The sequence below is a fragment of the Calidithermus roseus genome (genome assembly GCF_003574095.1).
Lineage (GTDB): Bacteria > Deinococcota > Deinococci > Deinococcales > Thermaceae > Calidithermus > Calidithermus roseus.
This window is the reverse complement of sequence record NZ_QWLA01000019.1, coordinates 1-48,538: the sequence shown is the minus strand read 5'-3', so window position 1 is coordinate 48,538 and position 48,538 is coordinate 1. Positions and strand designations below refer to the sequence as shown.

At 64.9% G+C, this 48,538-nt stretch carries 42 protein-coding genes and 3 pseudogenes; 33 read left to right on the top strand and 12 right to left on the bottom strand.

The window, feature by feature from the left end; genetic code table 11:
• The first annotated feature begins 180 nt into the window (after positions 1 to 180).
• From Mrose_RS06665 to Mrose_RS06640, 6 genes are all read left to right on the top strand, one after another.
• Entirely contained in the window at positions 181 to 1,584 is a 1,404-nt protein-coding gene (locus Mrose_RS06665; RefSeq protein WP_119276706.1) for a replication initiator protein A, read from the top strand.
• 264 nt (positions 1,585 to 1,848) lie between these two features.
• Positions 1,849 to 3,030, top strand: coding sequence for an ROK family transcriptional regulator (locus tag Mrose_RS06660; protein WP_182482707.1), 1,182 nt, complete (start codon positions 1,849 to 1,851; stop codon positions 3,028 to 3,030).
• Between the two features lie 18 nt (positions 3,031 to 3,048).
• The gene (locus tag Mrose_RS06655; RefSeq protein WP_119276702.1) at positions 3,049 to 4,266 is read left to right on the top strand and encodes an ABC transporter substrate-binding protein; all 1,218 of its coding nucleotides are present in this window, start codon (positions 3,049 to 3,051) and stop codon (positions 4,264 to 4,266) included.
• A gap of 54 nt (positions 4,267 to 4,320) precedes the next feature.
• Entirely contained in the window at positions 4,321 to 6,660 is a 2,340-nt protein-coding gene (locus tag Mrose_RS06650; RefSeq protein WP_119276700.1) for a glycoside hydrolase family 31 protein, read from the top strand.
• Between the two features lies 1 nt (position 6,661).
• Positions 6,662 to 7,531 (top strand): carbohydrate ABC transporter permease, encoded by an 870-nt coding sequence (locus tag Mrose_RS06645; RefSeq protein ID WP_220452296.1) that lies wholly within the window; start codon positions 6,662 to 6,664, stop codon positions 7,529 to 7,531.
• The gene (locus Mrose_RS06640) at positions 7,528 to 8,370 is read left to right on the top strand and encodes a carbohydrate ABC transporter permease (protein ID WP_245969633.1); all 843 of its coding nucleotides are present in this window, start codon (positions 7,528 to 7,530) and stop codon (positions 8,368 to 8,370) included. Before Mrose_RS06645 ends, Mrose_RS06640 begins: the two co-directional genes overlap by 4 nt.
• Positions 8,371 to 8,477: 107 nt before the next feature.
• Here the strand turns inward: Mrose_RS06640 and Mrose_RS06635 are convergent, their stop codons facing one another.
• Entirely contained in the window at positions 8,478 to 9,440 is a 963-nt protein-coding gene (locus Mrose_RS06635) for an ArsR/SmtB family transcription factor (protein WP_119276698.1), read from the bottom strand.
• A 202-nt stretch (positions 9,441 to 9,642) separates the two neighbouring features.
• Here Mrose_RS06635 and Mrose_RS06630 point away from each other — a divergent pair, with 202 nt between their 5' ends.
• The 19 genes and pseudogenes from Mrose_RS06630 to Mrose_RS06535 form a co-directional block, all read left to right on the top strand.
• Entirely contained in the window at positions 9,643 to 11,466 is a 1,824-nt protein-coding gene (locus Mrose_RS06630; protein ID WP_182482706.1) for a glycoside hydrolase family 2 protein, read from the top strand.
• Positions 11,467 to 11,475: 9 nt separating this feature from the next.
• Complete coding sequence (locus Mrose_RS06625) at positions 11,476 to 12,801, top strand: ABC transporter substrate-binding protein (protein ID WP_119276694.1); 1,326 nt, start codon at positions 11,476 to 11,478, stop codon at positions 12,799 to 12,801.
• A gap of 117 nt (positions 12,802 to 12,918) precedes the next feature.
• Positions 12,919 to 13,869, top strand: coding sequence for a carbohydrate ABC transporter permease (locus Mrose_RS06620; protein ID WP_119276692.1), 951 nt, complete (start codon positions 12,919 to 12,921; stop codon positions 13,867 to 13,869).
• On the top strand, positions 13,869 to 14,738 hold the full coding sequence (locus Mrose_RS06615) for a carbohydrate ABC transporter permease (protein ID WP_119276690.1): 870 nt from the start codon (positions 13,869 to 13,871) through the stop codon (positions 14,736 to 14,738). Before Mrose_RS06620 ends, Mrose_RS06615 begins: the two co-directional genes overlap by 1 nt.
• 9 nt (positions 14,739 to 14,747) lie before the next feature.
• Positions 14,748 to 15,341 (top strand): annotated as a pseudogene (locus Mrose_RS19780) (family 1 glycosylhydrolase); the annotation flags it as partial.
• A gap of 584 nt (positions 15,342 to 15,925) precedes the next feature.
• On the top strand, positions 15,926 to 16,972 hold the full coding sequence (locus Mrose_RS06605) for a glycoside hydrolase family 43 protein (protein ID WP_119276686.1): 1,047 nt from the start codon (positions 15,926 to 15,928) through the stop codon (positions 16,970 to 16,972).
• A 444-nt stretch (positions 16,973 to 17,416) separates the two neighbouring features.
• The gene (locus Mrose_RS06595) at positions 17,417 to 18,172 is read left to right on the top strand and encodes an IclR family transcriptional regulator (protein ID WP_220452295.1); all 756 of its coding nucleotides are present in this window, start codon (positions 17,417 to 17,419) and stop codon (positions 18,170 to 18,172) included.
• 18 nt (positions 18,173 to 18,190) lie between these two features.
• Positions 18,191 to 19,786: an ABC transporter substrate-binding protein gene (locus Mrose_RS06590; RefSeq protein ID WP_119276682.1), complete on the top strand. Its 1,596-nt coding sequence runs from the start codon at positions 18,191 to 18,193 to the stop codon at positions 19,784 to 19,786.
• A 23-nt stretch (positions 19,787 to 19,809) separates the two neighbouring features.
• On the top strand, positions 19,810 to 20,757 hold the full coding sequence (locus Mrose_RS06585) for an ABC transporter permease (protein ID WP_119276680.1): 948 nt from the start codon (positions 19,810 to 19,812) through the stop codon (positions 20,755 to 20,757).
• Positions 20,758 to 20,763: 6 nt separating this feature from the next.
• The gene (locus tag Mrose_RS06580) at positions 20,764 to 21,630 is read left to right on the top strand and encodes an ABC transporter permease (RefSeq protein ID WP_119276678.1); all 867 of its coding nucleotides are present in this window, start codon (positions 20,764 to 20,766) and stop codon (positions 21,628 to 21,630) included.
• 46 nt (positions 21,631 to 21,676) lie between these two features.
• On the top strand, positions 21,677 to 22,879 hold the full coding sequence (locus Mrose_RS06575) for a dipeptidase (protein WP_119276676.1): 1,203 nt from the start codon (positions 21,677 to 21,679) through the stop codon (positions 22,877 to 22,879).
• 24 nt (positions 22,880 to 22,903) lie between these two features.
• Positions 22,904 to 23,740, top strand: coding sequence for an alpha/beta fold hydrolase (locus tag Mrose_RS06570; RefSeq protein WP_119276674.1), 837 nt, complete (start codon positions 22,904 to 22,906; stop codon positions 23,738 to 23,740).
• Positions 23,741 to 23,742: 2 nt separating this feature from the next.
• The gene (locus tag Mrose_RS06565) at positions 23,743 to 24,924 is read left to right on the top strand and encodes a M24 family metallopeptidase (RefSeq protein ID WP_119276672.1); all 1,182 of its coding nucleotides are present in this window, start codon (positions 23,743 to 23,745) and stop codon (positions 24,922 to 24,924) included.
• 395 nt (positions 24,925 to 25,319) lie between these two features.
• Positions 25,320 to 25,784, top strand: coding sequence for a VOC family protein (locus Mrose_RS06560; RefSeq protein ID WP_119276671.1), 465 nt, complete (start codon positions 25,320 to 25,322; stop codon positions 25,782 to 25,784).
• Between the two features lie 131 nt (positions 25,785 to 25,915).
• The gene (locus tag Mrose_RS06555) at positions 25,916 to 26,227 is read left to right on the top strand and encodes a putative quinol monooxygenase (protein ID WP_119276669.1); all 312 of its coding nucleotides are present in this window, start codon (positions 25,916 to 25,918) and stop codon (positions 26,225 to 26,227) included.
• Between the two features lie 544 nt (positions 26,228 to 26,771).
• Positions 26,772 to 27,389: a 3-keto-5-aminohexanoate cleavage protein gene (locus Mrose_RS06550; protein ID WP_220452294.1), complete on the top strand. Its 618-nt coding sequence runs from the start codon at positions 26,772 to 26,774 to the stop codon at positions 27,387 to 27,389.
• Between the two features lie 129 nt (positions 27,390 to 27,518).
• A complete protein-coding gene (locus Mrose_RS06545; protein WP_119276665.1) occupies positions 27,519 to 28,139 on the top strand; it encodes an MBL fold metallo-hydrolase in 621 nt (206 codons plus the stop codon).
• A 62-nt stretch (positions 28,140 to 28,201) separates the two neighbouring features.
• The gene (locus Mrose_RS06540) at positions 28,202 to 29,356 is read left to right on the top strand and encodes a Fic family protein (RefSeq protein WP_119276664.1); all 1,155 of its coding nucleotides are present in this window, start codon (positions 28,202 to 28,204) and stop codon (positions 29,354 to 29,356) included.
• A gap of 24 nt (positions 29,357 to 29,380) precedes the next feature.
• A pseudogene (locus Mrose_RS06535) lies at positions 29,381 to 29,911 on the top strand (ParB/RepB/Spo0J family partition protein); the annotation flags it as partial.
• A gap of 73 nt (positions 29,912 to 29,984) precedes the next feature.
• On the opposite strand, the gene Mrose_RS06530 reads toward Mrose_RS06535, so the two are convergent.
• The 6 genes from Mrose_RS06530 to Mrose_RS06505 form a co-directional block, all read right to left on the bottom strand.
• Positions 29,985 to 31,406 carry a glycoside hydrolase family 13 protein gene (locus Mrose_RS06530; protein WP_119276660.1) on the bottom strand — a complete coding sequence of 474 codons (1,422 nt, stop codon included), beginning with the start codon at positions 31,404 to 31,406 and terminating at the stop codon, positions 29,985 to 29,987.
• Between the two features lie 4 nt (positions 31,407 to 31,410).
• The gene (locus tag Mrose_RS06525; RefSeq protein WP_119276659.1) at positions 31,411 to 32,229 is read right to left on the bottom strand and encodes a carbohydrate ABC transporter permease; all 819 of its coding nucleotides are present in this window, start codon (positions 32,227 to 32,229) and stop codon (positions 31,411 to 31,413) included.
• A complete protein-coding gene (locus Mrose_RS06520; RefSeq protein ID WP_182482705.1) occupies positions 32,222 to 33,145 on the bottom strand; it encodes a carbohydrate ABC transporter permease in 924 nt (307 codons plus the stop codon). The genes Mrose_RS06525 and Mrose_RS06520 overlap by 8 nt, the downstream gene beginning before the upstream one ends.
• 16 nt (positions 33,146 to 33,161) lie before the next feature.
• Positions 33,162 to 34,394: an ABC transporter substrate-binding protein gene (locus Mrose_RS06515; protein WP_119276657.1), complete on the bottom strand. Its 1,233-nt coding sequence runs from the start codon at positions 34,392 to 34,394 to the stop codon at positions 33,162 to 33,164.
• A gap of 19 nt (positions 34,395 to 34,413) precedes the next feature.
• Complete coding sequence (locus tag Mrose_RS06510) at positions 34,414 to 36,153, bottom strand: alpha-amylase family glycosyl hydrolase (RefSeq protein ID WP_119276655.1); 1,740 nt, start codon at positions 36,151 to 36,153, stop codon at positions 34,414 to 34,416.
• 211 nt (positions 36,154 to 36,364) lie between these two features.
• A complete protein-coding gene (locus tag Mrose_RS06505; RefSeq protein WP_119276653.1) occupies positions 36,365 to 37,372 on the bottom strand; it encodes a LacI family DNA-binding transcriptional regulator in 1,008 nt (335 codons plus the stop codon).
• A 114-nt stretch (positions 37,373 to 37,486) separates the two neighbouring features.
• On the opposite strand from Mrose_RS06505, the pseudogene Mrose_RS06500 reads away from it, so the two are divergent.
• Positions 37,487 to 37,939: pseudogene (locus tag Mrose_RS06500) on the top strand (ATP-binding protein); the annotation flags it as partial.
• A 14-nt stretch (positions 37,940 to 37,953) separates the two neighbouring features.
• On the opposite strand, the gene Mrose_RS06495 reads toward Mrose_RS06500, so the two are convergent.
• Together Mrose_RS06495 and Mrose_RS06490 are read right to left on the bottom strand one after the other, a co-directional pair.
• On the bottom strand, positions 37,954 to 38,901 hold the full coding sequence (locus tag Mrose_RS06495; protein ID WP_119276649.1) for a copper amine oxidase N-terminal domain-containing protein: 948 nt from the start codon (positions 38,899 to 38,901) through the stop codon (positions 37,954 to 37,956).
• Between the two features lie 6 nt (positions 38,902 to 38,907).
• A complete protein-coding gene (locus Mrose_RS06490) occupies positions 38,908 to 39,216 on the bottom strand; it encodes a hypothetical protein (protein ID WP_147371581.1) in 309 nt (102 codons plus the stop codon).
• Positions 39,217 to 39,337: 121 nt separating this feature from the next.
• Here Mrose_RS06490 and Mrose_RS18820 point away from each other — a divergent pair, with 121 nt between their 5' ends.
• The 5 genes from Mrose_RS18820 to Mrose_RS06470 are packed head-to-tail and all read left to right on the top strand — an operon-like array spanning position 39,338 to position 45,737.
• Positions 39,338 to 39,496 carry a hypothetical protein gene (locus tag Mrose_RS18820; RefSeq protein WP_182482704.1) on the top strand — a complete coding sequence of 53 codons (159 nt, stop codon included), beginning with the start codon at positions 39,338 to 39,340 and terminating at the stop codon, positions 39,494 to 39,496.
• An 11-nt stretch (positions 39,497 to 39,507) separates the two neighbouring features.
• A complete protein-coding gene (locus Mrose_RS06485; protein ID WP_119276645.1) occupies positions 39,508 to 41,940 on the top strand; it encodes a DEAD/DEAH box helicase family protein in 2,433 nt (810 codons plus the stop codon).
• Positions 41,937 to 42,971: a PDDEXK nuclease domain-containing protein gene (locus Mrose_RS06480; RefSeq protein ID WP_119276643.1), complete on the top strand. Its 1,035-nt coding sequence runs from the start codon at positions 41,937 to 41,939 to the stop codon at positions 42,969 to 42,971. The genes Mrose_RS06485 and Mrose_RS06480 overlap by 4 nt, the downstream gene beginning before the upstream one ends.
• Complete coding sequence (locus Mrose_RS06475; RefSeq protein WP_119276642.1) at positions 42,952 to 44,208, top strand: restriction endonuclease subunit S; 1,257 nt, start codon at positions 42,952 to 42,954, stop codon at positions 44,206 to 44,208. Before Mrose_RS06480 ends, Mrose_RS06475 begins: the two co-directional genes overlap by 20 nt.
• Entirely contained in the window at positions 44,208 to 45,737 is a 1,530-nt protein-coding gene (locus Mrose_RS06470; RefSeq protein ID WP_119276640.1) for a class I SAM-dependent DNA methyltransferase, read from the top strand. Before Mrose_RS06475 ends, Mrose_RS06470 begins: the two co-directional genes overlap by 1 nt.
• Positions 45,738 to 45,789: 52 nt before the next feature.
• Here the strand turns inward: Mrose_RS06470 and Mrose_RS06465 are convergent, their stop codons facing one another.
• Positions 45,790 to 46,710, bottom strand: coding sequence for a tyrosine-type recombinase/integrase (locus Mrose_RS06465; RefSeq protein ID WP_119276638.1), 921 nt, complete (start codon positions 46,708 to 46,710; stop codon positions 45,790 to 45,792).
• Between the two features lie 316 nt (positions 46,711 to 47,026).
• Between Mrose_RS06465 and Mrose_RS06460 the strand changes: the two genes are divergently transcribed.
• Positions 47,027 to 47,296 (top strand): helix-turn-helix domain-containing protein, encoded by a 270-nt coding sequence (locus tag Mrose_RS06460; RefSeq protein WP_119276636.1) that lies wholly within the window; start codon positions 47,027 to 47,029, stop codon positions 47,294 to 47,296.
• 54 nt (positions 47,297 to 47,350) lie between these two features.
• Here Mrose_RS06460 and Mrose_RS06455 read toward each other — a convergent pair whose 3' ends face one another.
• Positions 47,351 to 47,563, bottom strand: coding sequence for a hypothetical protein (locus Mrose_RS06455; RefSeq protein WP_119276635.1), 213 nt, complete (start codon positions 47,561 to 47,563; stop codon positions 47,351 to 47,353).
• Between the two features lie 301 nt (positions 47,564 to 47,864).
• Between Mrose_RS06455 and Mrose_RS18815 the strand changes: the two genes are divergently transcribed.
• The gene (locus Mrose_RS18815) at positions 47,865 to 48,020 is read left to right on the top strand and encodes a hypothetical protein (protein WP_182482703.1); all 156 of its coding nucleotides are present in this window, start codon (positions 47,865 to 47,867) and stop codon (positions 48,018 to 48,020) included.
• Here the strand turns inward: Mrose_RS18815 and Mrose_RS18810 are convergent.
• Positions 48,017 to 48,166, bottom strand: a complete 150-nt coding sequence (locus Mrose_RS18810) for a hypothetical protein (protein ID WP_182482702.1) — start codon at positions 48,164 to 48,166, stop codon at positions 48,017 to 48,019. The two genes, Mrose_RS18815 and Mrose_RS18810, sit on opposite strands and share 4 nt — an antisense overlap.
• Positions 48,167 to 48,538: the final 372 nt, after the last annotated feature.

Below are 48,538 nucleotides of genomic sequence, written 5' to 3'. Positions count from 1 at the left end.
CTGCTCCAGCTGGGCCAGTTTCATCCCCTTACCCTTCGCTTCCGCTTCCCCAATCAGCGCCATCAACCGCTCTTGTAGTGGGCTCATGCCTCAGTCTAGGCTATTGGGTTGTTTTTGGGACACACCCGCCGGCGCGTGCATGCAGCGTGGATTCAGGGTGAGCCAGTATAATCAAGGGCAATGGCGCGAAAGAACCCGAACGGGAGCAACGACATCAGGCGCTTCGACGAGGCCAACGTGGCTCGGCTCGGGTTGATCAGCATCCAAGAGCGTATTCCCCCCGACTTCACCAGCTGGAGCATAGACTTCAACATCGATGGCCGCCAGGCCCGGCTTTCCTGCGTGGCGGTGGCCGAGCACGGTGGGGTGCCCCATGGTCTTGACAACGACGTAAGCCTGGCGCTGATCAGCTTATACCAGGAGGCCGGCAATCCCGAGGATGGCACCATCGTCACCACCGCTTACCGCATCCTCTCGATGATCGGCTGGGACACCAGCGGGCACTATTACCAAGCACTCAAGGAGAGCCTCGAGCGCCTGACCACCGCGACCTTCACCGCCAGTGAGGCCTGGCGCAGCGGCAAGAAGTGGACCACGGTTAAATTCCGCTACATCGACCGCCTGGAGTACACCAGCGAGGACGACAGGCTTGGCCTCTCGGGCCACAGCGTGCTCAAGATACGGCTGGCACGGGAGATCGTCGAGTCGATCCGGGCCAGATACCTCAAGCCGCTCGACCTCGAGTTCCTCACCAGCCTGGACCGCCCCCTGACCCGTGCCCTCTACCGGCTCTTGGACGCCCAGCGCGTGTCGCCGGATGGGGGAGAGGTGACGCAATTTCGCACCAACATCGTCGAGTGGGCCAAGGCCTGCAAGATCGTCGACCAGACCCCCACCCGCGTGCGGCGCACCCTCGAGGGGGCTCACAGGGAACTCGTGGAGCGTGGCTACCTCTCCGGCGTCGAGTATGAGGGGCGCGGCCCCAAGCAGGAAGTCATCTACACCTTTGCCAAACAGACGGCTATCCCAGAGGAGGCTAAGGCCATCGTGGCGCGGCTGGGCCGCTACGGCGTGGCCCGCCCGGTTGCCCAAGGCCTCATCGGTACGTATGGGCTCGAGCGGATCGAGGAGCGCATCGCCCGCTTTGAGGCCATCCTGCTCGCCGGCTACACCCCGCGCAACCGGGCCGGGTTCCTGGTGGATGTAATCCGTGACGACGAGGGCAAGTACAGCGACCCCGAGGGGTTCATCTCACGCAGCCGCCGGATGGAAGCCGCCTCGGCCAGGGCCAAGCGGGCCGAGGCGGCTCGTCGCGCGGAGGAACGCAAGCAGCAACAGGCGGACGCGGAGTGGGAGAGCCTCGACGCCAAGGGTCGGGCTACCAAGGCTATCCGCATGCTCAGCCTGATCCTGGGCAAGCACATGCCCACTCGCTACTACAGTGGCCTCGCGGAGGCCTTCGAGAGCGGGAAGATGGACCCCCGCGAGGTTACCGAGGCGGCGGTCAAGGCCCAGGTCGAGCTGCAGCTTGGGCCGTTCACCCAGGAGTTGATGCGCATGTTGGACGGTCTGGGAGCGGGCTAGGGCCGGCGCGGGGGCCGTCCAGATCCTCGAAGGATGACGGGCCGCAAGTCTACAGCCACCCCAGGCCGTACGGCTGCACCTGGGCTGAGGGGCGATGGTCTTCTCGGCCAAGACGGCACCTTCCGGCCGGGGCAACCAGCGCCGCCTCGAGTACCGCCCAGAACGCCATTCCGGCGCAGCCCTTGACAGGCGCAAGCCATTGCCCTAGGATCGGGGCACAGTAACTTCACTCACTGAGTTAAGTAAGTGCCGGGAGGCCTCCACTTGATCCTCAAGGGCGACCAGTCCACCGTACGCTCCATCAACCGCGCTCTGGTGCTCAACCTGCTGCGCCAGCACGGGGCTTTGGGGCGCAACGAGCTGGCTGAACTCACCCGCTTGAGTTCGGCGGCTGTCACCGGGGTGGTGGCCGAGCTCATCGAGCAGGGCTTGGTGCTCGAGGCCCGCAGCGGCCCCCCGCGCGGTGGACGCCCGCCGGTGCTGCTCGAGCTCGCCTACGACGCTTGGCACGCGGTGGGAGTCAAGGTGATGGAGGAGGCGCTGGAGATCGTTCTCACCAACCTGCGTACCGACGTCCTGGCCCGCCGCCATGTCGCGCTCGGTTCCACCGAGCCCGAGGCGCTCCTCGAGCAGGTCATCGCGCAGGTGCAGACCCTGCTGGAAGCCTCGGGGTGTTCGAGCGAGCGCTTGGTGGGGCTGGGGGTGGGGATGGCCGGGGTCATCGATCCGGCGGAGGGGACCTGCGTGTACTCGCCCTTCCTGCACTGGCAGCAGGTGCCGGTGCGGCGGCTGCTCGAGGAGCGGCTGGAGAAGCCGGTTCACGTGGACAACGACGTTAACGCCTTGGCCGCAGCGGAGATGCTCTTTGGCCAGGGGAAGGGTGCGCGCAACTTCGCGGTGGCCACCGTGGGCCGGGGTATTGGCGCGGGGCTGGTGATAGGCGGGGAGATCTACCGCGGCGCCGACGGTGGGGCCGGGGAGCTGGGCCACACGGTCAGCGAGGCCGGGGGGCGGCCCTGCGAATGCGGCAAGCGGGGCTGCCTCGAGGCCTACGCCGCTGAGCCCGCCCTGCTCGAGCAGGCTAAAGAGCGCTTCCCCGAGTTTCGCCGCCGGCGCCGCTTCCAGATCGCCGAGCTGCTCGAGGCTGCCGAGGGGGGCCACGAGGGCATCCGGGCTCTGCTGGCCGAGGCCGGGGAGCGGCTGGGGGTGGCGCTGGCCAACCTGGTCAACCTGTTCAACCCGGAGATGATCGTCATCGCTGGAGAGGGGGTGAGGCTTGGGGGGAGTTTCTTGGAGCCCATGGAGGAGGCCTTGCGGCGCAACGCCTTCAACGGATTGGCCCAGCGCCTGCAGGTGCACATCCGCCCCTGGGGCGACGACATCTGGGCGCGAGGGGCGGCGGGTTTGACGATACAGCGGGAAGTGTTTGCCAGGCCCCGGGTGTAGGGGCGAGGAGGTTGGGACATGCGAAAGCTTTGGGTCGTGCTCGTGTTCGTGCTGCTGGCCAACGGACTGGCCAGAACCACTATCAACTACTTTTCCTTTACCACCGACCAGAACCACGTCAAGGACCTCGAGGCCTTGATCGCCGCCTTCGAGAAGGAGAACCCTGACCTCGAGATCCGGTACACCACCGCCCCCTTTGACTCCTACTTCACCAAGCTCCAAACCAACCTCGCCGCAGGCTCGGCCCCCGACGTGTTCGAACTCAACTACGAGAACTTCGTGACCTTCGCCTCGAGGGGCACCCTGTTGTCGCTCGACCCCTTCCTGCGCCAGGATACCAGTCTCAACAATGCTTTCTACCCCGCCGCGCTGAGCGCTTTCCGGCAGAACAACATCCAGTATGGTCTGCCGATCACCTTTTCTACGGTGGTGCTCTTCTACAACAAGGATCTCTTCGACAAGGCCGGGGTCGCCTATCCCAATGCCAACTGGACCTGGAAGGACGTGTTGAGCGCGGCCCAGAAGATCAGTAACCCGGCTCAGCGGGTATGGGGGGTGTACCAGCCCGTGCAGTTCTGGGAGTTCTATAAAGTCGCCCGTCAGGCTGGCGGTGGCTTGCAGGTAGGTCCCAGGGTGCAGATCGACACCCCGGCCAACCGCGAGGCCCTGCGCTACCTGGTGGACAAGGTGCGGCTCAAGGTTATGCCCTCCGACGCCGAGATGAGCGGGGTTTCCAACGAGGACATGTTCCTGGGCGGGCAGCTGGGGATGCTCTACAGCGGCATCTGGATGTTCGATAAGTTCAGCCAGGCCAAGTTCAAATGGGACATCGCAGTCGAGCCCGGCGGGATCCGCAAGGCCACTCATTTCTTCTCCAACGCCGCCGTGATTTCGCGCACCACCAAGCACGCCGAGGCCGCCTTCAAATGGGTCAAGTTCCTGGCCGCCAGCCCTGCTACGGTCAAGACCCGCATCGACCGGGCCTGGGAACTGCCCGCCCTCTCGCTCGCCCAGCGTGCGCTCTTCGACGCCTACCTCAAGAGGCCACTACCGGCCAACCGTGAGGCGGTGTTCGACTCCTTGCGGTACGCCATCACCCCGCCGGTGGTGGAGAACCAGTCGCAGCTGCAAGACATCATCAACCAGGAACTCGAGGCCGCCCGCCTGGGCACCAAGACCCCCGAGCAGGCCCTCGCCGATGCCCAGCGCCGCGTTGAGGCCCTGCTTCGCCGCTAGCCGCCACCCTGCCACTGTCCTGGGGCCGGGAGATCCGGCCCCCCAAGGAGGAGCATGATCCTGCACCAACCCTACGGCCACGACGACCCCTATCGCCCGCTGCCCGTCGAGCGCACGCCCCGCGACCCTGAGCCTGGCGAACGGGTGCAGGTGGGCTTTCAGACTGAGTCCGGAGTGAGGGAAGCCTGGGTGAACTTCGCCGGAAAGCGTCTAGAGGCCCAGCCGCTGGGCGAGGGCTACTGGGTGGCCGACCTCGGTATCGCTACCGTGGGAAGGCACGCCTACACCCTGGCCACCGAGGCCGAGCAGAGTGGTCCCTACTGCTTCGAAGTCGGGCGTTGGCTCGAGGCTGACCGCTGCTTGGGTGTGCGCGGGGAGCCCTATGGAGTCTACTTGGATCTCGTGGGAGAGGCGGGGGTGCGGGCCACCCTCGCCCTGAGCTTTCCCCTCGAAGGGGTGTGCAGGGCCGAGTTCCGCGTCGGCCTCCTCGAGCCCGCGGTGCTGGAGGGGCTGCCCTGCAGGGTTGAAGAGGGGAGCGGCGCCTTGCGGGTGGTGGCGGAGGGGGTGGAGGTGCAGGTAGACCTCACCACGCTGGCCCTGGCGGTGCAGGGGCCCAGGGGTGGCTACCGGGGCTCGGCGCGGCTGCGCTGGCTGGCGCTGGGGGACGGCCGGGTGACCCGGCTGCGTTGCGCCCTCACGCCCGGGGCAGGAGAGACCCTCTACGGCCTGGGGGAGCGCTTCATCCCTCTCGAGGCCGCTGGCCGTTACGACGTGCGGGTCTACGAGGAGTACAAAGAGCAGGGCCCCCGCACCTATCTCCCGGTGCCCTTCCTGCTCTCCTCGGCGGGTTACGGGCTGTGGTTGGCCGCTGAGGAACCCAGCCACTTCGACCTCGGCGCCCGCACCCTGACCCTGGAGAAACTCCCGACCCCCACGGCGAGCCTGCCGCTGCACTTCATCGTCGCGGCGGAGCCCTACGGCGTGACTGCGGCTTTCGTGCGGCTCACCGGGCCCATCGTGGTGCCACCGAAGTGGGCCTTCGGCCCGTGGATCTCGGCCAACACCTGGAACTCGCAGGCCAAGGCGGAGGCGGTGCTGCGGCGCACGCTCGAGGAGGGGGTCCCCGCGACGGTGCTGGTGCTGGAGGCCTGGAGCGACGAGACCACCTTCTACGTCTTCAACGACGCCGAATACGCCCCTACCGACGGGGCGGGGGCGCTGCACGCGCAGGACTTCCGCTTCGGCGGGCGCTGGCCCGACCCCAAGGGCCTCATCGAGGAGTGCCACCGCCACGGCGTGCGGGTGCTGCTGTGGCAGATCCCGGTGCTCAAGCACGCCGGCCATCCCCACCCCCAGCACGACGCCGACGTGGCCTACGCCCTCGAGCGGGGCTTCGTGATCCAGAACGCCGACGGCACCCCCTACCGCAACAAGGGCTGGTGGTTCACGGGCAGCCACGTGCTCGACTTCAGCAACCCCGAGGCCTGCGCGTGGTGGTTCAGCAAGCGCAAGTACCTGTTGGACCTGGGTGTCGACGGTTTCAAGACCGACGGCGGCGAGCACCTGTGGGGCCACGACCTGCGGGCACATGACGGGCGGCGGGGACTGGAGCTCTACAACGCCTACCCCAACCTCTACGTGGGAGCCTACCACCGCTTCCTCGAGGCCTACCGACCCGGCGAGGGCCTGACCTTCTCCCGCGCAGGGTACACTGGCGCCCAGCGCTACCCCGCCCACTGGGCGGGTGACGAGAACAGCACCTGGAGCGCCTTCAAGGCCTCGATCCTGGCCGGGCTGTCGGCGGGGGTGTGCGGGGTGTCCATCTGGGGCTGGGACATTGGCGGCTTCAGCGGTGAGATCCCCACCGTCGAGCTCTACCTGCGCTCGGCGGCGATGGCGGCCTTCTGCCCCGTGATGCAGTACCACTCCGAGCTGCACGCCTCCGCCGACGACCGCGACCGCAGCCCCTGGAACGTCGCCGCCCGCCACGGCGACCCGCGGGCGCTGGAGGTCTTCCGCCGCTACGCCCGGCTGAGGATGCGCCTGCTCGACTACCTCCACGCCGAGGCCGAGGCCGCCGCTGAGCTGGGGTTGCCCCTGATGCGCTATCCTGCCCTGGCCTACCCCCAGGCCCATGACTTTCTGGCGGGCGACCCCTACGCCTACCTCTTCGGCCGCGACCTGCTGGTGGCACCGGTGGTGGAGAAGGGGGCCTCGAGCCGGGCGGTGCGGCTGCCGCCGGGGGAGTGGATCTATCTGTGGTCCGGCGCGCGCTTCGCGGGTGGCCGAGCCCTGAGCGTGCCAGCGCCGCTGGAGCGCATCCCGGTCTTCGTCCGGGCCGACAGCCCTCGGCTGGGGCAACTGCTCGAGGCGGTCCTGGGCTGGGAGGGCTAGGGTGTACGAGCGCGGCTGGCGGCGCACCCTCACCCTGGCCCTCTTCCTGGGGCCGAGCCTGCTGGGGATGGTGCTGTTCGTGATGGGGCCCATCCTGGCCTCGCTGGGCCTGGCCTTTGCTCGCTGGGATCTGCTCACTCCGCCCGAGTTCGTGGGGCTGGCCAACTTCCGTGCCCTGTGGGCCGACCCCGAGTTCTGGCGGGCCCTGCGGCACACCTTCGGCTTCCTGCTGGGCTATATCCCGCTGGTGATGCTGTGCGGCCTGGGGGCGGCCCTGGTGCTCAACGCCCGCATCCCGGGGCGGGACTTCTTCCGCGCGGTCTACTTCCTGCCGGTGGTGACGGCCTGGGTGGCGGTGGCGCTGGTGTGGAAGTGGCTGCTCAACCCGGGCTACGGCCTGGTCAACCACCTGCTGGGCCTGGTGGGCCTGCAGGGTCCGGGCTGGTTGTTCGATCCGAACTGGGCCATGCCTGCGGTGATCCTCACCAGCGTGTGGAAGGACACCGGCTTCGTGATGGCGATCCTGCTGGCGGGGCTGCAGAACATCCCGCGCGAGTACTACGAGGCCGCCGCCATCGACGGGGCGGGCGGGGCGGCGCGGCTGCGCTACGTGACGCTGCCCCTGCTGGCCCCTGCGCTCTACTTCGCCCTCACCCTCAGCCTCATCAACTCCTTCCAGGTCTTCGACCAGGTCTACGTCATGACCGGCGGCGGCCCGGCCGGGGCAACCACGGTGCTGGTGGAGCGCATCGTCAAGAACGCCTTCTCCTACAGCCAGATGGGCTACGCGGCGGCGATGTCGTGGTTCCTCTTCGCGCTGATCTTCCTCAGCTCCTGGGCGCTCACCCGCCTGCAGCGGAGGGCGCTGTGACGCTGCGACGCGCCCGGCTGGACTGGGCCCACTGGGGGCTGACGCTGCTGGCGGGGCTGGGGGCGGTGGTCATGCTGCTGCCCTTCTTGTGGATGCTCTCGACCTCGCTCAAGCCCGCCAGCGCGGTGCTGAGCCTGCCGCCCGAGCTCCTGCCCCGCGAGCCGACCCTCGAGGCCTACCGGGAGGTGGCCCGGAGCTTCCCCATCGTCCGGGTCTTCCTCAACACCCTGCTGGTGGCGGCAGCCACCACGCTGGGCCAGCTCGTGGTGAGCTCGATGTCGGGCTACGCCTTCGCCCGCTTCCGCTTCGCCGGGCGCGACCTGCTCTTCGCGGCCTACCTCGCCACGCTGATGGTGCCCTTCGCGGTGACGGTGACGCCGCTGTTCATCGTGGTCAAGGCCCTGGGCTGGACCAACACCTACTGGGGGCTGGTGGTCCCCGCCCTCTTCGGCGCCTTCGGCACCTTCTTGATGCGCCAGTTCTTCCTGGCGCTGCCGGGGGAGCTCGAGGAGGCCGCCGTGCTCGACGGGGCCAGCACCTTCACCACCTTCGCCCGGGTGATGCTTCCGCTGTCGGGCCCGGCCCTGGCCACCCTGGGCGTGTTCAGCTTCATGGCCTCCTGGAACAGCTTCCTGTGGCCCTTGCTCATCGTCAACGACCCCCGGCTCATGACCCTGCCGCTGGCCCTGGCCACGCTGCAGGGGCTCTACCCCGGCCAGACCCAGTGGAACCTGGTGATGGCGGGGACGGTGATCGCGGTAATCCCGATGGTGGTGGTCTTCCTCCTCGCCCAGCGCTGGGTGGTGGAGGGCGTGACCGCCTCGGGGCTGAAAGGGTAGCGGCGTAACCATACACGGCGACCTGGGCGCCCAGCACCCTTCAGGTCCCTTCTCGGCGAGCCCCAATTTCTCGCAGTCCCCCCACTGCTGGTTGCGCGACGGGGCCTTCACTTGACCCTGAGGGCTTTGTGCCCCTCGGGGAAGGTGTAGCGCAGCCGCATCAGCAGGTCTTGCGGGTAGTTGCCGAAGCGCCGTCCGAAGAGGTTCATACCCCCCACGTTGCGGGCGTCGGGTTTGACCCCCAGGCGCACTTCGATGTGGTTGGCACTCTCCAGTCTCAGGTCGGCCAGCTTGACCGGCGACAGGACCTCGCCGTCGATGAAGGAGCCTTCGCCATTGATCTTCCAGCGCTTGAGCATGCCGTACTGGGTCTGATCCTCGGGCCACCAGGCTGGGTTGAGGTTGCCGCGCCTGCCACCGAAATCGCCGGGACTGGTCCAGGTGCCTACCTCCACCCCGTTGATCCATAACGTGATGTCGGAAGGCCAGTTGTTGTCGTACTGCGGGGCTTCGGAGCAGATCTCGGCGGAGAGCTCGAGCTCGGTGGTGACGGCGCCGTGCGGCACGTTGTTGGGGAAGGCGTACTCGACGTAGCCCTGGCCGAACCACAGGAGCTGGGCGAAGACGTGATCGGGTTCGTAGAAGCTGCGCACGTCGTCGAGCATCCCGATGAACTTGCTGTCGCTGGCCAGCCCGCAGGTGGGCTTGACGTCGATGCGGTGGTAGTTACCGATGGGCATGGAGATTTCGACCACGTCCTGGTCGGCCTCCACCGCCACGCCGGGCAGCTTGATGAGGATCTCGTCGTAGCGCTTGGCCACGAGCTTCTGCGAGCCTCGTGTACCCGGCACGTACTGCACCACCAGCAGCCCGGCTTCCTCGAGCATCTTGAGGTTGGTGCTCACCGTGGAGTGGGCCATGCCCATGGCCTCGGCCAGCTCCGAGACGTTCATGCCCTCGTGCGAGAGCAGGCTGAAGATGAGCATGCGGGTCTCGGAGTCCAGAGCCCGCAGAACGGGCACGGCGGCTTCGCCCTCGACGGTCAGGCGGCGATTTCCGGATGTCGGCATGCTGACCCCTCCCTCATTTGTTTCGATGTTACACGAAAATCCGAAACATTGGCAAACCCCAACAGCCGTGGAGAAGTCCGCATGGGCTCGCCCCGAACGATTCTCGCATTTATTTCGTCAAATCTTGACACATTTCGCACTTGGCTGTAATATTTCGGTACATATAAAGCACCTCCGACCAGGGTTTCCTGTGGAGTTCCCCATGCCCGATTCCCAGCACCCCACCCCCCAGCTCGAGCGCCCCCACTGGCGCGACCTCGGCGGGCTCTGGCGCTTCGCCTTCGACGACGAGGCCCGCTTCACCCACCCCGAAGAGGTCGAGTTCGACCGCGAAATCCTGGTGCCCTATGCCCCCGAGAGCCCGCGCAGCGGGCTCGGCGATCAGGGCTACCACCGTGCCGTGTGGTACCGCACCGCCGTGCGGCTCACCCCGCAGGAGCTCGAGGCCGGGCGCCTGCTGCTGCACTTCGGCGCGGTGGACTACCGCGCCACGGTGTGGGCCAACGGCGAGCGCGTTGCCGAGCACGCCGGCGGCCACACCCCCTTCTACGCCGACGTGACCGACGCGCTGAAGGGCGACGTGCTCGAGGTCGTCGTGCGCGCCGAGGACGATCCCCACGACCTGGCCAAGCCACGCGGCAAGCAGGACTGGCAGCCCGCGCCCCACTCCATCTGGTACCCCCGCACCACCGGTATCTGGCAGCCGGTGTGGCTCGAGGCTGTTCCCCGCACCCGTATCGCGAAGCTGCGCTGGACTCCCAGCGTGCCCGAGTGGAGCCTGCGACTCGAGACCGAGTTCGCCGGGCCCCTTCTGCCGGATCTGAGCCTGCGGGTGCGGCTGCGCGTGGGTGAGGAGGTGCTGGCTGAGGACCGCTATGCCGTGGGTGGTCCCCACCTCGTACGCATCCTCGCCCTTCCCGATCCCGGCATCGATGACCTGCGCGACGAGTTGTTGTGGAGCCCCGAGCACCCCCAGCTCATCGACGCCGAGCTCGAGCTCTTGCAAGGCGAAGCCGTGCTCGACCGGGTGTGCAGTTACACCGCGCTGCGCTCGGTACGGCTGGAGGGCCGGCGCTTTTTGCTCAACGAGCGCCCCTATTACCTGCGCATGGTGCTCGACCAGGGCTACTGGCCCGAGGGGCTCATGACCGCCAGCGACGAGGAACTGCGCCGCGACGTCGAGCTCGCCCGCCGGCTGGGCTTCAACGGCGCGCGCAAGCACCAGAAGCTCGAAAACCCCCGCTGGCTGTACTGGTGCGACCGCATCGGGTTGCTGGTGTGGGACGAGATGCCCAGCGCCTATACCTTCTCTCCGGTGACCATCGATCGCCTCACTCGAGAGTGGCTCGAGGCCATGGAGCGCGACTACTCTCACCCCTGCGTGGTGGGCTGGGTGCCCTTCAACGAGTCGTGGGGCGTGCCCGACCTGCCCACCCAGGCCGCCCAGCGCGACTTCGTGAAGGGCCTCTACCACCTCACCCGCGCCAAGGACCCCACCCGGCCGGTAAGCGCCAACGACGGGTGGGAGCAGCCGGTGAGCGACGTCTTGGCCATCCACGACTACACCCCCGACCCCGAGGTGATCCTGCGGCGCTACGCCGACCTCGAGGCCCTGGAGAAGGCCGTCGAGGCCTTCCGTCCCGGCGGGCGCCGTCTGGTGCTGGAGGACTTCGGCTGGCGGGAGAAGCCCGCCCTGCTCAGCGAGTTCGGCGGCATTGCCTTCTCGCAGGGCGACGGCTGGGGCTACAGCCGCGCCCAGAGCGCGGAGGGCTTCTTGGAGCACTACACGGCCCTGCTGGAGGCCGTGCACCGCAGCGAGGGTCTGGCCGGCTTCTGTTATACCCAGCTCGCCGACACCTTCCAGGAGAAGAACGGTCTGCTCTACGCCGACCGCACCCCCAAAGCCGACCTTGATCGGCTGTGCCGCGCTACCCGTGGGCCCGCGCAGCCCTACGACGAAGCCAACCCGCTGGGCTACTCCCGGCGCTGGCTGGACAAACAACGCAAGGCCGCCGTTTCGGTGTAAGGAGGCAAGATGAACAGGAAAGGCAAGATCGGTTTGGCGCTCCTGCTGGGCGCCCTGGGCACGGGCGGGTTCATCCTCGCGCAGACGCAATCGAGCTACACCGGACCCAAGGTGGAGATCACCTACCTCCACGGCTTCACCGGACCCGACCGCCCGGTGATGGAGGAGCTGGTGCGGCGCTTCAACGAGACCCACCCCAACATCGTCGTCAAGGCCACCGCCCAGCCCTGGGGCACCATCTGGCAGCAACTCGCCGCGCTGGTGGCTTCGGGACGCTCTCCCGACGTGGTGGTCATCAACGAGGATCAGATCACCGGCTTCATCGCTCGAGGAGCCCTCAGCGAGCTGGCCCCCGCCGAGCTGCGGGCCGCTAACATCGACAAGAACCGCTTCTACAAAGCGCTGTGGGAAACCGCTGACTACCAGGGCAAGTCCTACGGCGTGCCCATCCACTCGGTGGCGCTGGCGATGTACTACAACAAGGATCTGCTGGCCAAGGCCGGGGTCGCCAAGCCACCCAAAACCCGCGACGAGTTCCTCAAGGCGGCTCAGGCCTGCACCACCGACAGGGCAGGCCGCAAGCCGGGGCAGAGCGGCTTTGACCCCAAGAACCTCGAGACCTGGGGCGTAGGCATCCCCACCCCCTGGATGGGCGGCACCATCGCTTATTCGGTGGCTCGCCAGAACGGGACCAACCTCGTCGACGAAAAGCTCAACGCCACATTCAACGCTCCGGAGGCCGTGGAGGCCGTGCAGTTCCTGGTCGATCTGGTGGGCAAGTACCACGTCTCACCGGCCAACGCTACCGAGCAGAGCGAAATCACCGCCTTCCGCCAGGGCAAAGCCTGCTTTAACTTCAACGGCGTGTGGATGCTCAGCCAGTATCAGGGCCAGCAGGGCCTGAAGTTCGGCATCGCCCCCTTCCCCCGCCTGGGCACCAAGATGGACGCGGCCTGGGGCGGCTCGAGCCACCTCACCCTGCCCCGCCAGCGTGCAGGCTACGATCCCAACAAGCGCAAGGCTGCGCTGGAGTTCATCTCCTGGATGACCCAACCCGCCCAGAACCTCAAGTGGACCTCGGCCGGCGGCCTGCCCACCCAGCCGGTCGTGGCCCAGGACAAAAGCTACGACAACAACCCCATGCAGGAGCTGTTCGAGGCCCTGCCCAACGTCTACCCGACCTCGGGCTACCCCTGGGTGGCCCAGGTGCGCGGGGCCTGGGACGCCGCCTTCGAAGCGGCGCTGCTGGGCAAGAAGGACGTCAAGAAAGCCCTCGACGACGGGGTAAACGAGGCCAACAAGCAGATCGAGCAGGCCCGCCAGAGCATCCGCTGAAGGGCAGAGGGGCCGGGACATTTCCCGACCCCCCCCTTTCCGATCGACGAGCTTCCGCGAGACCTATAGACCAGAGCATAAAGCATGAAGCGCCAACCCTGGATCAGGAGGTAAGAGGTGAGCGCAAGGACGGCACAGGAAAGACCCCAGCGGAAGGGGAGCATCTTCGCGCTCAACGAATCCAACCCGCTCGTCCCTTATCTTTTCCTGCTGCCTCACGCCATCTTTTTCTTCATTTTCACCGTCTACCCGGTGGGATACGGGATCTGGATCAGCACCCACCGCTGGGATCCGCTGGCTCCCACACAGCCTTACGTGGGGCTCGAGTTCTACCGCAACCTCTTCGACCCCAGCACCCCCCAGTCGCAATTCTTCTGGCGCACCTTGCTCAACACCCTCTTCTTCACCGCGGTGAGCGTGCCGCTGTTGATCGCGGTGGCCCTGGGGCTGGCCCTGCTCTTGCATCGTCCCATCGTCGGCCGGGCTTTCTTCCGGGCGGTGTTCTTCATGCCGGGCATCCTGTCGGTGGCGGTGATGGGCATCCTCTGGAAGTGGATGTTCGAGAACCAGAGCGGGCTGGTGAACATCATCGCCAGCGAGTACCTGGGGCTGCCCCGCCTGCCCTACCTCACTACCGAGTGGCTGGCCTGGGTCCCCATCGTCGTGGGGACGGTGTGGTGGACGGTGGGCTTCAACATGACCCTCTACCTGGCGGCCCTGGGCAACATTCCCCAGGCCCTCTTCGAGGCAGCCGAACTCGATGGGGCGGGGAGCTGGGCCAGGTTCCGCCACATCACCCTGCCCCTGCTGGCACCCACCACCCTTTTCGTGGCGGTGACCACGGTGCTGGCCAGCCTGCAACTTTTTGGGCAGTCGCTCATCATCACCGGCGGCGGTCCCACCCGTACCACCCAGAGCGTGATCATGTACATCACTGAGGAAGCTTTCAGCAACAACCAATTCTCCAGCGCCACCGCCATGTCCTTCGTCTTCGGCCTGGTCATGCTGGTGTTTACCGTCCTTCAGTTCCGCATCATGGCGCGGGACATGCAAGGAGGCATGCGCTGATGGCCCGGACGGTTGAGAAGCTTCCTGCCCTCGCCCGCGAGCCCAGGCGCAGGCTCCCCAGGGACATCCCGCGCTTTTTGCTCCTGTGCGTGCTGGCGATGATCTTCCTGACCCCCATCTACTGGATGATCTCCACCTCGCTCAAACCGGAGTCCGACACCATCGCCCAGCCGGTGCAGTGGATCCCGGCCCGCCCCACCCTCGAGAACTACCGGGAAATCCTGGCCTCACCCGATGGCAACATCCTGCGCTGGACCTGGAACTCGGTGGTGATGGCCTTCGGCTACACCTTCGTCAGCGTCACGCTGTGCGTGCTAGCGGCCTACCCGCTGGCCCGCATGCGCTTTTGGGGGCGCGAGGCGTGGTTTTGGTTCGTCCTCTCCAGCATGATGGTGCCGGGGATCGTGACCTTGATCCCGCTTTACATCATGATGATCCAGCTGAACTGGATCGACACCTACCACGCCCTGATCTGGCCGGGAGTGGCCCAGGCTTTCGGCGTGTTCATGCTGCGGCAGTTCTTCCTGGGCATCCCCAGGGAACTCGAGGAGGCCGCCCGCATGGACGGGGCCAACAGCCTCCAGGTCCTGCGCCACGTGATCCTACCGCTGTCGGTGCCGGCTCTGGTCACGCTGGGGGTGTTCAGCTTCATGGCCAGCTGGAACAACTACGTCTGGCCCCTGTTCGTCGTCCACGGTGACATGCAGACCCTACCGGTAGGCATCACCCTCTTCTCCAGCCGCTACGTCACCGACTACGGCAAACTGATGGCCGGCACGGCCATCGCGGCTTTGCCGGTGCTGGTGGCCTACCTCTTCGCCCAGCGCTATCTGGTGCAGGGCATCGCCCTCACCGGCATGAAGGACTGAGCTTGCGGCATGAGCTTCTTCTGGGCCATAGGCATAGAGAACGCGCACATCCTGGAGATGGGAGTGGACGAGCTGGCCTGGACCGGCCACCGCGCTCGCTGGCGTGAAGATCTGGCGCTGGCCAGGGGCCTGGGTGTGAGCCACATTCGCTACGGGCTGCCCTGGGCTGAGCTCAACCCTGCGCCCGGCGTCTACGAGTGGGGCTGGGCCGACGAGGTGATCGCCGAGCTCGAGCGGCTGGGCCTGGAAGCGATCTGGGACCTGGTGCACTTCGGCACCCCGGCCTGGCTCGAGCAAGGTTTTCTCGACCGCGACTTCGTGGGGGCGCTCGAGGCCTACGCCTCCGCTTTCGCCCGGCGCTACGCGGGCCGGGTGAACAGGCTCACCCCGCTCAACGAGCCCTACATCAGCACCTACTTCCGTGCGGGCTGGGGTATCTGGCCGCCCTACCTCAAGGGGCGCGCAGGCTTCGTGCGCATGCTCTTCCCCATCGTGGAGGGAGTGCGCGCGGCCATTCGGGCCATCCGCACCGCCAACCCCGAGGCCGAGATCTGGCTCAACGACGCCGCCGACTTCTTCCACCCCGCCACCCCCGACCTCGCCGGCGAGGCCGCCCGGCGCACCCTCGAGCGCTACGCCGCCTTCGACCTGCTGTTGGGGCTGACCCGGCCCGGACAGGAAAGCTACGAGTGGCTCAAGGCAGCAGGTTACCCCGAGGCGGGCCTGCGCGCCGAGCCGGTGGAGATCGAAGTGATCGGCCTGGACTATTATCCCGAGACCGAGCACGAACTCTACCGCGCTGAGGACGGCACTCTGGCCATCCGGGTGGCCTCAGAGCCGCTGGGGCTGGCCCGCGCCCTGGCCGATTACCATGCCCGCTACGGCAGGCCGCTGTTCGTCGCCGAGACCAGCGCCACCCACGACCCGGTGGGCTGGCTCGAGTACACCTTGGACCAGGTCCGCCAGGCCCGCGCCGGCGGGGTCTGGGTGCGGGGCTACACCTGGTGGCCGCTGTTCGACTTCTACGACTGGGACTCGCTGCTGACCCGCCTCGAGGGCAGGCTGTGCCCGGTGGGGCTCTACCGGCTATCTCCCACCCGCTCCGACCGCCAGCCCACCCCGGCCGCCGAGCGCTTCCGCCGGGCCGTGGCGGAGGGGATTTGAATCCCATCGAACAAGAGGACGAGATGTCAGCCAGACCTTTCCCCCTGCTCGCTTTGCTGTTCCTGATGCTTATGCTTATGAGCGCCTCGAGCCAACCCGCAAAAACCTTTGCCAACCCCATCCTCCCCAGCGGTCCCGACCCCTTCGTCACCTTTTTCAACGGGCACTACTACCTCACCTACACCACCGGCACCGACATCCGCATCCGCCAGGCCCGCAGCCTGGCCACGCTGGGCCAGGCCCCCGAGCAGGTCGTGTGGGCCGACTTCGAGTCCGATCGCTGCTGCCACGTGTGGGCCCCGGAGTTCCACCGGCTCAAGGATCCGGCCGGGCAGTACCGCTGGTACCTCTACTACACTGCCGGGCCTTCGGAGTGCTGTGCCGCCCAGCGCATGCACGTGCTCGAGTCGGCTGCCGACGATCCCCTGGGGCCTTACGGGTACAAGGCCCGCCTCTTCGACCCCCAGAACGACTTCTGGGCCATCGACCCCACGGTGCTCGAGAACGGCGGCAGGCTCTACGTCGTCTACAGCGGCACCCCCTTCGACCTGATGCCGAACGAGAAGCCGCAGAACCTCTACATCGCCCCCCTGTCCAACCCCTGGACCATCTCCGGGCCACGGGTCGAGATCTCCGTCCCCGACCAACCCTGGGAGATCCACGGCGCCGCGGTCAACGAAGGCCCGGCCGTGGCCAGGCGTAACGGCAAGATCTACCTGGCTTATTCGGGATCGGGCTGCTGGAGTGACGACTACGCCGTGGGGGTGCTGGTGGCCTTGCAGGGCGCCGACCTGCTCCAGCCGAAGTCCTGGCAGAAGATGCCCCGGCCCTTCCTCACCCGCAACGACGCTGGCCAGGTCTTCGGGCCCGGCCACAACAGCTTCTTCAAGTCCCCCGATGGCAAGGAGGACTGGATCATGTACCACGCCAACCCCGGCCCCGGCCTAGGCTGCAAGGAGCAGCGCAGCCCCCGCGCGCAGAAGATCACCTGGGGCCCCGACGGCCTGCCCCGGGTGGCCCCTCCCAGCGTCGGCCCCAGCCCCCTGCCCTCGGGCGACCCTGGCTGGTGAATATCCGAAAGGGGGTTTACGAACTACCCCCGACCATACCGCGATCGCGGTATGGTCGGGGTTTCGCGATTCGACGGGGCCAGACCTCAGACCCTCCCCGCCCCCGTCGAGTATCGCCCGGTTGAGACCGGCCTTTCTGCTTCCGCCCTTTGCCGTCAACAGCCTCAAGACCGTCACCAGCCGTGCTATCCGCAAGAATCACGCCGAACACCTCGGCAAGTTCTACCGGAAGCTTGTGCGGTTGCCGTGTGGCCTACCGAAAGCCGCTCGAGCAGGTCGTCCGGCGCACCGGGCACGGCTACTTGAAGAGGCTCGAGGCCGTGCATACCGGCTGCGCTGGTTCGCCTTGACACGCAGGCTGCGGCGTATTATATTTTGAACCTATATCACTATATGAAACAGCTAGACGATCCTAAGCCAGCCCAGCGGCAGAACCAATACATCATGAATTCCTCGTACCGCACGCTGCAGGTTCTCCTGGCGTTCAGCGCTCCGCCGCACCGCTTCTCCCTCTCGGAGGTCACTGCACGGATGGGCCTGGAGAAGAACCAGATCTATCGCTCGCTCAAGACCCTCGAGGAGGCCGGTTTCCTGCGCATGGAAGCTGACGGGCGCTTCGCCCTGACCCCACTGATCGGCGTGCTGAACGCGGCTTCCGCCAGCAGCCAGCAGGCTTCGTTAGTCGAGGTGGCTGCCCCCTTCATGGACCGGCTCGCCACCGAGACCGACGAGTCGGTGAACCTCTTCGTGCTGGCAGGTGACTCGGCGGTGTGCGTTGATCGGCGTGACAGCAACCAGCGGGTGAGGGTGGCTTCGGTGCTAGGCCAGTCGGTGCCACTGCACGCCGGGGCGGTCCCCAAGGCTATTCTGGCCAACCTCCCCGAGGCCGAGCAGGAGCGCATCCTGGGCCGACTGCCCAGCTACCCGCGCTATACCGAACGCACGGTGGTGGAGCCCGGCAAGTTACGGCAGGAACTGCTCCACATCCGGGAGCGGGGTTACTCGGTGAGCGATGGCGATTATGACCTGGCCGCGCGGGGCGTGGGTGCCCCCATCTTTGACCACAGTGGGCAGGTAATCGGCGGAATCAGCGTCGGAGGACCTGCCTTCCGAGTGGACGACGCGACCCTCAGCCGCTTCAGTGAGCTCATTGTCCAGGTGGCCAGGGCCATCTCGAGGCAACTCGGCTACACCGGATAGGGAAGGAGGCTTTAAGCGATGAAAGGCATACGGTGGAAGTTTAGGGGCATAAGTGCGGCGCTGCTGGCGGGGGCGCTCAGCCTGGGTGGGGTGCTGGCCCAGGACTTCGATCCCAACGCGACGTTGAACCTGGCGACCAACGCCGACCCTACCCTTAACCCCTGGACCCCGGGGGCGGTGGTGGAGTCCAACCTCATCAACACCATCCTCTTTGACCAATTGGTGCGCTACAACAAGAAGGACCTGAGCCCAGCTCCCGGCCTGGCTACGAGCTGGAAGGTGGCCCCGGACGGCCTTTCCTGGACTTTCAACCTGCGCAAGGGCGTGACCTGGCACGACGGCAAGCCCTTCACCGCCGAGGACGTGGCCTTCACCTTCAACGACGTGGTGCTCAACAAGAAACTGGGCGCGCAGAACGCAGGGAACTTCAGCAAGGTCAAGAGCGTGGAGGTGGTCAACCCTTCTACGGTGCGCTTCGTGCTCAATGCACCCTTCTCCTCCTTGCCCTACTACCTGGCCTACTTCGCCGGCATCCTGCCCAAGCACGTCCTGGCTGAGGCTGAGAACCCGCTCCAGGTGGCCAGCTTCAACAAAAAGAACCCCATCGGCACCGGAGCCTTCCGCGTAGCCGAGTTCGTGCCAGGCTCGTATGTGCGCCTGGTTAGATACGACAAGTACTGGGGCGGCAGTCCCAAGATCGGCTCCATCGTCTTCAGGATCGTTCCTGATCCCAACACCCAGATGGCCCAGGTGATCTCCGGGGAGCTTGACTTCGTGAGCGTTTCGAACCCTGCCTTGCTGGCTGGCGTGGAGCGCAACCCCAAGCTGCAGGTGCTGCGGCAGAGCCAGAACCTCTACTACTTCGTGGCGCTCAACCAGAACGACCCCCGCTTCCGCGACGTGCGTGTGCGCCAGGCCCTGCTCCACGCCCTCGACCGCAAGGCCATGATCGACTCGGTAGTGCGCGGCTACGGGACCATCGCCACCGGTCCCATCGCCCCGCTGCAGAAGTCCTTCTACGCCAAGGACGTGCCGCAATATGAATACAACCCCAAGAAGGCGCAGGAGTTGCTGCGCGCGGCGGGCTGGACCCCCGGCCCAGATGGGGTGTTGCTCAAGGACGGTAAGCCCTTCGAGATCGACATGCCCACCGGACAGTTCGGTTACCTGGTGCCGGCCACTCTTCTGGTGCAGCAGTACTGGAAGGCCATCGGGGTCAAGGCCAATGTCAACGTGATGGAGTGGAACGCCTACATCCAGAAAATGTTCGTCAACCGCCAGTACGAGGCCACCCTAGCCTGGTGGAGCACCCCTCCAACCCCCGATGTCACCCCCTACTACGCCTCCGCCGCCGCCGACAAGGGCAACAACATCCCCAACTACAAGAATCCCGCGCTCGACAAGCTGCTCGAGGAGGGCCTGAAGGCCACCAGGGTGCAGGATCAGGTGCTCATCTACCGGCGCATCCAGCGCCTGCTGGCCGAGCAACTCCCCTACCTCTACTTGTGGTACCCCGACATTATCTCGGTGCGTAACGAAAGGGTGGGGGGGATGGCGGAAATCAACACCGCCACGGCCTTCCAGCACTCTTCGGAGTGGTTCGTCAAGCGATGAACGAAGCCAGGAGGTGAGGACAGGTGGCCGCTTACGTCGTCCGCCGACTCCTCCAGGGAGTGGTCGTGCTGTTTCTGATTTCGGTGATCACCTTCCTGCTCATCAATCTGGCCCCCGGCGGCCCCACCTCAGCAGTGAGCCTGGGCCGCACCGCCGAGGAGCGCGAAGCCGTCCTTCGGCAGTACGGCCTGGATCGCCCGGTGCTAATCCGCTACTTCGACTGGCTGGGTGGGGTGTTGCGAGGAGACCTGGGCGAGTCCTACAACCAGGGGCTCCCAGTCTCTTCGCTGCTGGCGCAGCGGATGGGCAACACCCTGCAATTAGCCCTCACCGCCCTCACACTCACCGCCCTGTTGGGGGTGGTGTTGGGGGTGCTGTCGGCGCTGCACAAAAACCGCTGGCCCGACCACCTCATCAGCAGCCTGGCTACGGTGGGGATGTCGGTCCCGGCCTTCTGGTTGGGCATCGTGGCCATCATCGTCTTCGCAGTGCAGCTCAAATGGCTGCCCTCCTCAGGCATCTTCACGGTGGGCCAGGAGTTCTCCCTCGCCGATCGGCTGCGCCACCTGGCCATGCCCGCGGGGGTGCTGGCCTTTACCCTGATGCCCAACGTCATTCGCATCACCCGCTCAGCACTGCTGGAGGTCCTCACCTCCGACTACGTTCGCACCGCCCGGGCCAAGGGCCTCCCGGAGCGAGTGGTGCTGCTCAAGCATACCTTTAAGAACGCCATGGTCCCGGTGATCGCCATCCTGGGGCTCATCACCACCGTGCTCTTCTCAGGCTCGGTGGTAGTAGAGAGCGTCTTCGGATGGGCCGGGCTGGGCCGCCTGGCCATCGAGGCTGCCAACGGGCGCGACTATCCGGTGATTCTGGGCGTCACCCTGCTGGTGGGCGCCATTGTGGTGGTGGTCAACTTGCTGGTGGACCTCCTCTATGCCGCCGTGGACCCCCGGATCAGCCACGAATAATCAGCCATGAACAGTATTACGCCGAGCGCTGCCGCCCCCTCCCGCTCCCAAAGCCGCTTTTGGCTGCGGGTTCGCCGCAACCCGGTGGGTTTAGGGGCCTTCCTGACGATCTGCCTGCTGACGCTGCTGGTGGTCTTCGGTCCGCTCCTCTACCGCGTTGCCCCCGACGCCACCGACCCGCTCAACATCCTGGCCGCCTCGAGCCCAACCCATCCCCTCGGCACCGACGAACTCGGGCGAGACATGCTCAGCCGCCTGCTCTATGGTGGGCGGATCTCGCTTTCTGTGGGCTTGCTGTCGATGTTGGTGGGGCTGACCATCGGGACTGTGGTTGGGGGAATCGCGGGCTACTTCAAAGGCTGGGCCGAGACCGTGGTGATGCGGCTGGTGGACGTGTTCATGTCCATCCCCAGCTTCTTTTTGGTGCTGGTGATCGTGACCGCCTTCGGCAACCATCCTCTCACCGTGGTGCTCACGGTAGGGATCGGCTTCTGGGCCCAGATGGCGCGGGTGGTCTACGCCGAGTTTTCCAAGTACCGGGGGCGGGAGTTCGTGGAGGCCATGCACGCCCTGGGGGCCTCGCACGCGCGCATTATGTTCGGCCACATCTTTCCCCAGGTGCTGCCCCAGGCCATCGTGCTGGCCACGCTCGGAGTAGGCTGGGCCATTCTCACCGAGGCCGCCCTCAGCTACCTGGGGCTGGGCATCCAGCCCCCCCTGGCCTCCTGGGGCAACATGTTGCAGAATGCCCAAGCCTACCTCTACTCCAATCCCATGCTGGCGGTGTATCCGGGGCTGTTCATCGCGGTGACGGTGTTGGCCTTCAACGTCCTGGGCAACGCGCTGCGGGATGTGCTTGACCCCAGGAATTAGGCCGCTGCCACGGACTTCACCCTCACCACAACCACAGGAGCGAGTCATGCAGAAAAAGCGCTATAACGGTTACAAGTCCTTCGAGTACCTCGAGCCCGGCGTCGACTATAGGCCCTTCAAACTAGCCCAGGAACTGAACCGGGTGCCGAGCCGAGCGGTGGAGGTGACCCCTGAGCAGGAGGAACGGGTAAAGCGCATCTTTCAGGAAAACCTCATCATCTCACTGCACGACCACTGCTTCGTAGCCCCCGAGAACCTCGCTGAGTTCTTCGAGTTTCGCCGCCAGGGCCGGGACTGGACCGGCTATGAGGGCCTGAGCGTGAGCGGGCTAGACTGCGTGTTCGACAACCTCATGAACGGCACCGCCATGATCACCTCGCGCTCGGGCTGGAAGTGGGATGACATCATCTACGACCTGGGCATGCGCCTTTCCGATATCGCGCACCAAGACATGGTGGTGCTGGCCACCACCACCGAGGATATCGTGCGGGCCAAACAAAACGGCCAGATCGCCTTTGTGGTCTCGCTCGAGGGCGCGGCCATGATCGAGAACGAACTCGACCGGCTGGATATCCTCTACGGGCTAGGGGTGCGCTGCCTGGGCATCGCCTACAGCGAGGGTAATCAGCTCGGTGGTGGGCTGCGCGAGCCCAACGACGGTGGGCTCACCGTGTTCGGGCGCAAGGCGGTCAAGCGGATGAACAAGCTGGGGATCGCCATCGACATCTCCCACTCCGGCGACCGTACCTCCTTGGACACCATCGAAGTCAGTGAGAAGCCAGTCTTCATCACCCACGCCGGGGCCCGGGCGCTATGGAACTCCAATCGCCTCAAGCCCGACGAGGTGATCAAAGCCTGTGCTGAGAAGGGCGGGGTCATTGGCATTGAGGCCGCGCCCCACACCACCATCACCCAGAAGAACCCCCGCCACTCTATCGACAGCTTCATGGAGCACTTCGAGTACTGCGTGGACCTGGTGGGCATCGACCACGTTGCCTTTGGCCCGGACGTGCTCTTCGGCGACCACGTAGGCCTGCACCACACCCTCTCCGAGGCCCTGTCCATCGCGGCCAGCCGGGGAACGCTGGAGTACCCCAGGGTGGAATGGGTAGACGGCCTGGAGAACCCCTCCGAGGCCTTCCCCAACATCGTGCGCTGGTTAGTCAAGCACGGTTACAGCGATGAGGACATCGCCAAGGTGGTGGGGGGCAACATCATGCGGGTGTTGAAGGAAGTCTGGTACAGGTAGGCGATGGTCTGAGGGAGAGCTCTAATGCATATAGAAGTCAACGGGGTAAAGCTGGTTTACGACGATTCGGGGGGCGACGGGATCGCCTTCGTCACCCTGCACGGAGGGCCGGGGATGGGCAGCCGCAGGGGAGACTGGGCCGCCTTCCAGCCCCTCACCGACACCTACCGTCTCATCAGCTACGACCAGCGCGGCAACGGGGACTCAGAGGGCCGCGAACCCTACTCACACGAGCAGTTCGTAGCCGACCTCGAGGCCCTGCGCCAGGGCCTGGGACTGGGCAAGATCATCCTGCTGGGCGGTTCATATGGCGGCTTCATCGCTCTGGAATATGCCCTGCGCCATCAGGACAAGCTGCACGCCCTCATCTTGCGCGACACCGCCGCCAGCAACAAGTACCAGCACACCAGCAAGAAACGCGCCTTAGAGAGCGGATTCCCGATGGACATCGAGCGCCTGGATCGACTCTTCGCCGGGCAGATGACCTCTGATGAGGACTTCCGTGAGAGCTTCGCCATGATCCAGCCGCTCTACAACGTCCGGCGCGACCTCGAGGAGGAAGCCCGGCGGCTGGCGGCCATCCCCTTCCGTTACCAGACCCACAACTGGGCCTTCAGCCGCAACCAACCCCACTACGACATCACCTCGAGGCTGCCTGAGATCGAGGTTCCGGTGCTGGTGACGGTCGGGCGTCACGACTGGATCACTCCGCTCGAGGCCAGCGAGGAACTCGCCCAGGGCCTGCCCAACAGTGAGCTCGTCGTCTTCGAGAGCAGCGGGCACTCGCCTCAACTGGAGGAGCAGGAGCGGTATCTGCGGGTAGTGCGGGACTTCCTGGGACGCCATCTGGTCGCGGAGTAACGATGATCGTCCCGATCCCCCCCGGCGAACGCACTTATCGGGCCCAGCAGGCCTTCGAATTTGCCGGTTCAGACCTGGCAGGACTGGTGCTTTTCGACGACCAGCTCATCCAGTACTTTACGGGCTTCATCTTCATCCCCACCGAGCGCCCCATCGCCCTGATCATCACCCGCGAGGGCGAGCGCATTCTCTTCGTTCCCCGCCTCGAGTACGAACATGCCCTCGAGACCGCGCAGGTCGAAGAGGTCCGCTCCTATCCCGAGTTCCCGGGTGAGCAGCACCCCCTGCTGTTCCTGAGCGAACATCTCCAGCAACTGGGCCTCAGACGTGGCCTCATCGGCGTGGACCACGATGGGTATCCGCCGGTTATGGGCTACAGCGGCCCTGCGCTGAGCGAGTTGTTTGCCATCCGGCGGGTCTCCGCGGCGCTGGATCGCCAGATGGCCCTGAAGTCCGAACCCGAGCTCTCCCTCATCCGCGAGAGCGCCCGCTGGGCAGGGCACGCCCATAGGCTACTGCAACAGTACACCCGTCCCGGCCTCAGCGAGTCCGAGGTGGAGGCCAGGGCCACCCGGGAAGCCACGCAGGCCATGCAGGCTGAGATGGGGCCGGGGTTTCGCAGCCACAACCGCTGGATCAGCGGAGCGGTTGCACTGTACCGTGGCCAGATTGGCCCCAACAGCGCCCTGCCCCATGCCATTAGCATCAACGCAGTCTTCAAGGCTGGTGATAATCTGGTCACTGGGGCCAGCGCGGGAGTGTGGGGCTATTTGAGCGAACTGGAGCGCACCATGTTCGTCGGCGAACCCACCCCACAGCAGCGCCACTACTTCCGGCACATGCTCGAGTTGCAAGACCTGGCACTGGAGCACATGCGCCCGGGCAGGGCTTGTGCTGACGTTGATCGTGTCGTGCGGGCTTACTACGAGCGGGAGGGTCTGCTTCCTTACTGGCGGCACCATGTAGGCCACAGCCTGGGGCAGCGCATCCACGAGAGCCCCTTCCTTGACATCGGCGAGCAGGCCGTGCTGGAGCCCGGAATGGTCTTCAGCATCGAACCCGGTCTTTATGTGCCGGGCCTCGGGGGCTTCCGCCACTCGGATACGGTGCTCATCACCTCACGAGGCGCTGAGCTGTTGACGCACTACCCGCGCGAACTCGAGGCGCTCATCATCCCGGCTTGAACCGAAGTATGACCCCTTCGCTAGGGCGCAAGGGTTCACTCAAGCCCAAACCTCCCAGAGGCTATCTTTTTGAATCCTAGAGCACTCCCTTCCAAGGGGCGATATCGCCCTCCGCTACGCGGATAACTTCGGTCGGGTTAGTTCGCCAACCGTTTGGGTGTTGACTAACTGAGTCAACCATAATATGGTATGCACATACAGACTTCTGTGCGGCGGCTCAGGTGCTTGAGACGAAGGACATTGCGAACCTCGGTTGAGGAAGGGGGAGGTTTTGGGCGAGTACCGGCCATGGGGGATGTTCGACATGTCGAATAACTGCCTAATGAAGGGTGTTATAGGTCAGAGTGACATTTAATCGCTAGTTAGACAGCAGCCAGGAAAAAGGAGGCACACGAATGAAGCATAAAGTGACACCGTTCTTGATGTTCAACGATCAGCTCGAGGCGGCCATGGAGTTCTACACCACCACTTTCCCGGACTCCGAAATCAGGAACGTCGCCCGCACCGCTAAGGACGGTCCGATCACCTCCGCCGAGTTCGTCGTCGGTGGTCAAGTCTTCATGGGTTACAACGGGGGCTCGTACTTTGCTTTCTCCGAAGGCTTCTCGCTCTACGTTGACTGTGAGAACCAGGCCGAGGTTGACGAGTATTGGGACAAACTAGTCAAGGCCGGAGCGACGCCTACCGCATGCGGCTGGATCAAGGATCCGTTCGGCCTCTCGTGGCAGATTGTCCCGCGGCGATTCAGGGAACTCATTGCCGATAAGAATCCAAAAAAGGTACAGGCAGTGATGGAGGCCATGATGACGATGATGAAGTTGGATGTGGCGGAACTGGAGAAAGCCTATGATGCTGCATAGCAGACAACATGCCTGGTAACAGTCGACCGATTAAGAACAATATCCGCAGCCTACCCCAGTCAAAGCGCCGTTCTGCGCGCTAGCGTGCTGGCTTTATAGAAGCGAGGGAGTGTGGGGGAGCGATAACACTCATGTATGGTCTGATCGGAAAGATAAAGGTATTGCCTGGGCGACGGGACGCGTTGATCTCCATTCTCGTCGAGGGCGTCAGTGGCATGCCGGGTTGCCTTAGCTACGTAGTCGCGCAAGATCCAACTGATCCTGATGCCATCTGGATAACTGAGGTGTGGGACAGTCGAGAAAGCCATCGAGCGTCTCTGTCGCTGCCCTCGGTTCAACAAGCCATTGCGCGCGGCAAACCGCTCATTGCAAGCTTTGGAGAACGATTCGAGACCGAGCCCATTGGTGGTCACGGGCTCAGTGCTTGCGGCAACCGAACCTAACTGGGCCGTCGGGAGGCTGCTTTGATGAATGGTTTTCAGTACAACATTGGGCCGGCGTTTTTGGAGTTGCATTTGCGCTTCTCAACTCAAAACTTGCACTTACTCCTCCCCCTGCATCAATCGATCCCACTTTAGAGAAAAGAGGGGGCGTGGGGGAGCTATAATCCCCCGGACCTTCAGTCCGTGGGATACATGGACTCCCCCACGTGCTCCGAAGGAGCACATGGCATGGCGAACAGCAGATGTGTTGTAAAATCTCCTTGGGGACAGCGTTCCCCGAGCATCTTGAAAGTCAAGGTAGGGGGTTGCGGGGACAACGTGTTTGCCTGGCCATGACGGTAGCAAACCCTCGTTCCCCGTGTAAAACCTTGAACGGGACCGTCCCGATGAAAGAAGGGGAAGAGCCTCAACATCGGTATGGAACCACACACAGGCCTGGGCGGGGCCTTCGGGGATGGGTACGGCATGGGCCGTCTCGTCAAACCCGAGAAGCCTCGGGCTTCAGTCCGAGGAGTCGTCACTAGGTTCTGAAGCTGAGAGAACCATGATCCTCTATGGCCCCATGCAACGACTGCTTGTTGCTGTTTTCCTGGGAGCTGCTGGCTCAGCAATCGTGCTTGCTGGTGTGTTGCCTACCTGGGTTGGTTGGTTCGCTTTTATCGTGGGAGTCTTGCAATTAGCTTTCATCCTTACGATTTTCTCGATGGCTGATCCTACAAGGTTCTATAGCGTAACTGTCAACATGGGCGAAGACGGAATCCTCGAACTCTGCGAACTGCTCATTGAGCGCGGCATTGGGATAGAGGCCGGTTTGTTGTCGCTTCGTGATGCGCATATTTTCGTCCAGTCAGGAATTGCGCCGCGTTGTAAGCGGGTGTTGGTTGAACCGCTGGATGCCGATCCGGATGACGCGGTCGCACTGGCTGAGGCCATAGAACAAGTACTAGCGGACGGCGGCGTGCGGCTTGAGCAAGTTCATCACGGTGACGGCATCGCCTCTTGGGCAGTTAATCGGCGTGCTATTGCACGCGGTCATAGTATCCGAACAGGGTTAGAGGACACGCCCGTTCTCCCTGATGGACGTATAGCCTCCGGAAACGGTGAGCTTGTCGCTGCTGCCGTGTTGTTGTTAAAACAGGCGCGTGGGCGCGCGATATCATAACGACCATAGCTCGACCGAGCTGGCAAAAGTACCAAGTTTTGCCAAGTGCGCTGCCCAACATGTGCTTCCATCTGATGCCGCGCCGTGGCGCGGCTGAAGCGCCAGCCGTTGAATAGCACTCAGCGAACTATGGATAAAGTAGCACCCGTAACGATTGTGAACGTTGGCTACCGCTCAACCAACTACTGGGTTGTCAGTGCGGGCACTTCTCGCTTGCTCGTCGATATCGGCTGGCCAGGGACACTTGGAATCATGAAGGCGAACCTCAGGAAAATCGGCGTGCCTCTCCGCGAGATCCGCTATGCGCTCGCCACCCACTATCACATTGACCATGCTGGCCTTGCCGAAGAGCTGAAAAGAGAAGGTGTTCCCCTCCTCGTGCTCGATGTTCAGGTTGACGCCATTCCTATCATGAAAACTTGGACAAAACCAGGGGATAACTACGTTGATATTACGCAGAATGGCAACATCATCATCTCATTTGAGCAGAGCCGCCAGATCCTTAGCCAGATCGGTATTGCTGGAGAAATCCTGCATACGCCCGGCCATTCCGATCATTGTATCTCGCTCCTCCTTGATGATGGTTCAGTGTTCACCGGGGATCTTCCACCGGAAGCTTATGCGTTCGACAACCCTTGCGCTCTGGCAAGCTGGAAACTCCTCCGAGAAAAGGGGGCTACCCGAGTATATCCTGCACATGGCCCTATAAAGTCAATAGACGAAACGCCAGGTGTACGCTCGCCTGAGTGATACGCCCGTTGCACATAGCGGTCCTTGTAAAACAAAAAGGGGGGTCTTGTATCATAAGCCCCGTGCGCCCTGAGGACTTCTCCCCCCAGGCTCCTGGGAAGCTCTTCCCCATAGGGGGAGGGGCCTACGCCTTCGTGCCCGACCCCCTCCCTTCCACCATCCCCTGGTCCCAGGGATTTGTCCGTCTTCTAGATGAGGCCCGGGGGAGCCTAGGGGAACTGGCTGGGCTCCTGCGCACCCTGCCCAACCCCTACCTCTTCATCCGCCCTTTTGTGCGCAAGGAAGCCGTACTCTCCTCCCGCATTGAGGGCACCCAGGCGAGCCTGGTGGATGTGTATGCCCTCGAGGCCCAGGTCCCTCTCCTTCCCCTCGGCGAAATCCGCGAGGACGCCAGAGAGGTTCTCAACTACATCCAAGCCCTGGAACGAGGCAGGGAGCTTTTGCGGGAACTCCCCCTGTCCTTGCGCCTGCTTCGGGAAATGCACGCCGTGCTCCTCCAAGGCGTGCGGGGGCACAGCCGCGCCCCAGGAGAGTTCCGGCGGGTGCAAAACTGGATTGGCTCCCCGGGAAGCTCCCTGCAAGAGGCCCGCTATGTGCCGCCCCCTCCCGGGCCCATGCTGGAGGCGCTCGATGCCCTGGAGCGCTTCTGGCACAGCGAGCACGGCCTTCCCCCTCTGGTGGAGATAGCCCTGGTGCACTACCAATTTGAGGCGATCCACCCTTTCCTAGACGGCAACGGGCGCATAGGCCGCCTGCTCATCACCCTCATGCTTTTGGAGCGGGGCCTCCTTCCCGAGCCTGCCCTTTACCTATCCGCCTATTTTGAAAGGCACAGGAGCACCTACTATGACCTGCTCCTCAGGGTAAGTCAGGAGGGGGCCTGGGAGGAGTGGTTTGCCTTCTTCTTGCAGGCCGTGCAGACCGAGGCCAAGGACGCCGCGAGCAGGGCGCAGAGTCTGTTGGCGCTGAGGCAGGGCTGGCGGGAGCGGTACCAGCGGGAGGGAGGAAGCGCCTACCTGCTAGCCCTGGTGGACCTGCTCTTTGAGCAGCCGGTGCTCACCGTCCCGTGGGTGATGAAGCGCCTCCAGATAACCCACGCCTGGGCCAATCGGCTGGTGAAAAGGCTGACGCAGGATAAAATCCTGGAACCCATCGGTGAGAGAAAGCGCAACCGCCCCTTTGCCGCCCGCGCGGTCCTGGAGGCGTTGGAGGTCTAGCCCATGCCCAAGAAGAGGACCTCATACGAGGAGACCCTGAGCATCCTGACCCTGCTGGAGATGAAGCTCGGCAAGGGCAGGGAAGAGGTGGTGAGCCTCTTGCACCGGATGCAAAAGGAGTCCAGAGGTAAAGCAGCCCATAACGTTATGGGCCACTCCGATGCTGTCCAGGTTGAGGAAATCTTCAAGGGCCTGGGACGGCTGACCTGGGAATCCTTCGTGCAAAACCGCCTCCCCCTGCTCAACCTCCCCGACGACCTGAAGGAGGCCCTCGAGGAGGGGGCCATCCCCTACACCGCCGCGCTGGAGCTGGAAAGGGTCAAGGAGCAGGGAGATCGGGCCCGGCTGCTGGAGGAGGCCCGGGCCGGGCTCTCGCTGCGGGACTTGAAGGCCCGGGTGCGCGCGCTGCTGAAGCACCCCCCCTCCGCCGCCCGACCCTGGCACCGGGAGGTGCTGACCAAGCTGGCCAGGATAGACCTCGAGGCCCTCCCCGCCGGGCGCCGGACCCAGGTGGAGGAGAAACTGAGGGAGCTGGCCGAGCTGCTGGAGGGCTGACCCCCCTCCCCCGCCGCCCCCTCCAGGGGGCGGTGTTTGCCCAGGAGGCCCGTGAAGCCGTGAGCGGAGCCGTTCAGCGGTCCGGGTCTTCGACCACAGCGGGCTCAGGGCCCAGGCGCCCAGCCTCGAGCAGCACCCACGCCCTGCGGGGCTCCATGGGGGTGAGCTTGATACAGCCGTTCTCCACCGTGTACGTCTGGCAACTCAGGGCCTCAGTAAGCCGGGTTCCCTCGGAAAAGCTCACCGGTAGGGCAAGTTCGCGGGGCACTCGAGTATTGTTGAGCACCACCAGCACCCGTTCATCCCCTAGGACTCGGTAAAAGCCGAACACCCGGTCCTCGGCGTGGGCCACCTCGAACGCGCCCCGCCGCAGCACGGGGTGCGCCCGGCGCAGGGCCAGCAGTCGGCGCACGCTGGCGCGAATCTCCGGCTTCCAGCGCTCCGGCTCCCAGACCATCGATCGGCGGCAATCGGGGTCGTCGCCGCCCTCCATCCCGTTCTCGTCTCCGTAGTAGAGCATCGGGGCGCCAGGGTAGGTGAGGAGGAAGGCGAAGAGGAGCTGCACGGCCTTAGGGTCACCGCCGCATTCGGTAAGAACACGCGGGGTGTCGTGGCTGCCCAGGAGGGTCAGCATCCCCCACTGTGAACCCTCGGGCAGCCGATTGCGCAGCAGGGTGAGGGCCCGGGCAAAGCTGTCGGCAGCCAGGGCGTTTTTGAGAAAGAAGTCGAAAAGCAGCTCCCGCAATCGGTAGTGCATGGTCCCGTCGAAGGTATCGCCCTGCAGGAAGGGCCAGGGGTCGCGCCACTCCTCAGCCACCAGATAGGCTTCGGGGTAGCGCGATTTGACCACCCTTCGCAGCCGCTGCCAGAAGCCGGTCTCGATCTCGTAGGCCACGTCCATGCGCCAGCCGTCGATGCCGCGCCCCAGCCAGTGCAGCACCACCTCATGCACGAAGGCTTCGACCTCAGGGTTACGGGTGTTGAGCCGGGGCAGCCAGCCCACCCCGCCGCAGGTGGCGTAGTTGGGTAGCTCCGGCTGTAGGGGGAAGCCGTAGGGCGTGAACCAGTCGCGGTAGGGTGAGCGCTCGCCCTGCTCGAGCACGTCCCTGAAGGGCGCAAAGCCCATGCCGCAGTGGTTGAACACCCCGTCGAGCACCAGCCGCATGCCGCGCTTCTTGACCTCCCGCACCAGGCGGTCGAAGGTGGCGTCGTCGCCGAAGTGGGGGTCAACCTGAAAGTAGTCGTAGGTGTCGTACTTGTGGTTGGTGGCGGCCTTGAAGATGGGGGTCAGGTAGAGCGCGTTGCACCCTAGGTCTGCGATGTAGTCCAGGCCCTCGATGACGCCCTCGAGGTCCCCCCCGAGGAAGTTATCGCGGGTGGGGGCCGCGCCCCAGGGCTCGGTGCCGGGCGGGTCGTTGGCGGGGTCGCCGTTTTTGAAGCGCTCGGGGAAGATCTGGTAGAAGATGGCGTCTTTAACCCAGTCGGGGATCTGCACGGCGCTACTCCTTGAGGCCGGTGCTGGTGATGCCGGCGATGAACTGCCGCTGCGCGGCGAGGAAGGCCAGGACGGCGGGCAACGTGACGATGGTGGCGGCGGCGCTCAAGAGCGTCCAGAAGACCCCGTACTGCCCCTGGAACATGGCCAGGCCCACCTGCACGGTGCGCATTTCGGTGGAGTTGGTCACGATCAGGGGCCAGAGGAAGTCGTTCCAGGCGAAGAGGAAGGAGAAGATCGCGCTGGCCGCCATCACCGGGGTGGACAGGGGCAGCACGATGCGGAAAAAAATCGTCAGGCGCCCGGCGCCGTCTATAAGGGCGGCTTCCTCGAGCTCTCTGGGTAGCGAGAGGAAGAACTGGCGGAAGAGGAAGATCGCGAAGGCCGAGACCGCCCGTGGGATGATGAGGGCGTTGTAGGTATCGATCCAGCCCAGAGCGTTCACCACCAGGAAGCTGGGGATGAGCGTCACGGGGAAGGGGATCATCATGGTGCCCAGCACCCCGAAGAACAGCAGGTCGCGCCCCGCGAAGCGCATCCGGGCGAAGGCGTAACCGGCCATGGCCGAGAAGAGGGTCTGGGCGAGGACGATCCCCACCGTCATCACCGCGCTGTTGAGGAAGAAGCGGGGAAAGGGCGCGGCCTGCCAGGCTTTGACGAAGTTCTCCCACTCAAGATGCACCGGAAACAGCAGGGGTGGTTGGTATAGCGCAATCTCGGGCTTGAGCGCGGTGGTGAGCATCCATAGGAAAGGCATGGCCGAGAGGAAGGCCCCGCCCGCGAGCAGCAGGTGGGTCAGCAAGCCTTTCAAAGGCTTAAGCATCGCCCTGCCCTCCTCGAGTCAAGCGGAATTGAATCACCGTAACCAAGAAGATCAGAGCGAACATCACGTAGGCCACCGCCGAGGCGAAGCCCAGCTCGCTGTAGCGAAAGCCCTGGCGGTAGAGGTAGTAGCCCAGCACATCGGTGCTGCCCAGGGGTCCCCCCGAGGTCATCACATAGACCAGATCGAAGACCTGAAAGGCATCAATCAGGGCTGTAACCACCAGGAAGAAGGTGGTTGGAGCCAGCAGAGGTAGCGTGATATAGCGGAACTGCTGCCAGGAGTCCGCCCCATCCAGTTGGGCAGCTTCGTAGTAGGTCTTGGGGATGCCCTGCAGGGCCGCCAGGTAGACCACCATGTTGAAGCCCACCCGCTTCCATACCCCCACCACGACCACCGCCACCAGGGCCCAGGAAGGGTCGCTGAGCCAGGAAGGCCCCTCGAGGCCCACCCCCACCAGCCCCCGATTCACCACCCCCTGGGTGGGATCGAAGAGGTACTTCCACACCACCCCGCTGGCCACGGTGGGGGTGATTACGGGTAGGAAGTAGAGCACCCGGTAGACGGCCTGCCCCCGGATGGGCTGGTTGAGCAGCACCGCCACCCCCAGGCCGAGGGCCAGCGCCAAGAGGGTCACCCCGCCCGCGTAGAGCAGGGTGACCCGGAGCGAGTTCCAGAACTCCCCGGAGGCCAGCAGCCGCGCGTAGTTGGCCAGCCCCACGAACTCGCGGGTGGGGGAGAGGCCGTTCCACTCGAAGAGCGAGAGGTAGAGCGAGTAGAGGGCCGGGTAGAAGTTGAAGGTACCCAGCACCGCTACCGTGGGCAACAGGAAAAACAGGGCGGCGGGCCACTCGCCCAGGGTTCGCCCCCACCGGGAGGCTTTGGAAGGCACTTTATGGAGGCGAACCCCATTCACGGCAGTCTCCTCAGGGCTAGCGCAGCAGCGGTGCCACTTCCTGGGCCGCGCGCTCGAGCGCCTCCTTGGGGCTCAGCCGTCCCAGCAAGGCTTCCTGCACGTACTTGGCGAAGATGTCCGAGATCTGGGGATAGCGGGCCACCGGCGGGCGGGGCTTGGCGAAGGCCATCGAGTCCACGAAGGGGCGCATGAGGGGGCGGGCGTTGCTCACCCAGGCCCGGTAGGCCGGGTCGTTGGCCACCGAGCGGCGCACCGGCAGGAAGCCGGTTCCCCGGTCCCACTCGACCTGCACGGGCGTGCTGCTGAACCAGTTGATGAAGTCCCAGGCGGCCTTGGCCGTGGCTGCGTCGGCGCTCTGGAAGATGAAGATCTGCTCGCCGCCCATATTGGTGGCCGGGCGCCCGCCCGGGGCGAAGGGGAAGGGAGCTGCCCCGAGCTCGAAGCTCACCTGCTGCGGGAAGAACTGCGTCATCCACGAGCCGTCCATCACCATCGCGGCTTCCCCGCGTCCGAAGAGGCCCCACGGGGCCACGGGAGCTACTTTCTCCTTCTGCACCAGGTCCACCAGGAACTGCAGAGCCCGCACTCCTTGAGGCGAGTTAAAAGCCGGAGCGGTATTGTTGGCGTTCAGGAACTCGGCTCCCGCACCCCAGAAGTACACCTGGGTTTGCCAGGTAGTGCCCTCGCCGCCCTGGGTGAAGAGCTCGAGGCCCCACTTGCCAGTCTTCTCCTTGACCTGCTTGGCAAAGCGCAAAAGCTCGTCCCAGTTGCGTGGGGGGCGGTTGGGGTCGAGCCCGGCAGCCCGGAAGAGGTTCTTGTTCCAGAACAGCCCGAGGTTGGAAGCGCTCACCGGCAGGCTGTAGCGCTTGCCCTGGTAGAGCCCGTAGACCAGTGGACCGGGGAAGTAGTCGGTGAGGTTGAGGTTGCTCTGGCGGATGTAGTCGTCGAGCGGGGCCAGGGCACCGCTACGGGTGAGCAGGGGCATGGCGACGAGGTCGGAGATGGCCATGGTGGGGGTCTGCCGGGCGGTGATGGCGGTCTGCAGCTTGGTCAGCAACTCCCCGCCGGGCACGAACACCGCCTCGATGGTCACCCCGGGGTGCTCCTTCTGGTAGCGCTCGATGAGGCCCTGCAGGACCTGCCCGTTGGCCCCGTCCCAGTAGTGCCAGAAGGTGAGCTTCTGGGCCGTGCTCAGGCCGAGCAGCACTACAGCCGTGGTTACGATTGTTTTGAGCCAGTGTGCTTTCATGCTTTCCTCCTTGACCGAACTAGAACGTCGGGTAGATCTCGACCGTTTGGCCGCCGCAGACGGTGTAATTGCCGCCTTGGGACCAGGTGGTGTCGTTAATAAGAGGCTTGTACTCCATGCAAGTGCCCGCCGGGATGCGTTCGGTCTGCCAGGTCCACAGGTCGGGCCCCTCGTTGTGTGCGCCCCGGCCTATGTCCCACCACAGGGGATACTGGCTGCCGCGGATGAAGATCGAGTTTCCCCAGCCGACGTTGTAGCGGACCTTGATCTTGGTCAGGGTGGTGGTCGGTGGGCTGTAGGGAGCGACGCTTCCGGGCACGAAGATTGCAGCCTGTTTGGCCCCCAGCGTCACGGTGATCTGCTTCCCCGTCACGCCGCCGGATTGCACCGTGACCGTCTGGCTGGTGTCGAGCAGGTTGGTGAGCACGGTTCCCACCGCCAGGGTGCTCTCCGCACGCAGGGGGATGGTGCGGGTTTGCGGATCCCAGGCGTTGGTGAATGCCGCGATCGCCTCAGCCCCGCTGGTATCGACGCGCCGGGAGAAGGCGTAGACTTGGTTGTCCTTCCACATTTCCCGCTGGGTGCCACGTCGGAGGGCAACGTAGTCTTTGCGGATTTGGGTAAGGCGCTGGATGTGCTTGTAGATGTTGTGGTTCTGGTTGTAGCTGCTGAGCATCTCGCGGTTGTGCTCGTTGGCGATCCCCGACCATTCCTTAGGCCGACCGTCGCCGTAGTAGGCCTGCTCGGTACCGTAGTAGACGTCCGGGATGCCGCGCGCGGCGAAGACGAAGCTCAGCGCCAGGCGTAGGCGACGCCAGTCGTCGTCGCCTACGGTGAGGAAACGGTCACGGTCGTGGTTATCGATGAAGGTCACCAGCCGCAGTGGGTTCTGGTACTTGTAATCTTGGGCGAACAAGTCGCCGAGCTTGTTCATGCTCTGGTCGTAGGCGAAGACGTCGCGGATGGTGAAGAACAGAGGGAAGTCCAGCACGCCCCACTCGTAGCGCTGGTAGTCGGCGACGTAGTCCACGCTGCCCTCAAAGACCTCCCCGAAGGTGGGTTTGCCCAGGGCCTGTTCGAACTCCTGCAGGAACCATTTGGGCATCCCGCGCGCTACGTCCACCCGTGCAGCGTCGAACCCTACCGTGTTAAACCAATTCTGGTATGCGCTGATAATGGCCGCCTTGGCGTCCGGGTTGGACTGATCGAGGTCGTCGAGGCCGCCCAAGTCGTAATTCTCGACCTGGTACTGATTGTTCCAGTCTGTGATGTTGCCGTAGTGGTGGTACCAGTTGGGGTTGTTGAACGGGGCAGCCGGGGCATTATTGGGCGGGTTATACACGGTGGCCTGGGGGTCAAGGAAGTCGCCGGTGTGATTGGGGACCACGTCGAGGATCACCGCGATGCCGTTGGCGTGGGCCAAGTTGACGAATTCTTGCAGCTTCGCGATGTTGCCGAAGTGGGGGTTGGGCGCATTATAGTCGTAGGTGAAGTAGCCGTGATACCCGGCCTCACCCCCGTCCTTGCTCACGTCCTGGTCGTCAGAAACCGGGGAGATCCAGATGGCCGTGACCCCGAGGTTCTTGATGTAATTGAACTGGTTGATCAGGCCCTGCCAGTCCCCGCCCTGATAGAACTTGAGGTTGCCGGGTCGGTACTCGTTGAAGCCCTGGTTATTGTTGGCAGGGTTGCCGTCGTTGAAGCGGTCGGTGAGGACCATGTATACGATGTCGTCCTCGTTGAACGGTTCGCTGGTCACTGCAGCGGGGTTTGCGGGCCCTACGCCCTCCAGAGGGCCAGGGGCCCTCTGGTTGCATCCCGCCAGTAACAGGGCGAGTCCGAGTACCAGCGCCAGTTTTTGCCAAGCAGATCTTTGTGCCATTCGTTCAACACCCCCTCGCCGTCCTCCGAGAGTGTGGGGCGGAAGCCTAAGGCCGACCACGGGTTATTCTGTGCAGCTGACTCACCCCCTAGACCCTGGACGACTCCCGCACCACCAGCCGCGGGCTGAGCACTCGGTGGATGACCTCAGCGGGTGGCCGTTTGATTCGCTTGAGGAGCAGGTTGGCAGCCAGCCCCCCCATCGACTCGATGGGCTGCTTCACGGTCGACAGCCCGTAGGCCTCGGCCCAGGGCTGGTCGTCGTAGCCCACCAGCCGCACCTCGCCCCCGACCTTGATGCCCTTGTGGGCGAACTCGTCGATGAGCCCCTGGGCCAGCAGGTCGCAGGTGGCGAAGATGTTGGCCGGGCCCTCGAGCCTGCGCAGGATCTCCTGCGCCGCCAGGCGGCCTCCGTCCCAGCTAAACTCGACGGTGATGACGTGATCCTTGGGCAGCTTTACTGAGTCTTCCTCCAAAGCCCTCTGGAAGCCCTTGAGGCGTTCGCGGAAGACTCCGCTGGCGAAGGGGGTGTCGAAGCGCTCCTCGATCATGACCACGAAAGTCGGGGCGGGGCGCTCGAGGAGGTGTTTGCCCGCGAGGTAGCCCCCCTCGATGTGGTCCACCGTCACGCTGTCGTAGGCGGTGTGGGCGATGTCCACCAGGACGGTGGGCAGGTCGGCGGGGATCTGGCCGCCCTCGAAGAGGCGGTCGGGGTTGAGCGAGGCCAGGATCAGGCCGTCGGCGTTGTAGGGGGGGGCGGAGGGGTTGCGGTAGCGCTCGAGGCGGCGCGGGCTTAGTAGGGGGAAGAGCCCGGCGTCGTAGTCGTGCAACGCCAGGACCTGGTCGATGCCGTTGATCAGGCGGTTGTAGAAGTCGGTGCCGATCATCGGCAGAATCACCGATACGGATTGGGTCTTCCCGGTGCGGAAGGTGCGGGCGGCCTGGTTGGGGCGATAGCCGAGTTGCTCGACGGCGCGCTGCACCTTGGCCCGGGTCTCCTCGGACACGTCGCGGTAGCCGTTGAGCACCCTGGAGACCGTGCTCACGGCGACCCCGGCGAGCTGGGCCACATCCTGGATGGAGACGCGTGTGTTCATGACCCCCTTTCGACAACGTAGCGTGGGTGACGTGCCAAAATCGTTTCCGAAATCGTTTTTGTGCCTTGAATATAGACCCTGCTCCCCGGGTTGTCAATAGGGCCCCCGGTCAGCATCGTCACCGGGCCTACCGGCGTGGGCAAGACCTACCTGGCCTGCGCCATGGCCCACCAGGCCTGCCGCCGGGGTTTCACCGCCCTCTACGTCCAGGTGGGCCGGCTGCTGCAGGAGCTGTCCATCGCCAGGGGCGACGGGCGCTACCTCAAGCTGCTGGCCCGCCTCGCCAAGACGGACCTGCTGGTCCTCGACGACTGGGGCCTGGACAGCCCCACCCCCGAGCAGCGCCGCGTCCTGCTGGAGCTGCTGGACGACCGTTACGAGAAGCGCTCCACCCTCATTGCCAGCCAGTTCCCCACCGACGTGTGGTACGACACCCTGGCCGACCCCACCCTGGCCGACGCCATCCTGGACCGCGTCCTGCACAACGCCTACCGCGTCGAGCTCAGGGGCAAGAGCCTCAGGAAGACCAAGCGGGGCCTGAACCCGCTGAAGGAGGCGAGCACCTGACCCGGCCTTGCCGCTCACTTGTACCGGATTATCCGCACCACCACCCTCCGGACAGGCTGTTCGGCGGGCGTTCCTGCGTAGCGCCAGGCCTCGAAGCGGCAGGCCACGGCCCTGCCGGGCAGCACCGCGGCGCCCGAGGCCGGGCAGGGGTGCTGGGTGGTCGTCCCATCCGGCAGGGCGGTCGGGGTGAGTCCGATGTGCTTGACGTTCGCCCCGGTGCCCTCGGCCAGGTAGATCCCCCAGGCTCCTGGTTCCAGCCCCCGGCCCTGGGTCTCCCGGAAGGTGACCACCGAGCGGGCGTAGAGGGGCTCCTCCGCTAGGGGCAGCCGCGCCCAGGCTGCCTCGGGCGGCAGCGGCCTCAGCGGGTTCAGCTCAAAGGCCGTGGGGACCAAGTTGTCAGCCTCGCCCCCCGCCATCCGGTCGGCGATGAGGCCGACGTCCCACCAGTACAGCCGCTCCCGGATGAAGGCGTCGACCCGCTCCAAGGACTCCCCGCCCAGCCGCAGGAGGTAGGCGCCCCCGGGGGTTTTCGCGAGCCGGGCGCTGAAGCCGAAGGCCCGCAGCATGGGCTCCAGGGGGGCCAGGACCGTGTTGTAGCGGGGCAGCAATCTGGGGGCGAGCGGCCAGGCCTCCCGGACGCCGTTGACCTCCCCCTCAGCCCGGCCCACGGCGAAGCGCACCCGGCCCGCGCCCCGCGAGACCGTGACCGTGCCCCGCGACCACTCCACCGTGGCCCCGAGCAGCTCGGCCACCGGGCGCACCGGGGCCACGACCGAGCCGCCGAGCAAGAAGGGGCCGGCGGGGTAGGTGTAGAGCAGCCAGTGCTGGGCGGTGCGGAGGAAGACCTGGGGGTAGGGGGTGCGGCCCTGGCCGAGCAGACCGGGGGACAGGGCCCAACTCTCCCCTCCCGCCGCCGCGGCCAGCGCCAGGAAGAGGAGCAGGGCGAACAGCCAACGCCTCATCGGGGGTCACCGCAGGTCGATGCTCACGTCCTCCATGTACGCAAGGTACACGTCTGCGGACACTTTAGAGGTCGGCATGCTACAGCTTACCCCCTCAACGTCATTGACGTTATCCGGGTCGATGTCCCGCCCGCCCGACGAGTAGCCCCACAGGTGCTTTTCGGCAACAGGCACGGTCTGCCCGTTGGGGATCGGGATCGGCTGTGTGGTACCGCTGTAACGGCCCAATTGAGCGTTCGCCCATGACACGCCGAGGAGGTAGGAGCCAGACGTGAGGTTGAGCGAGGACTGGGCGATCGAGGTGATCCATTTCATCGTGTTCCCCACATGAGGCCGGCCCGGTCGCGTCCTGGGCGACCTCGCAGCTCGTCCACGGCCAACCGGAAGGAGACATAGCGATGGGAAGAAAGTTGCCTCAGTTGGGTAAAATGCGCTCGTGGAGCTCTACTACACGGTGGAGGAGCTGGCCCGCACCCTAAAAATCTACGCCGCCGAAAGGGGGTTGCGAGGAAGTGAGGTATTGCGAGCGTTACTAGCACAGCTTAATTCCGACACAGAGCTACAGCAGGCAATCCAGAAGCGCCTCGGTAAATAAAGCTGCCAACTATGTTTCCGCCTGACTCCGACTACCGCGACGAGCGCTTATCCGAGTCCGACACCCGCTCGAAGCTCATCGATCCCGCGCTACGCCTGCGCGGGTGGACCGAAGCCCACATCCGCCGGGAGGAGACCGCGGGGGCGATCGACATCGTGGACGGCCGGGGCAAACGCCGCCGGGGCCGGACCGACTACACCCTCCGCGTGCGGGTGACGCCGGACGCCCAGCCCGTGGCGGTGGCCCTGCTGGAGGCGAAGAAGAACCAGCTTCCCCCCGACCACGGCCTCGAGCAGGCCCGGCTCTACGCCGACTCCAAACGGCTGAACGTGCCCTTCGTGTTCTCGTCCAACGGGTACTTCTGGGTCATGTTCGACCGGAGCACCGGCCTGACCTCCGAGCCTCGTCCCATGAGCGAGTTTCCCACCCCGGAGGAGCTCCGGGCGCGCTACGAGGCCATGATGGGCTTCCGCCTGGACAGCCCGGCGGCCCGCCCCCTTCTGGTGCGGTATCCGGGGGGAGAAGGCACCCGGCGCTACTACCAGGATGCCGCCATCCGCGCCACCTTGGAGAAGCTGGCCAGGGACGCCACCCAGGAGAAGCCGGGCCGGGCCTTGCTCACCCTGGCGACCGGAGCAGGGAAGACCTTCATCGCCGTGCAGCTTCTGAAGCGCGTCGCCGACGCAGGACAACTGCGCCGGGCACTGTTCATCTGCGACCGGGACGAGCTGCGGCAGCAGGCCCTCGCCGCCTTCACCAACGTCTTCGGGACCGACGCCGCCGAGGTCAAACGCAACCCCGACGGCAGCAACCACGCCAAGAACGCCCGCATCCACATCGCGACCTACCAGACCCTGGACGTGGGCAACGAGGACGGCACGGCCAACTTCTTGCTCGAGCACTACCCCGAGAACTACTTCAGCCACATCATCATCGACGAGTGCCACCGCAGCGCCTGGGGCAAGTGGAGCCAAGTGCTCCTGAGGAACCCGGACGCGGTGCAGATCGGCCTGACCGCCACCCCCCGGCAGCTCAAGCTCCCGGAGAAGACTGCAGGGGCCCTCGAGGACGAGGCCATCACCGCCGACAACATCCGCCACTTCGGGGAGCCGGTCTACGAGTACGACCTCGCACAGGGCATCGAGGACGGCTATCTGGCCGCCTGCGAGGTGGTGCGGGCCCAGGTGGACATCGACGAGACCGGGCTGAGCATCGATCAGATCCTGGCGCTCAAACCCGTGGACGCCATCACCGGCCGGCCCTTAAGCCGCGAGGAGCTGGAGGAGCTTTACGAGAAGACCAGCTTCGAGGACCGCATCATGCTCCCCGACCGGGTCAAGGCCATGTGCGCCGACCTCTTCCAGCGGCTCTTAGAGACCGGGGGGCCAGAGCAGAAGACGGTGATCTTCTGCGTGCGCGACGCCCACGCCCAGGCCGTGGCCCGGGAGATGGGCAACCTCTACGCCGAATGGTGCCGGGAGAACGGCCAGGCCCCCAAGGAGTACTACGCCTTCAAGTGCACCGCGGCCAGCGGGGGCAACGACCAGTTGGCCGACCTCCGGGGCTCTAGCAACAGCCATTTCGTCGCCACCACCGTGGACCTCCTGACCACCGGGGTGGACGTGCCCTGCCTAAGGAACGTGGTCTTCTTCCGTTACGTGCAAAGCCCCATCGCCTTCTACCAGATGGTGGGCCGGGGGACCCGGATCGACCTCGCCAGTGACAAGCTGATGTTCCGGGTCTACGACTACACCGACGCCAGCCGGCTGTTCGGCGAGGCCTTCCTGACCCGCTACACGCGGCCTGAGGGCTCCAAGGAGGGGGAACCTGGGGATGAGGAAGGCCCTGGCCCCGATAACCCGCAGCCTCCGCCACAGCCCATCCCCCAGGTGGAGGGGGTCAGTGTGCTGGTCCGGCCCGCCGGGCGGCTGGTGGTGGCCCAGGTGGACGGGCAGGAAAAGCTTATCCCCATCGAGGAGTACAAGGAGCGCCTCTCGGAGCGGCTGGTCCAGGCCGCCCCCGACCTCGAGCACTTCCGGCGGGCCTGGGTCCACCCCGACGAGCGCCGGCAGTTGGTGGACCATCTGGTGCGCTCGGGCTACAGCCCCAAGGTGGTGCAGGTGGTGGAGGAGATGACCGATTACGACCTCTACGACGTGCTCGCCGCGCTGGGCTACGGCATGAACCCCCTGACCCGCCTTCAGCGGGCCGGGGCGTTCGGCTACAAGCACCGGGACTGGATGGGAACCATGCCCCGGCGCACCGCCGCCACCGTGCTGGCCATTGCCAACCAGTTCAGCCGCTCCGGCACCGAGGCCCTGGAGAGCCCGCAGATCTTCAACGTGCCCGAGGTGGTGCGGGCCGGGGGGCTGCCGGCCCTGAAGGAGCTAGGGGAGCCACGTGAGGTGCTGCGCCAGACCAAGGAGAGGATGTTCGAGGCGTGAGCGAGCTCTTACCCCAGGACTACCCCGCCTTCTTGCAGAGCCTCAAGGAGCGCATCCGGCAGGCTCAAGTCCGGGCGGCGCTCTCGGTTAATCGCGAGCTGGTGCTCCTATACTGGCAGATCGGGCGGGAGATCCTCAATCGGCAGGAGCAGGAGGGTTGGGGAGCCAAGGTGATTGACCGTCTGGCCCAGGATTTGCGCCAAGCCTTCCCCCAGATGAAGGGCTTCTCGCCCAGGAACCTCAAGTACATGCGGGCTTTTGCCCAGGCCTATCCGGAGGAGGCTTTTGTGCAGCAGGCTGCTGCACAAATCCCCTGGTTTCACAACTGCCTCATCCTGGACCGGCTCAAAGACCCCGCCGAACGTGAGTGGTACATCCGAGCCTGCATCCAGCACGGCTGGTCCAGGGCCATCCTGGAAGCCCAGATCGAGACGGGGCTGTACCGGCGGCAGGGGGCCGCGCTGACCAATTTTGCCCGCACCTTGCCCGCCCCCCAGTCTGAGCTCGCCCAGCAGGTGCTCAAAGACCCCTACAACTTCGACTTCCTATCGCTGCACGATGAGGCCGTAGAGCGCGACCTCGAGCGCGCCCTGCTGGAGCACCTACAGCGGTTCATGCTCGAGCTGGGGGTGGGCTTCGCCTTCGTGGGCAGCCAGTACCACCTAGAAGTAGACGGCCAGGACTACTACCTCGACCTGCTGTTTTATCACCTCAAGCTGCGCTGCTACGTGGTAATCGACCTCAAGATGACCGAGTTCAAGCCCGAATACGCGGGCAAGATGAACTTCTACCTCTCGGCGGTGGATGACCTGCTACGCCACCCCACCGACGGCCCCACCTTGGGCCTGATCCTGTGCAAGAGCAAGCGCAAGCTCACCGTGGAATACGCGCTGCGTGACCTGAGCAAGCCCCTGGGCGTGAGCAGCTTCCAACTGGCCGAGGCTCTGCCCAAGGAGCTCGAGGCCGCCCTACCGAGCGTGGAGCAGCTCGAGGCCGAGCTAAGGAGCGACGATGAGCAGCCCGACGATTGAAGTCCCAAAACCCGAAACCCGCCCTAAGCTGCCTGAGGGGTGGCGGTGGGTGAGGTTGGGCGAACTTGTAGAGAGTGCTCAACCCGGCTTTGCCAGCGGGGAGAGAAGTCCCGCTGGCGTCATCCAAGTACGGATGAACAACGTAACAACCTTGGGAACCCTTAATTGGATTGAAATTACACGTGTCCCTAGACCCTCAAAGGGTCTTGGAAAGCTCCTACTACAACCGGGGGACGTACTGTTTAACAATACAAATAGCGTTGAATTGGTAGGAAAATCCGCGCTTTTCCAGGGGCATGAAGAAGAAGTTACCTTCAGTAACCACTTCACGCGCCTCAGAACCCTTAAGCACCTGCTTGATCCGGCCTATCTAACATTTTGGCTGGTGAGTCAATGGCAAACTAAAACATTTGAAAGGATCTGTGTCCGGTGGATAGGCCAGGCCGCTGTTCAACGCAATAAACTTCTTACCCTCGAGCTTCCCCTACCTCCCCTCGAGACCCAACGCCGCATCGCCGCCATCCTCACCGAGCAGATGGGGGCGGTGGAAAAGGCCCGCAAGGCGGCTGAAGATGGGCTCGAGGCAGCCCGGAAGCTTGCTGGTGCGTACATAGTTGCTTCTTTCAGAGGGCCAAGGGTTGCTGACTGGGATCGAGTTCCCTTGGCTGACATAAGTACATTCCTGCCAGCAAAGTCCATTGCAAGCGACGGGGACACTGAGGTTCTAGCTATAACAACGGCGTGCCTATCCGAATTGGGCTTCAGGCCAGAGGGGATCAAAACCGCCCGCATGTGGGCAAATGATGCTCGAGAAGCAACGGTATCTCCTGGTGAAATCCTAATTGCCAGGAGCAACACGCCCGAGCTCGTAGGTAGGGTTGCGGTATACCCAGGGGGTTACCCAAATCTGGTCGCTTCAGACCTTACGATACGAATAAAAGCAACCGGTGCTGACCCAGCGTACCTGGGTGCCTATCTTTCTTCGCTCTACCTGTCTGGGTATTGGAAGGAGCGAGCAGGGGGGGCCAGCGGCTCGATGAAGAAGATCACGCGGGGGCAGCTTCAAGCCGAGCACATACCTCTTCCCGACCTTGAAACACAGCGTCGCACTGTAGCTGAGCTGAACAGTAAAACGGAGGCTACAAAGCAGCTTGTCCGTCACCTCGAGGCCCAGCTCGAGGCCATCCGCGCCCTACCCGCCGCCATCCTACGCCGCGCGTTCTCAGGAGAACTCTGATGCCCAGCAAGAACGGCTCAAACGGTACACCCCGCTTCACCACCCAATCCAGCCTCAGCGCCTACGTGTGGAGCATCTGCGACATCCTGCGCCGCTCCAACTGCGCCGGGGCTTTGCAGTACGTCCCCGAGCTGACCTGGATCCTGTTCCTGCGCGTCCTGGACGACCTGGAGACCCTGGAGGCCGAGCAGAGCCAGGCGGTGGGGGCGGCCTTCACCCCCAGCCTCGAGGCCCCCTACCGCTGGCAGGACTGGGCCGCCCCCGACGGCTGGAAGCGCCGCGAGCTGGAGGAAGGGGCCTTGGGCGCTTTCTTCGGCTTCGTCAACGGCGAATTGCTGCCCTACTTGAAAGGCTTGCGCGACCAGCCCAACGCCACCGCCCGGCAGAAGGTGATCAGCGAGATCATGTCCGGCGTCGATCGGGTACGGGTGGACACCGAGCGCAACTTCCTGGACGTGCTGGACAAGGTTCACCTTATCAACTCGCAAACGGTGGACAGCACCCACCTCTTCGCCCTCTCCCAGGTCTACGAAGGGCTCCTCTTGAAAATGGGGGAGAAGGGCAACGACGGGGGCCAGTTCTTTACCCCCCGTCAGGTGATCAAGGCCATGGTGCAGGCCATTGACCCGGGCCCCGCGGACACCATCTATGACCCCTGTGCCGGCACCGGCGGCTTCCTGGCCACGGCCTACGAGTACGTGCTGCAGAAGCTGGGGGACGACGCCACGCCGGAGCAGCTCGAGGCCCTCAAAACCCGGAGGCTTTACGGGCGCGAGAAGGAAAACCTGATCTACCCGATCGCCCTGGCTAACCTAGTGCTCCACGGCATCGACAAGCCCAACCTGTGGCACGGCAACACCCTTACCGGCCAGGAGATCTACGGGGGATTGTGGGAGGGAGCCCCGGCGCAGTTCGACGTGATCCTCACCAACCCCCCTTTCGGCGGTAAAGAGGGTAAGGTAGCCCAGGCCCGCTTTGCCTATAAGACCAGCGCGACCCAGGTGCTCTTCCTCCAGCACGTGCTCGACTCCCTCAGACCTGGGGGCCGCTGCGCCGTCGTGCTCGACGAGGGCGTGTCCTTCCGGCAGGAGACCGCCTTCGTGCAGACCAAGCGCAAGCTCTTGAACGAGGCCGACGTCTGGTGCATCCTCTCGTTGCCCCCGGGCACCTTCGTCAATGCCGGGGCCGGCGTGAAGACCAACATCTTCTTCTTCACCAAGGGGCGGCCCACCGAGCGCATCTGGTACTACGACCTGTCGGGGGTGAAGGTGGGGAAGAAAAGCCCGCTGACCCTCGAGCACTTCGAGGAGTTCTTCCGCCTGCTACCCACCCGCGCCGACTCCGAGCGGAGCTGGACGGTGGGCCGGGCCGAGCTCGAGGCCAGGAACTACGACCTCAAGGCCGTGAACCCCCACGCCAGGCCGGAGACCGACACGCGGAGTGTGGAGGAGCTGCTCGAGGTTATTGAACAGAAAAGCCGGGAGGTCACCGAGGCGTTAACCGCCCTGCGTGATCAGATCAAGGCATAGAGAACGAGCCGACCCCCCTTCGCTCCCCGGTGAGGGGCCGCCGGGCCCTGCGCTACCCCAACACGTCCGGCAGTGCCCTAGCAGCCTCCTCGAGCCTCTTCCGGCTCACGTGCACGTAGATCTGGGTGGTGGCGATGGAGGCGTGACCCAAGAGCTCCTTCACCTCGTCGATCCCCCGCCCGGCCTCCATCAGCGCCGAGGCGTAAGAGTGGCGCAGCTTGTGGGGGGTGAGCTTGGCCCACTCCTTGAGGCCGGCCTTCTTGGCCACCCGCTTGAGCATGGCCTGCACCGTGCGAGCCGGGAAGGGCTGCCCCTTGCGGGCCCCCGAGGTGTGGCTCCAGAGGTGGGGGCTGGTGGGGTGGCCCTCGAGGTTGCGGTGCTTGAGCCACTGGTGCAGCGCCCGCTGGGCGGTGGGGGAGAGCACCACCACCCGCTCCTTGTTGCCCTTGCCCAGCACCCGCACGGCGTGGGGGATGCCGTCCTGGTAGGTCACGTCCTTGTAGGTCAGGCTCAAGGCCTCCGACAGCCGCAGCCCGGTGCCGTAGAGGAAGGCCAGCAGGGCCCAGTCGCGCAGGCCTTGCCGGGGGGAGCGGTTCTTGTAGGCGGCCTCGAGCAGCCGCCCCACCTCGGGCGGGGTGAGGTAGGTGGGCAGGCGCTTGGGGAGCTTGGGGCGCTTCACCCCCTCGGTGGGGTCCTTGAGGATGGGCAAGGCCTCGACCTCGCCCAGGTACTTAAACCACTTGCCCAGGCCGGCCAGGAGGCGGGTGGTGCGGGCCGGCGACGCGGACCGCTCGGCCAGGAAGGAGCGCAGGTGGGCGCTGCCGACCTCCTCCCAGTGCGGCGGGCGGCGGTGGCGGCCTTCGAACCAGGCCGCGAAAAGGCGCACGTCGCTCAAGTACTCCCGCACCGTGCGGGGGGTGCGGCCTTCCTCCAGCTCCAGGTAGCGCTTGAACCGGGCGAGCAGCTCCTCCAAGGTCGTCACCTTCCTTAAGTGGCCCGGCCTCGAGCGGCCGGGCGGCGGTTGGGGTGAGTTTACGTAAAATATCAGTTTGGCGCAATATCGTAACGGCACCTCGACCACGGGGAAGCGCTGCCCTGGACGGAAGAAATGCCGTTACGCAGAGCCCGTCGGGTTGCGTAGGTGGGTTTCAATATTGCGACAAAAGAAGCGGGTTTGCGACAAACCATGCCTTTGGAGGGGGTGGGAGGCACACCCGGACAATGCAAAGGACGGCGCACCGCCGAATCACTGAATGCAGTATCGCAGTATTTCAGTAAATACTTATGTCATGGATCGACCCGAAACCGGTAAACAGGCCATTGGGGATAGCACGGATCGGCTGGCCTACAGCTACAAGGAGACGGCGAAGCTGCTCTCGGTGTCGGTGCGCACGGTCTACAACCGGATCGAGGAGGGGAAGCTGAAGAAGGTGTACATCACCCCCAAGACCCCCCGCATCACCCGCGAGAGCCTGCTGGCGCTGCTACAGGAGCGAGAGGAGAAGGTGCGGACGCAGGCCCGCGGGCTAAGCGAGGTGCTGAGGCGGTTCGGGCTGTGAGGCGGGGCGGGCTCAAGCTCTTCGCAGAGGCTTAGGATCCCGAAGCGGGCGGGGTCAGCACTGCTGGTCGCGGCGGTGGATCAGGTCGCCGTACAGCTGGCGCAGGTCGAATTGCTGCTCGAGGCTGAAGCGGTCAAAAAGGTCCCCAGGCTCCTCCTCCATGGCTTTCAGCAGCTCGTCGGCGGCCTGGGGGGTCTTGATCGCCTCGCACATGAGGGCCATCAGCTCCTCGTAGGAGAGCTCGCGCAGGCGCTTGGGGGAGGGCATGGCCCCATCCTAGCCCGCGTCCCCGCGGACAGCTAGCGGCCGAACCCGGCGCCGGGCCGGGCGGCCGGTGCAGCGGTGTGGCGGGTGCGCGGCTCCCGGGCGCCCCCGTGCGCTAGACTGGCGGGGTTCCGAAGCGGGACAAGCCCGGACGCAGCCAGAGATTCCCTTGGGTGCCCTGCGCCCGGGCCCTTCTGTTGCCGGCCCGTGGCAGAGGCCGGGTATCCTGGAGGCGGATGCCGCCGGAATTCCGCCCCCTGCTCCGCCTCGAGGCCCTCCGCCGCCCCGGCGGCCCGGGCCCCTCGTGGGCTGGGGCTCCTGGCACGGCCGTTGGGCCGGCCCCGACCACCGGCCCGTCCTCGAGCTGCGCTGGCGCCCCGCCGTGCGGTGGGGGCTGCGGGGCCTCGAGGGGCTGCCGGAGGTGGTGCTGCGGGCCGAGGGGCTGGGCGGGCCGGCTTAACCGGCCGGCCCGTCGCCCTCGCGCGGCAGGTCCAGCAGGCTCAGGCAGGTCTCGAGGTCGAACAGGTGCTGGACGCCCCTGGCCTCGCGGCGCAGGTAGTGGTGGACGACCATGTGGTGCCGCTGGGAGGGGTGATGCCCCTTCATCTCCCCAGCTAGCCTTCACGCGGCATCGCGGAGCTTTGGAACCTGGCGATAAATTTGTCGAGCTGCCGTGCCTGCCGCCACGGGTCGGGGTTGGGCGGTGTAGCCAGCTTTTCCAGCTCGGGAACCAGAAGCCGGATCCGCACCGCCCACCGCTTTAGCTCCGCGCTTCGATCCTCGCCCTCAAACGGGGTCGGCGTGGCCAGTACTCGCAGGGCGTGCTCGAAAGGCTCCACTCCCAGCGGGTAATACCAAACCTATGTAGATAATAATGCATGCCGAGCAAAGCCATACCCCTACACCCCCACCTGAGCCTGGAGGAACTCGAACAGCGCTACCGTAGCTGCAAGGATGCCAAGGAGAAGACCCGCTGGC

Bases quoted from the DNA above. Each gene is read 5' to 3' on its own strand.
- Mrose_RS06665 (WP_119276706.1), top strand. From the start codon at position 181: ATGGCGCGAAAGAACCCGAACGGGAGCAACGACATCAGGCGCTTCGAC.
- Mrose_RS06655 (WP_119276702.1), top strand. From the start codon at position 3,049: ATGCGAAAGCTTTGGGTCGTGCTCGTGTTCGTGCTGCTGGCCAACGGA.
- Mrose_RS06650 (WP_119276700.1), top strand. From the start codon at position 4,321: ATGATCCTGCACCAACCCTACGGCCACGACGACCCCTATCGCCCGCTG.
- Mrose_RS06635 (WP_119276698.1), bottom strand. From the start codon at position 9,440: ATGCCGACATCCGGAAATCGCCGCCTGACCGTCGAGGGCGAAGCCGCC.
- Mrose_RS06630 (WP_182482706.1), top strand. From the start codon at position 9,643: ATGCCCGATTCCCAGCACCCCACCCCCCAGCTCGAGCGCCCCCACTGG.
- Mrose_RS06625 (WP_119276694.1), top strand. From the start codon at position 11,476: ATGAACAGGAAAGGCAAGATCGGTTTGGCGCTCCTGCTGGGCGCCCTG.
- Mrose_RS06615 (WP_119276690.1), top strand. From the start codon at position 13,869: ATGGCCCGGACGGTTGAGAAGCTTCCTGCCCTCGCCCGCGAGCCCAGG.
- Mrose_RS06605 (WP_119276686.1), top strand. From the start codon at position 15,926: ATGTCAGCCAGACCTTTCCCCCTGCTCGCTTTGCTGTTCCTGATGCTT.
- Mrose_RS06595 (WP_220452295.1), top strand. From the start codon at position 17,417: ATGAATTCCTCGTACCGCACGCTGCAGGTTCTCCTGGCGTTCAGCGCT.
- Mrose_RS06590 (WP_119276682.1), top strand. From the start codon at position 18,191: ATGAAAGGCATACGGTGGAAGTTTAGGGGCATAAGTGCGGCGCTGCTG.
- Mrose_RS06580 (WP_119276678.1), top strand. From the start codon at position 20,764: ATGAACAGTATTACGCCGAGCGCTGCCGCCCCCTCCCGCTCCCAAAGC.
- Mrose_RS06575 (WP_119276676.1), top strand. From the start codon at position 21,677: ATGCAGAAAAAGCGCTATAACGGTTACAAGTCCTTCGAGTACCTCGAG.
- Mrose_RS06570 (WP_119276674.1), top strand. From the start codon at position 22,904: ATGCATATAGAAGTCAACGGGGTAAAGCTGGTTTACGACGATTCGGGG.
- Mrose_RS06565 (WP_119276672.1), top strand. From the start codon at position 23,743: ATGATCGTCCCGATCCCCCCCGGCGAACGCACTTATCGGGCCCAGCAG.
- Mrose_RS06560 (WP_119276671.1), top strand. From the start codon at position 25,320: ATGAAGCATAAAGTGACACCGTTCTTGATGTTCAACGATCAGCTCGAG.
- Mrose_RS06555 (WP_119276669.1), top strand. From the start codon at position 25,916: ATGTATGGTCTGATCGGAAAGATAAAGGTATTGCCTGGGCGACGGGAC.
- Mrose_RS06550 (WP_220452294.1), top strand. From the start codon at position 26,772: ATGATCCTCTATGGCCCCATGCAACGACTGCTTGTTGCTGTTTTCCTG.
- Mrose_RS06545 (WP_119276665.1), top strand. From the start codon at position 27,519: ATGGATAAAGTAGCACCCGTAACGATTGTGAACGTTGGCTACCGCTCA.
- Mrose_RS06525 (WP_119276659.1), bottom strand. From the start codon at position 32,229: ATGCTTAAGCCTTTGAAAGGCTTGCTGACCCACCTGCTGCTCGCGGGC.
- Mrose_RS06515 (WP_119276657.1), bottom strand. From the start codon at position 34,394: ATGAAAGCACACTGGCTCAAAACAATCGTAACCACGGCTGTAGTGCTG.
- Mrose_RS06505 (WP_119276653.1), bottom strand. From the start codon at position 37,372: ATGAACACACGCGTCTCCATCCAGGATGTGGCCCAGCTCGCCGGGGTC.
- Mrose_RS06495 (WP_119276649.1), bottom strand. From the start codon at position 38,901: ATGAGGCGTTGGCTGTTCGCCCTGCTCCTCTTCCTGGCGCTGGCCGCG.
- Mrose_RS06490 (WP_147371581.1), bottom strand. From the start codon at position 39,216: ATGAAATGGATCACCTCGATCGCCCAGTCCTCGCTCAACCTCACGTCT.
- Mrose_RS06485 (WP_119276645.1), top strand. From the start codon at position 39,508: ATGTTTCCGCCTGACTCCGACTACCGCGACGAGCGCTTATCCGAGTCC.
- Mrose_RS06475 (WP_119276642.1), top strand. From the start codon at position 42,952: ATGAGCAGCCCGACGATTGAAGTCCCAAAACCCGAAACCCGCCCTAAG.
- Mrose_RS06470 (WP_119276640.1), top strand. From the start codon at position 44,208: ATGCCCAGCAAGAACGGCTCAAACGGTACACCCCGCTTCACCACCCAA.
- Mrose_RS06460 (WP_119276636.1), top strand. From the start codon at position 47,027: ATGGATCGACCCGAAACCGGTAAACAGGCCATTGGGGATAGCACGGAT.
- Mrose_RS06455 (WP_119276635.1), bottom strand. From the start codon at position 47,563: ATGCCCTCCCCCAAGCGCCTGCGCGAGCTCTCCTACGAGGAGCTGATG.
- Mrose_RS18810 (WP_182482702.1), bottom strand. From the start codon at position 48,166: ATGAAGGGGCATCACCCCTCCCAGCGGCACCACATGGTCGTCCACCAC.